The following is a 57,671-nucleotide window of genomic DNA, read 5'->3' as shown; positions in this document are numbered from 1 at the left end:
GACCGGGTCTGGTCCGATCAGGCCCCACCTTGAATCAATGCGCCGCGTCCCACGACATTCCGGTGCCGATATCCACGCCCAGCGGCACACTCAGCGTGACCGCAGGCAGCGCCGCTTCGGCCATGACCTGCCGGATGATCGGGGTTGCGGCCTCAATGCGGGCCTCGGGCATTTCGAACACCAGTTCATCGTGAACCTGCAATAGCATCCGCACATCATTCAAACCCGCATCCGCCAAGGCCGGGAGCATCCGCGCCATCGCGCGCTTGATGATGTCGGCGCTGGTGCCCTGGATCGGCGCGTTGATCGCCGCGCGTTCGCTACCCTGCCGTTCGGCCTGATTCTTCGAATTGATCCGCGGGAACCACGTCTTGCGGCCAAACAATGTCTCGGAATAGCCCTTGGCCCGCACGCTTTCGACCGTCTCGTGGATGTAGCGCTGGATGCCGGGAAAGCGTTGGAAATAGGTGTCGATCATGTCTTGCGCTTCATCCGACGAGACTTCGAGCCGTCCGGCCAGTCCCCAGCGGCTGATGCCATAGAGGATCGCGAAATTGATCGTCTTGGCCTTGCCGCGCGTGTCGCGGTTGGCCTCGCCAAACATTTCGCGCGCGGTGCGGGCGTGGATGTCCTCGCCTTGCGCAAAGGCCTCTTTCAGGCTGTCGACATCGGCCATGTGCGCGGCGAGCCGCAGTTCGATCTGGGAATAGTCCGCCGCCAGCAGCACATTGCCGTCTTCGGGCACAAAAGCCTCGCGGATCTGGCGGCCAATGGCGGTGCGGATCGGGATGTTCTGCAGGTTCGGATCGGTCGAGGAAAGCCGCCCGGTCTGCGCGCCGACCAGGCTGTAGCTGGTGTGGACACGGCCCGTCTGCGGATTGATCGCTTCTTGCAGTGCATCGGTATAGGTCGATTTGAGCTTGGCGAGCTGGCGCCATTCCAGCACCTTGCGCGCAATCGGTGCGCCTTCGCCCGCCAGCTTTTCCAGCACTGAAACATCGGTCGAATATTGGCCGCTCTTGCCCTTCTTGCCGCCCTTGTAACCCAGCTTATCGAACAGAATCTCGCCCAATTGCTTGGGGCTGCCGACGGTGAATTCCTGCCCGGCGACTTCGTGGATTTCACCCTCCAACCGCCCGATTTCGATGGCGAATTCTTCGGACAGCTTCGCTAGCCGCCCCCGGTCGACCCGGATGCCTTCGCGCTCCATCGCGGCGACCACCGGGATCAGCGGGCGATCCACCCGTTCGTAAATGCGGCTGCCGCCTTCCACCGCGAGGCGCGGTTTGAGGTGGCGATACAGCCGCAGCGTGACATCGGCATCCTCGGCGGCGTAGGCGGTGGCGCGATCCAGTGGCACTTCGCCGAAGGTAATTGCTTTCTTGCCGGTGCCGCACACGTCCTTGAACGGGATCGGGGTGTGGCCAAGATGGCGCTGCGACAGTTCGTCCATACCATGACCGCCGCCAATGCCGTCTTCCCCGCGCCCGGCATCCAGATCGAAGCTGATGACCATCGTATCGTCGATCGGCGTAACATTGATGCCGGAACGGGCAAGAATGTTCATGTCGTACTTGCCGTTCTGGAACACCTTGAGGACGCTGTCGTCCTCCAGCAGCGGTTTCAGCACGGCCAGCGCCTCGGCCATCGGCACCTGCTGCGGCTTTTGCGCAAACATGTCGTCGCCGCCGCCATCAATGTTATGATGCGCGAGAGGGATGTAGCAGGCATCATTGGGGCCAAGCGCGAGGCTGACACCGACCAGATCGGCGCGCATCGCATCAAGGCTGCTCGTCTCGGTATCCACCGCAACCAGCCGCGCCGCGGTGGCGCGGGCGACCCAGGCTTCGAGCCGCTCCAGCGTCTGCACGGTTTCGTAAGCGGCATGATCGACTGGCGGCATTTCGGGCAGCGATTGGCGGCTGCCCTCCCCGCTTGCGTTCGCGTTCGCGGCTGATGCCGCCGCCGTGCCCGGTTTGGGCGGGTTCAGATCGGTGGTGCGCGAAGGGCTGCCCGAGCCCGTATCCAGCCGCCGCAGCAATGACGTAAAGCCATGCGTTTCAAGGAACGCCGCCAGCGGTTCTGGCGGCACCGGGCCAAGCGCCATCTCGTCCAGCGGCTGCGGCAGATCGCAATCCTCTTTCAGCGTCACCAGCACCTTGCTGAGTTCCGCATCGGCCCGCCCTTCGATCAGGCGGTCCTTGAGCTTGGACGGCTTCATCCCCGGCGCGGCATCGAGCGCCGCTGTCAGTGAGCCATGTTCGGCAATCAGCTTTGACGCGGTCTTGGGGCCGATCCCGTAGATCCCCGGCACATTGTCGACCGCATCGCCCATCAGCGCGAGCACATCGCCCACCAGATCAGGCGTGACGCCGAACTTGTCCGACACCTCCTCCAACCAGATGCGCTGGTTCTTCATCGTATCGAGCATATCGATGCGGGCCGGTCCGTTGGGGCCGTCGACATCGCCGATCAGCTGCATCAGATCCTTGTCGGAACTGACAATGGTGACATCCCAGCCGCGCTCCTGCGCGCGCCGGGCGTAGGTGGCGATAAGGTCATCCGCCTCTAGCCCCGGCACTTCGATGCAGGGCAGGCTAAAGGCGCGGGTGGCATCGCGAATCAGCGGAAATTGCGGCACAAGGTCTTCGGGGGGTTCGGGGCGGTTGGCCTTGTACTGGTCGTACAGATCATTGCGGAAACTGATCGATCCGGCGTCGAGAATGACCGCAAGGTGCGTCGGTCCGTCGGCTGCGTCGAGATCCGCTGCCAGCTTCCACAGCATCGTGGTGTAACCATAGACTGCGCCCACGGGCGTGCCTTCGGGGTTCGTCAGCGGCGGCAGCCGGTGATAGGCCCGAAAGATGTAGGATGAACCATCGACGAGATAGAGGTGCTGCTTTTCGGCCATGTCGCCTGCTAGCAGGCGCGGCCTTGCGCGGGTAGAGGTTTGGCGCAGCGGCATGGTGGGGTTGCGCATCGCAAATACGGCAAAAATGCGGCAGGATTTGGGCAAGGCGCCTTATTTGGCTTGTCGCTGCCTTGTTTCCTCCCTATCTCACATGACGAGCCGGGCCCATGAGACACCGGTATCGGCGTGCTTCACCACGAAGCGCGTCTCGTTTGCAGGCTCATATTTGTAGACAAGGGAATTACCACCATGCGCAAGATCATCCTCGCCGCCGCGATCGCAACTTCGGCCCTCGGCCTTGCCGCTTGCAGCGAATCGACCGAAACCGAAACCGAAGAAGCCGTTGATGCGATGGCTACAGACGCCGAAGCCGCCGGTGAAACCACCGCAGAAGGCGTAGACAACGCCGCTGACGCGACTGCTGCCGAAGTTGAAGCCGCTGCTAACGAAGCCGCTGACGCTGCCGTGCGCACCACCGACGAAATCGGCAACGAAGCTGCCAACGTGGCTGCCGAAGCCGAAGCTGCAGCCGAGTAATCGGACGCAAGGCCAGCGCCGCTCAGGCGGCCAAGGTCATGAAAAATGGGGCGGTGCCACACGGCGCCGCCCCATTTTGCTGCCTGAAATCCGGCGTCAGCCACCGGTTGCGTAAGGTGCGTTGGCCCAGTTTTGTGTCGGGCTTTGCTGCGCGCGGACATTGAAGCCATCATAAAGTGCACGCGCAATCGCAGCGATCCGCTGTTCGCGGGCGAGCTTGCTGCCCTGTCCGGTCACATAAATCGCCACAGCAATCGTGCGCCCATCAGGACATTCGATCAGGCCAATATCGCTGGAGGTGTTGTTGAGCGAACCGGTCTTGTGGCTGACCCGCGCTTCGAGCGGGATATGCGCCGGAATGCGGCGCTTGCCCGTTACCGTGCGGCTCATTGCACCCAGCAACACCTGACGGCTCTGATCGGACAGGAAATCGCCGCGGTAAAGCCCGGCGAGCAGGTTCGCCATCGCGCGCGGTGTGGCGGCGTCCCGCGAATCGATGTGAACCGCAGGATTATGTTCGCCGTCGTCGCGAACCAACGTGGCGATGTCGCGGTTGAGCGAGAAATTGGCGATCCCCTGCCGCCGCGCCCAATCATTCACCACCGCCGGCCCGCCTACCGCCGCCAGCAGCGCATCTGTAGCCGTGTTGCTGGACCGGGTAATCATGATTTCAAGCAGGTTGATCGCAGGCATGTACTGTCCGGCCCGCACCGGCGCTTTCGCGGAGGAATATTTGGCCGATGCGATCGGCATCATCAGCGGAAATTCCGACGACAGCGAATACCGGCCTTTTTCGACCAGTTCGAGGAAGGTGCCGGCAATCGCGATCTTGCTGGTCGACGCCATCGGGAACAGTTGGTCGCCCAGCACCATAACCTCTTCGCCCGTTGCCAAGTCCACCGCAGCCACGCCAATGCGGCCCTGTGCCGGATTGGCCAGTTCGGCGATGCGCTGCTGGAGGTTGTTGGCGTAAAGCGCCTCAAAGCTCGGCGGCTCGCGCACTTCGGTGCCAAAGGTACTGTCGAAGGTCGCCTGAAGATCATCGGTGTTGGCTGCCGCAGGACTGGCGAGCGCTGCAAAAGAGGCAACAAAACCGGTGAGGGCAGCGAAAAGGCGGGGGCGTGTCATAGGGACAAGCTACTCCATCAGGGTTTCGGCAGGCTTAATGGCGCACTTATCCACGACAGTTTCGTGGCGGCAAGCCATTGTTCCAAGCCATGCGATGAATGGTGCGCAGCGCACGACAGGGCCGGAACCGCGATGGCGCCCGCTCCTCGACCACAGTCCGGCGTTCGTCGAAACCCGGCTTGCCTATCGCCGGATGGGCTTGACTGCGCCGCTTCATGCGGCAGTCTGGCGGTCAAGCACAGACCCAAGGGGACTTTCATGACCGACACCGCCCACCGCCGCGCCGCGCGCGCGGCCTTTGCTGCCTTGCTGCTCTCAACATCAGGCATCGCCACTGCACAGAGCGTGCAAAGCGCGCAGATCGTCCAGCCGGGCGCGCCGGGGCAGGCCAGCAAGACTTTGACCGCCGATCAGGCGACCAAGCTGGCGCAGGCGAGCTACACCACTGCCGATGTCATCTTCATGCAGCACATGATCGTCCACCACCAACAGGCGCTCGACATGGCGGTGCTGGTCAAGGATCGCACCAACACCGAAGACCTGCTGACCATCGCGGGCCGGATCGAATCGAGCCAGGCGGACGAGATCACCTTCATGAAAACCTGGCTGGGCGAACGCGGAGAGCCCGTCGAAGACCCGATGATGAAGGGTCACGGCGAACATATGCACCACATGATGAAGGGCATGGCGAGCCCCGAACAGATGCAGGCCCTGGGCGCTGCCAAGGGCGTTGAATTCGACCGCCAGTTTCTGACTCTGATGATCGCGCATCATGATGGCGCGGTGGATATGGTCGACAAGCTGCTCGACGAAGACGGCACCGCCGCCGATCCGGTGCTTTTCCAGTTCGTCGGCGATATCGACAGCGAGCAGACCGCCGAGATCAAGCGGATGGACAAGCTGCTGGCCGGCCTGTCGGGCGATCCGCGCACGGGCCTTGCCGCCGGATTCGACAATGCGGGCGAAGCGATCATGGGCCTCACCAAGGTTGCCAGCCTGCCCAAGCCCGCCGGCTTCTTCAACCCGGCCAACCCGGCCGGATTGCGCCCAGCGGTGCCGCCCAAGAAGGACGAGGGTGCAAAGGAAGAAGCCTCGCCTGAAGCGGCCCCCGCTGCGGTTGCTGCTGCAACGCCTGAAGGCGAAGCTGCCGCCACGCCGCCGCGTGAGGAAGAAGACCTCACGCAGTTCGCCGAACGCTCCCCGTTGCTCGATTTCGCCAACACCGACATGGCCTTCTTCGATGATGTACTGGTCACCGGTTCGTATCACGGGTTCAATATCTACAAGCTGGGTGCAAACGGCGTGCCCGACCTGATGAGTTCAGTCGTCTGTCCCGGCGGGCAGGGCGATGTCTCGGTGGTCGGCAACATCCTAGTCATGAGCGTGGAACAGACCCGCGGCCGGGTCGATTGCGGGCTGGAAGGCACGGCGGGCAAGGTCAACGAAGACCGGTTCCGCGGGCTTCGCATCTTCGACATCTCCGACCTCGCGCGTCCGGTGCAGGTCGGCGGGGTGCAGACCTGCCGTGGCAGCCACACGCACTCGGTCGTCAGCGCCGATGCCGACCGGATCGTGGTCTACAATTCGGGCACGGCGGGCATCCGTGACAAAGACGAGCTGGCCGGCTGCATCGGCGGCATTGCCGGTGACACCCGCACTGCGCTGTTTTCCATCGACGTGATCGAAATCCCCGTGGCCAACCCCGCGCAGGCGCGCATCCTCAGCAGTCCGCGCGTGTTTGCCGACGAAGCCACCGGCTCGATCGCAGGCCTGTGGACCGGCGGCGATCACGGGGACGGCACGCAGCGCACCGCGCCGACCGATCAGTGCCACGACATTACCGTGTTCCCGTCGCTCAAGCTGGCGGCGGGCGCGTGTTCGGGCAATGGCATCCTGCTCGACATTGCCGATCCGCTGAACCCCAAGCGGATCGACGCCGTCACTGACACCACCTTTGCCTATTGGCATTCGGCCACGTTCAACAATGATGGCACCAAGGTGATCTTCACCGACGAATGGGGCGGCGGCAGCCGTCCGCGCTGCAAGGCGTCCGACCCGATGACCTGGGGCGCCAACGCGGTCTATGATATCGTTGACGGCAAGCTGGTGTTCCGCGCCCACTACAAGATGCCTGCCCCGCAGAGCGACAAGGAAAACTGCGTCGCGCACAACGGCTCAATCATCCCGGTGCCAGGCCGCGATCTGTTTGCGCAGGCGTGGTATCAGGGCGGCCTTAGCGTGATGGATTTCACCGACAGCGCCAACCCGGTCGAGATCGCCTATTTCGATCGCGGGCCGATCGACACCAAGCAGATGGTGCTGGGCGGTTACTGGTCGGTCTATTGGTACAACGGCCATATCTACGGCACCGAAATCAGCCGCGGCATCGACGTGTTCACGCTAGAGCCGAGCGAGCATCTGACTGTGGCCGAGATCGCAGCGGCCAATGCAGCGCAGTACCAGGATGATCGCTTCAACCCGCAGACCCAGACCCGCGTAACCTGGGACGAGGCTGTGATCGCAGCGGCCGAAGCCAGCCGTAACGGCGGATAGGCGAAATCTAGGCCGCAGCCGGCCCCGCCCATTCGGCGGCGCGCTGGCTGCGGCTGACCCGCAAGGTCTGCGGACCGGCGCGGTGCGTAAAGCCATCCGTTGCCGGATTGTCCCACTGGCCGGGCGTCATCGGATTGCCCTGGGGGTTGTGCCATTGCCCGCCATCCGGAAAGGCGGTGAAGGCGGCGAGGTTGTGCGAACGCTGCGCCGATAACGCGGCGACATGATTTTCCAGCGCCCTATCACGCGCAGCCCAGTCGATCGGCAAATCCTGACAATAGGCATTGTTGTTGCCGCCTTGGCTGCGGCCGCATTCGTCGCCTGCGGTCAGCATGATCGTGCCGGTCGAGGCGAACAGCGTGCCCAGCAGCGCGCGCATATCGGCAGCGCGGCGGGCGCGGATTTGCGGATCGTCGGTCGGCCCTTCGGTGCCGCCATTCCACGAATGGTTTTCGCCGTGTCCATCACGATTATCCTCACCATTGGCGTGGTTGTGGCGCTGTTCGTAGGCGACCGTGTCGGCCAGCGTGAACCCGTCATGCGCAGCGAGGAAATTGACGCTGCGGCAATCCTTGCCGAACAGGTCGGATGATCCCGCGATGCGCGTCGCCAGCGCGCCCACTGTGCCATCCCCGCGCCAGAAGCGGCGGACATCGTCGCGGTAACGGTCGTTCCATTCGAGCCAGTTGGGCGGGAAGTTGCCCAGTTGGTAGCCGCCGGGGCCGATATCCCACGGCTCGGCAATCATCACCCGGTCGGCCAAGCGCGGATGCGCGGCGAGTTCGGCGAAAATCGGCGCGTGCGGATCAAAGCCGGGGCCGCGCGCGATCACCGGGGCAAGATCGAAGCGGAAGCCGTCGATGCCGCACGCCTGCACGAAGTGGCCCAGCGTATCGATCATCAGGCGGCGCACGTGGGGGTTGGCGAAATCGAGCGTGTTGCCGCAGCCGCTATCATTGATCAACGTGCCGTCCGGCGCGCAGGCATAGGCGGCAGGGTCCAGCCCGCGCAGGGACAGCGTGCCGCCGTGAATGTCGCTTTCGCCCGTGTGATTGAACACCAGGTCGAGGATCACGCCGATTCCCGCCTCATGCAGCGCCGCCACTGTCTCACGCAGTTCGGCCACCCCGCCGGGGCACAGGCCGGGATCGAGCGCCATCATCGCGACCGGATTATAGCCCCAGTGGTTCGCCAGCCCGAGCGGCGGCAGATGACGTTCGTCGATCCAGGCGATGATCGGCATCAGTTCGATGGCGTTGACGTGGAGCTTTCGGAGGTGCGCGATCACTGCGGGGTGCGCGAGCGCGGCGATGGTGCCGCGTTGCTTGGGCGGGACATCGGGGTGGCGTTTGGTAAAGCCAGCGACGTTCAGCTCATAGATCAGCCCCCCGCGCTGAAATTGCGGCGCATGATGCGGCACGCCGGGCAGCGGCGCTGGCACGATGGCGCGCGGCACGATGTCGGCGGTATCCGCGCCATATTGCGCCAGCCGTGGATGCTGGACGAAGCGGCGGTCGAGTTCCCGCGCATAGGGATCAACCAGCAGCTTGGCCGGGTCGAACCACAGATTGCGCTCGGGTTCGTAGGCGCCGTGAGCGCGATAGCCGTAACACATGCCGGCGCGGTCGCCGGGCAGTTCCGCCACCCATGTGTCGCCCTGCCGCCTCATTGGATGGCGCGTTTCAGCCGCGCCATCGAACAGGCACAATTCCAGCATCTCGGCCAGCGGCGCGCGCACGGCAAAGCGAGTGACACCGCCCGCAATGTGTGCGCCTAGCCGTTCGCTCACGTCACCACATCGGGCGCGGTGCGGCCAGTGTGGCGGGCGATCCCGGCGATGGCTTCGGCGGCGCTGATCAGGTCGGCGAGCATCGCGGGGGTTTCCTCGCCCAGCCGGCCATCGGGGGCTTCATACCGTTCGAGATAGACCCGCAGTGTCGCCCCTTGCGTCCCCGTGCCCGACAAGCGGAACACGATCCGCGACCCGCAGGTGAACATCACCCGTATGCCCTGCTTGTGGCTTTGTGACCCATCGACCGGATCGACATAGGCAAACTGGTCAGCGTCGGCGACAGTCAACGACCCCAACACGCGACCCGGCAGGCCCGCAAGCGCGCCCTCCAGCGCCGCCATCAGCGCCGACGCCGCTTCGGTGTCTATCGCCTCGTAATCGTGGCGCGCGTAGTAATTGCGCCCGAACCGCGCCCAGTGTTCCTGCGCGAGTTGTATGACGGGCTTGCCGGTCACAGCCAGAATGTTGAGCCACAGCAGCACCGCCCACAGCCCGTCTTTCTCGCGCACGTGATCGCTGCCGGTTCCGGCGCTTTCTTCGCCGCAGATCGTGGCTTTTCCGGCATCGAGCAGCGTACCAAAGAACTTCCAGCCCGTCGGTGTCTCCCACGCCGGGATGCCGAGCGCTGCGGCCACCTTGTCCGCCGCCGTGCTGGTCGGCATCGAACGGGCAATGCCTTTGAGGCCGCCTGCATAGGCTGGCGCCAGATGCGCGTTGGCCGCCAGCATGGCGAGCGAATCGGATGGCGTGATGAAAACGTGTCTGCCGATGATGAGATTGCGATCCCCGTCCCCGTCTGACGCCGCGCCGATGGTGGGGGCATCGGCCGACATCATCAGATCATGCAGCACCGCCGCATGAACCAGATTGGGATCGGGGTGGTGGCCGCCGAAGTCCTCCAGCGGCACGCCGTTTCGCACGGTGCCCGCAGGAAAGCCCAGGCGCCGCTCGAGAATCTCCACGCCGTAAGGCCCCGTGACCGCGTGCATCGCATCGAAAGCCATGGTCAGCGCGCCGCTTGCCACCGCGGCACGGATCGCATCGAAATCGAACAGCGCCGCCATCAGATCGGCATAGTCGGCGACCGGATCGATCACTTCGACCACCATGTCGCCCACGTGGCTGGTGCCGATGCGGTCGAGATCCACGTCGCCGTCCACCATCATCCAGCGGTCGATCACATGCGTGCGGGCATAGATCGCCTCGGTCACGGCCTCGGGCGCGGGGCCGCCATTGGCGATGTTGTACTTGATGCCGAAATCCTCGTCCGGCCCGCCGGGATTGTGGCTGGCCGACAGAATCAGGCCGCCGCTTGCCCCATATTTGCGGATCACGTGGCTGGCCGCAGGTGTCGAGAGGATACCGCCCTGCCCCACCAACACGCGGGCATAGCCATTGGCCGCCGCCATCTCAATCGCGCGGGCAATCACGGCGCGATTGTGGAACCGCCCGTCCCCGCCGATCACCAGGGTCGAGCCCTCGGGCCGTTCGGCCACGTCGAACACCGACTGGATGAAGTTTTCGGCATAGTCGGGCTGCTGGAACACCCGCACTTTCTTGCGCAGGCCCGATGTGCCGGGCTTCTGCCCGTCAAACGGCGTGGTGGCGACAGTGGTGATCATGCGCGTTCCCAAATTATTTGGCCTCAAGCAATTGGCGATAAAGCGCGGCGTAGGCAGCGCCGCTCGTGCCCCACGAAAAATCCGCGGCCATCCCGTTTTTCTGGAGCCGCTTCCAGACCGCGCCTTGCGCATACAAATCAACCGTGCGGCTCAGCGCCATGGTCAGCGCGCCGTGGCTCACCGCGTTCATCTGGATACCGGTGGCTACCCTTGCGGCGAGCGCGGCGTGGTTGGCGTCAATCACGGTATCGGCCAGCCCGCCGGTGCGGGAGACCACGGGGACGCAACCATAGGCGAGGCCATAAAGCTGAGTCAGCCCACACGGTTCAAACCGGCTCGGGATCAGAATGGCATCGCCGCCGCCCTGCAGGCCATGCGCGGCAGGCTCGTCATAGCCGATCCGCACGCCGATGCGGCCCGGATGGCGCCCGGCGGCGTCGCAGAACTGCTGTTCGATGGCGGCGTCGCCTGCGCCCAGCAGCGCCAAGCGCCCGCCGATGCCGACCAGATGATCAAGCGTGCCCGCCAGCACATCCATGCCCTTTTGCCACGTCAACCGGCTGATGACGACGAACAGCGGGCCATCGCTGCGGTCCAGCCCGAAGGCCTGCTCCACCGCCCGCTTGTTCTTGGCCCGCACCGCGAGCTTTCCGGCGGTATAGCTGGCGGCGAGATGCAGATCGGTGGCGGGGTTCCATTCGCCCACGTCGATCCCGTTAAGGATGCCGTGCACGCTGGCTGCACGCGCCTGGACCAACCCCTCCAGACCCATCCCGAACGCCGCGTCGCGGATTTCGCCGGCATAGGTCGGGCTGACCGTCGTGATCGCATCGGCCAACTGCATCCCGGCCTTCAGGAAGCCAACGCCGCCATAGGCTTCCACCCCGTCAACCGTCCACGCCGCAGTTGGCAGGCCCAGATGCGGGAAGATGTCGGCGGGGTAGTATCCCTGAAACGCCATGTTGTGGATGGTGATGACACTCGGCACGGGCTGCCCGCCCGCCACCGGCGCGAGCTTCAGATAGGCGGGGACGAGGCCCGCCTGCCAGTCATGCGCGTGGGCCACATCAAAGCGCTGGCCCTTGACCGCCCCGCCCGCAATATCGGCAGCGGCGCGGGCCAAGGCGGCGAAGCGGCGCCAATTGTCGTCCCAGTCGCGGCCTGCGGCATCGGCGTAAGGCCCGCCTTCGCGCGCGAACAGCGCCGGCGCATCCAGCACCAGCAGATTGCGCTCGCCCAGCTTGCCCGCCAGCAGCCGCGCCTTTTCGCCCAGCAGCGCGTCCCATGTGTGGATCGCTCTCGCTTTGCCAAGCGCCTGCATCACCGCCGGGTAGCCGGGTAGGAACGTCGTCACGTCCACCCCCTGCACCGCCAACGCCGCCGGCAAGGCGCCCACCACATCGGCCAGCCCGCCGGTCTTGATCAGCCCCGCTGCCTCCGACGCGACCGACAGAACTTTCATCGTCATGGGGCCAGGCGCGCCATCATGTCGCGGGTGACGAGCACCACGCCCTTGTCCGAAACCCGAAACCGCTGCGCATCCAGTACCGGGTCTTCGCCGATCACCGTGCCTTCGGGGATACGCACGCCCGAATCGATGATCACCCGCCCCAACCGCGCCCCGCGCCCGATGTTGCAATAGGGCAGGATCACCGCCTCGCTGACACTGGAATAGCTGCCGATCTTGACCCCGGTGAATAGGAGGCTGCGGCGCACTTCGCTTCCCGATATGATGCAATCGCCCGATACCAGCGATGACACGGCAGACCCGCGCCGGCCGTCTTCGTCATGCACGAACTTGGCGGGGGCCGCGACGATGGAATCGGTCCAGATCGGCCAGTCGCGATCATACAGGTTGAGTTTGGGCACGGTGTCCGTCAGGTCGAGATTGGCTTCGAAATAGGCATCCAGCGTGCCGACATCGCGCCAATATTCCTCGATTTCCTCGGCTGCGCGAATGCAGCTGTTGGTAAACCGATGGGCAACCGCTTTGCCATGGCTGACGATGTAGGGGATGATATCGCCGCCAAAATCGCGGCCCGACGCCGGATCATCGGCGTCCCTGAGGAGCTGTTCAAACAGGAAATCGGTGTTGAAGACGTAGATCCCCATCGATGCCAGCGCCATGCCTTCATCGCCCGGAATGCCCGGCGGGTCTGCCGGCTTTTCAACGAAGGCGGTGATGGTGTCCGCGCTATCCACAGCCATCACGCCAAAGCCCGTGGCCTCCATGCGCGGCACGACCAGGCACCCCACGGTCACATCCGCGCCGGAATTGACGTGCTGTTGCAGCATCAATTCGTAGTCCATCTTGTAGATGTGATCGCCCGCCAGGATCACCATGTAGCGCGGCGCGTGGGCGGCAATGATGTCGATGTTCTGGAACACCGCGTCGGCGGTGCCTTCGTACCACTGGTTTTCCGATACGCGCTGGCTGGCGGGCAGGATGTCGAAGCTTTCGTTGCGTTCGGGGCGCATGAAGTTCCAGCCGCGCTGCATGTGGCGGATCAGCGAGTGCGCCTTGTACTGCGTCGCCACGCCAATGCGGCGGATGCCCGAATTGATCGCATTCGACAGCGCAAAATCGATGATGCGCGATTTGCCGCCGAAATAGACCGCGGGCTTGGCGCGCCGGTCGGTCAGTTCCATCAAGCGGCTGCCGGGCCCGCCGGCCAGCACATAGGCCATCGCATCGCGCGCCAGTGGCCGGCCTGAAGTTCTCTCGATCATCCCACTCTCTCCCGTGGTTTTTGTTCTCGTGTCTTATCCGTCGTACCGCAGCATGATCGTGGCCAGCGGCGGCAGCACGATCTGCGCCGCGCTACCTTCCGCAATGACACGGCCCAGGTTGCCCTTGCCACTGCCGTCGTAAATCGCCGCATCGCTGTTCAGCACTTCGGCCCAAACCCCGTCATGGGGAAGCGGCACGCGGTAAGCCTCGTGCACCGCAGGGGTCATGTTCGCAATCACCGCCACCGGCGCTTCGCCGGGTGCCTTGCGTGCCCAAGCGAACACCGAATTGTCAGCATCATCGGCGATCAGCCATTGAAACCCCTCGGCCTCGCAATCGCGGGCGTGGAGCGCGGGGGTTTCACGGTAGAGGCGGTTGAGATCGCGGATCAGGTCCGCAACACCCTTGTGCGCGGGCGCATCCAGCAGGTCCCAATCCAGCGCACGCTCCTCGCTCCATTCGCGACGCTGGGCGAATTCCTGCCCCATGAACAACAGCTTCTTGCCGGGATAGCCCCACATCATCGCGTAATAGGCGCGCAGGTTTGCGAATTGCTGCCAGTCATCGCCGCTCATCTTGGCGATCAGGCTGCCCTTGCCATGCACGACCTCGTCATGACTCAGCGGCAGGACGAAATTTTCGCTGAAGGCATAGACGAGGCCAAAGGTGATCTCGTCATGGTGGTGTTTGCGGTGGATCGGATCACGCGCCATATATTGCAGCGTGTCGTGCATGAAGCCCATGTTCCATTTGAAGCCAAAGCCCAGCGCACTGCGTGGCCCTTCGTCAAAAGCGGGCCGGGAGACACCGGGCCATGAGGTCGATTCCTCGGCAATCGTCATCACGCCCGTGTGGCTGCCGTAGAGTGCGCGGTTGGTGGCGCGCAGGAAATCGACCGCCTCCCAGTTCTCCCGCCCGCCATCGGCATTGGGGATCCATTCGCCCGCTTTGCGCGAGTAATCGCGATACAGCATCGAGGCGACCGCATCCACACGCAACCCGTCGACGTGATATTGCTCAGCCCAGAACAGCGCATTGTTGACGAGGAACGAGCGCACTTCTTTGCGCCCGAAATTGTAGATCGCGGTGTTCCAGTCGGGGTGGAAGCCCAGGCGCGGGTCTTCGTGTTCGTAGAGCGCGGTGCCGTCGAAGCGGGCAAGGCCGTGTTCGTCCACGGGAAAATGCGCGGGCACCCAGTCGATCAGCACGCCCACGCCGGCGCGGTGCGCGCCATCGACCAGCCTCGCAAAGCCTTCCACATCACCGAACCGGGCGGACGGCGCATAAAGCCCGGTGGTCTGGTAACCCCAGCTAGGGTCAAAGGGATGCTCGGACACCGGCAGGAATTCGATGTGGGTAAAGCCCAAATCCAGGACATAGGGGATCAGGCGGGCGGCCATGTCATCCCAGGTCAGGAACCAGCCATTGTCGTCCCGCTGCCATGATCCGGGATGGACTTCGTAGATCGATATGGCCTCGCGCCGGGGATCAACGCTGGCCCAGTGGGCGCGGTGGGCGTCATCGCCCCAGTCGCGCTTGCCGGGCTGTGCCACGATGCTGGCGGTCTTGGGCCGCAATTCGCTGGCAAAAGCGAAGGGATCGGCTTTCAGCGGCTGCACCGTGCCGTCCGGGCCGGTGATGCGGTACTTGTAGGCGGTGCCTGCGCCGATGTCGGGAATGAAGATTTCCCACACGCCGATGTCGGTCCGGCGGCGCAGCATGTGCGCGGCATCGTTCCAGCCATTGAAATCGCCCACCACCGTCACGGCGAGCGCATTGGGTGCCCAGACCGCGAAGTGCACACCGTCCGCGCCCTCGTGATGGATCAGATGCGCGCCCAGCTTGTCGAACAGGCGCAGGTGGGTGCCTTCGGCAATCAGGAAATCATCCATGGGCCCGAGCACCGGGCCGAAGGCGTAGGGATCGGTCACCCACCACTCGCTCCCTGCCCCGCGGCAGCGATAGCGGATCGGTTTCGGCTTGCCGCGAAGTGTGCCTTCGAACAGCGGGCCATCGATGCGCGCCATTGCGCCCAGCCGCCCGCCCTTGAGCGAAAATGCCTCGGCTTCCTCGGCCCCGGGCAGGATGGCGCGGGCGAAAGTGCCTTCAGGCCCTTCATGCGGGCCAAGCAGCGAAAACGGATCGGCGTGCGCCCCTTCGAGCAAGGCTGCGATGGCGCTTGCCGAGGGTTTCACATCACGCCCCAGATGTCGCGGGCATATTCGCGGATGGTGCGGTCGGATGAAAACCAGCCGACATTGGCGATGTTCATGATCGCCGATTCGCGCCACGCCGTGCGGTCGCGCCAACGCGCATCCACAGCGCGCTGGGCGGCGGCATAGGCATCGAAATCGGCGGCCACCATGAACCAGTCGGAATCATACAGCGCATCCATCAGCCCGCGATAGCGCGCCGGTTCGTCCGGGCTGAACACCCCGTTGGCGATGGAGTTGACCGCCTGCGCCAGTTCACGGCTGCCTTCGATCACCGCGCGCGGGTTGTAGCCGTCGGCACGCTTGGCCGCGACCTCTTCCGCCGTCATTCCGAAGATCACGATATGCTCGTGGCCCACGTGCTCCATGATCTCGATATTCGCACCGTCGAGCGTGCCGATGGTGAGCGCGCCGTTGAAGGCGAACTTCATGTTGCCGGTGCCCGAGGCTTCCATCCCCGCAGTGGAAATCTGTTCGGACAGATCGGCTGCCGGAATGATCCGCTCGGCCAGGCTGACATTGTAATTGGGGACGAACACCACCTTCAACAGCTCACCCACGGAAGGATCGCCATTGATCCTTTTGGCGATGTCATTGGCGAGTTTGATGATGAGCTTGGCGTTGTGATAGGTCGGCGCGGCTTTGCCGCCGAAAATCTTGACGCGCGGCACCCAGTCACGTTCGGGATGGCTGCGGATCTGGTCATACAGCGCCACCGTCTCGATCAGATTGAGCAGCTGGCGTTTGTATTCGTGGATGCGCTTGATCTGCACATCGAACAGCGCATCGGGATCAAGCCGCAGGCCGGTCAATTCACGCAAGGTGCTGGCAAGATCGACCTTGTTGGCGCGTTTTACCTCGTCCACCCGCTCGGCAAAGGGGGCGTCCTTGGCAAAGGCGGATAGAGCACAAAGCGCCTCGGCATCGGCCATGAACCCGTCACCGATCGCCTCGCGCACCAGCCCGGTCAGGCGCGGGTTCGCCTGGTGCAGCCAACGGCGCGGGGTGACGCCGTTGGTCTTGTTGTTGATGCGGTCAGGATAGAGCTTGTGGAGATTGGCGAACACCGTCTGCTTCATCAGATCGGTATGCAGCGCGGCGACGCCGTTGACGCTATGCGCGCCCACGAAGGCAAGGTTCGCCATCCGAACGCGCCGCTCGCCATGTTCGTCGATCAGCGAGATTGCGGCGATCGCCCCGTCGTCCAGCCCCGCCTTGCGCGCTTCGCGCAGCACCTTGGCGTTGATCGCATAAACGATCTGCATGTGGCGCGGCAGCAGCCGTTCAAACAGCGGCAGCGGCCAGCTTTCCAGCGCTTCGGGCAGCAGAGTGTGGTTGGTGTAGCCGATCGTGGCACGGGTGATGTCCCACGCCTCATCAAACACCAGCCCGTGCTGGTCCATCAGCAACCGCATCAATTCCGCCACCGCGACCGACGGGTGGGTGTCGTTCAGCTGGATCGCCGCCTTGTCCGGCAAGGTCCGAATATCGCCATAATACTGCACATGGCGGCGCACGATGTCCTGAATGCTGGCGCTGGAGAAGAAGAACTCCTGCCGCAGCCGCAATTCCTGCCCCGACGGGGTGGAATCCGCCGGGTACAACACCCGCACCAGACTATCGGCCCGCACCTGACCCGCGAGCGCGCCGGCATGATCGCCGGCGTTGAAGGCATCAAGCTGGATCGGGTCCATCGCATTGGCGGTCCACAGCCGCAAGGTGTTGACCCGTTTGCCCTGCCAGCCGACCACCGGGGTATCGACCGCCGTCGCCTCGATCTTTTCGCCTGGAGACCAACGGATTTTCCCGCCCTCGTTGCTGACCTCGCCGCCGAAGCCGACGAGGTAGGCGCTTTCGCGCCGCTCGAACTCCCAGGGGTTGCCATGCGCGAGCCAGGTTTCGGGCAGCTCGACCTGCCAGCCATCGTCGATGCGCTGGCGGAACATGCCGTTGATGTAACGGATGCCGTAGCCAAAGGCAGGAATGTCGAGACTGGCGAGGCTTTCCATAAAACAGGCCGCCAGCCGCCCGAGCCCGCCATTGCCGAGCGCGGCATCCGGTTCGAGCTCTTCCACGCGCGCCAGATCAAGCCCGTGGGTCCGCAGCGCCGCTTCCATTTCGCGGGTGCAGCCAAGGTTCGACAGCGCATCGCGCAGCAGGCGTCCGATCAGGAATTCGAGGCTGAGGTAGTACACCCGCTTGGCCCCGGCCTCATGCGCGCGGCTCGTAGAGGCGAACCAATTGTCGATGATGTCATCGCGCAGGGCGAGGACCGCGGCGTTGTACCAGTCATGCGGCTTGGCCGCGCGCTCGTTCTTGCCGACGCGGTGGCGCAACGCGCCCACGATGCGGGCGTCAAACTCCCCTGATTTGCCGTTCGGGCCCATTGTCACGCGGCGCACACTCCTTGCTGATGCCCTCAAAAGGCCGAGGTTGCCGGAATAGCCTGCGCGCTATTGCTCCCCCCGATGAGATACCACATTAATCCGGTGCGCAGCCTTGCAGCAATCGCCAAGGTGACGCCACAATCGTATTCATGGCCGTATTCATGACCCGCTGCGCTAAGTGAACGGTCGAGTGCAGAAGGAGGCGGCGATGGAGCAACTGCATGCGCTGGCACAGGCCTGCGGCATGGCCCGTGAATGGACTGATGTTGAAGGCACCCGCCAGATCGTTGCCGATGACGCGCTCGCTGCAGTGCTGTCGGCCTTGGGCCATGCAGCGGGCAGCGAAGCCCAGATTGCGCGAAGTCTAGCCGCCGTTGAAGCGCGCAGCCGCGAAATGCCTCCCATGCTTGTTGCCGATTGCGGGGCGCGCATCACCCTGCCGATCGCTGCACACCGTGCCGAGGCGACCGGTGAAAATGGTGTCACGCGCCCGCTCGCAATCGACGGTTGCTCGCTGACGGCACCCGCTGACCCCGGCTATTATGATCTCGTGCTGGATGGCCACGCCGTGCGATTGGCGGTTGCGCCGCCCACGTGCCCCTTGCCCGATGCGACGGATCGCCGTCCGTGGGGCGTGTCGCTGCAAATCCCCGCGCTGCGAGGTAAGCGGCCTTCGCCCTTCGGCGGTTTCGGGGAACTGGCCGAAGCTGCGCAGGCCTTTGGCGCGGCGGGCGCCGATGCGCTGGCGATCAACCCGGTGCACGCGCTGTTTGCAGGGCATGGCGAGGGATACAGCCCCTATTCGCCCTCCAGCCGCCTGTTTCTCAACGGCGCGCTGGCCGATCCGGCGCTGGCGGGCCTGCCGCCGCTGGCGCCCGACGCGGGCGGGCCGCTGATCGACTGGGCCGGCGCCCTGCCGCGCCGCCAAGCTGAATTGCGGCTTGTGTTCGATGCGCTCAGCCCTGCGAATCGCGCGGCAATGACCACCACCGATGATGCCATGCTGCGCCGTCACGCGCTGTTTGACGCGCTCGATTGTCACTTCCGCCCCACCGGCGCGCATGGCTGGCGTGATTGGCCCGCTGCGTTTCACGACCCGGCAGGCCCAGCCGCCACCCGCTTTGCCGCCGATCACGCCGAGGAAGTCGCCTTCCACCTGTTTGTCCAGTGGCTCGCGCGTGAGGGGCTGGCCGCGTCACAAGCCACCGCGAAGGGCGCAGGGATGGCCATCGGCCTGATCGCGGACCTCGCCGTGGGCGTCGATCCGAGCGGAAGCGATGCCTGGTCGCTGCGCCATGCGATGCTGGATGGCCTGACGATTGGTGCGCCGCCCGACCCTTTGGGCCCACAGGGACAGAACTGGTCGATCACCGGCTTTTCGCCCGAAGGCCTGCGCGCCGCAGCCTACGCACCGTGGATCGCGATGATCCGCGCAGGGCTGGCGGCGGGCGGGGGGCTGCGCATCGACCACGCCTTCGGTCTTGCGCGGCTTTGGGTCATCCCCGCAGGCGGCGCGACGCAGGACGGGGCCTACCTTACCTATCCGTTCGATGATCTCGTCCGCCTCGCCACATTGGAAGCGCACCGTGCAGGCGGGCTGGTGATCGCCGAGGATCTCGGCACCGCGCCGCATGGCTTCACTGAGGCGGTGACGCAGCGCCAGATGCTGGGGATGCGGGTCTTGTGGTTTGAGCGCGCCGCTGATCACGGCTTCATCGGCGCGCGCGATTATGCCCCGCTCAGCGTCGCGATGAGCGGGACGCACGACACCGTGACCATTGCCGGATGGTGGCGAGGGCGCGATCTGGAGTGGGCGGAGCGGCTCGGCCGCCTGCCCGAAGACACCACCCGCGAACAGGCCGAGGCGATCCGCGAATGGGACCGCGGCTTGCTGTGGTCGACGCTGAACCACGAAGCGCCCCGCCCCGCACCAGACGCGGCGGCCCCGGTGGTCGATGCCGCGATGGCTCACATTGCCGCTACACCGTCGGCGCTCGCGCTGGTATCACTGGAGGATATGCTGGCACTGGAAGATCAGCCCAATTTGCCTGGCACCGTGGACGTGCATCCCAACTGGCGCCGCCGCCACAATGCGCCGACAGACACATTGCTGGGGGATGCCGATGTCACGCGGCGCTGCGCGATCCTTGGCGGGACGGGGGCCTGACCAGCCTGATCCTGCTGTTTGTCGAATGCAGGCCACGTATCAGCGCATGGGCCGTAACTTATTGCCCCTTGCGCCGGTTCTTCCGAGCCATTCTTTTACCGGAGACGATTTGATGCGCTACCCTTTGAAGACTGCTGCGGCCGCCACCGGTCTGGCCCTGTTGCTGACCGTCCCGTTCACGGCGCAGGCGCAAGACCAAGCGGCAGAGGTTGAGGCTGCCGCACAGGAAGGCGGCGATTACCTGTCGCTCGGCACCGGGGTCATCACGGTGCCGAGCTACGAAGGCTCGGACGAGAATATCATTATCCCCGAACTGATCGCGCGCGGCAGCGTATCGGGTTTCAACTTCTTTTCGCGCGGGCCGGCGCTGTATGTCGATGTGATCCGCGACAATGTTTCAGGACCCGGCCTCGATGTGGGCTTCGGGCCGGTCGCCGGGATCCGGCTGGACCGCACCGCGCTGATCAAGGACCCGCAGGTCAAGGCGCTCGGCAAGCTTGATACCGCCATCGAGCTGGGCGGCTGGCTGGGTGTGACCCAGACCGGCGTGATCACCAGCGATTACGATATTCTGAGCGCCCGTGTTGACGCCCGCTGGGACGTGAACGGCGCGCATGAAAGCTACATCATCACCCCGACCATCGAATATGGCACGCCGCTTTCGACGCAGACCTTCGTTGGCGCGTCGGTGCTGGCTGAATATGTCGGCGGTGATTTTGGCGACTATTATTTTAACATTGATCCCGCCGCCGCGCTCGCCAGCGGGTTGTCGCCCTATGGCGAGGCCGGCGATGGCTTCAAGCGGGCCGGCGTGAACCTGCTCGCCTCCCATGCGCTGACCGGCGATCTCACGCAGGGGCTGAGCGCGGTTGCGGTAGTCGGCTACTACCGGATGCTGGGTGATTTCAAACGCTCCCCGATCGTAAGCGAGGCGGGCAGCGCCGATCAGTTCATCGCCGGACTGGGGCTGACATACACCTTCTAAGCTGTCCGCTTGGCGCCCCGCTCGACCTTATGCGGTGAATAGCGTATTCTCCCGTCTCGGCCCCCTGCCCTAATGTCAGGGGCCGTACGAAACGGGGGGCCGATCCGTTGAAACAGTCGCTCATCAATCTGCTACCGCCTGCCACGCTCGCAGCGATCCTCGCTTTCTGGGCGTTCGCGCCCGCAGCTTGGGTGGAAGGTCCTTGGGCGTTGATCGCCGTGGGCCTCGGCACGCTCGCCTTTGTCCAACTGCTCGAACTGGTGTTCGAACGGCATGAAGGCTGGCGCATCACGGGGCGCGAGTTGGTAACCGACATCTTCTATGTCGTATTCGGCTACGGCGTGATCGGGTTCCTGAGCGAGACGCTGGTCAATTCGCCATTGCGCGAGGTGAAGCAATCCTGGGGCATTGCAACCCCGTGGCTCGCCGATTGGCCGTTTCTGGTGCAGGTGCTGGTGGTGATGTTCGTGTTTGAATTCGGACAATACTGGATGCACCGCGCGATGCACAATTGGACTCCTCTGTGGCTAACCCACGCGCCGCACCACCATGTGACGCAATTGAACGCGATGAAGGGCTTCATCGGCAATCCAATCGAACTGTTCCTGATCAGTCTCGGCGTGATCGCGCTGCTTGATGTCGATCTCAACGCGCTGTTTGCCAGCTTCACTGTCAGTGGTGCAATCGCGACCTACGCCCACGCCAATGTCCGCGCCGATACGCCGATATGGTACGGGTTTTTCTTCACCACGATCCGCAATCACAGCCTGCACCACACGGCGCTGAGCTATGAAGATACGCGCTGCAATTACGGGAACAGCGTGATTTTCTGGGACCGGGTTTTCGGCACCTTTCGCGACGGCGAATCCGCTGTCGTCGGCCAGGATGATCGCAAGCGGCTGTCGATTGTCGAACAATGGACCTTCCCGCTGCGCCCATGGCTGGAAAAGCGCGCGGATTGAGGCAGGGTGCGGCGCTGATCAACACAACGGCCCGCACCAAACCGCCCGCGTCGAATATAGCCAAGTCAAGATAACAACGATACTGGGCGCACCAAGTTTCAACGGCTTGGACGCATGACAGAATGTTTCGCAATTTCGATTTTCGTCGATGGATGACCTACGTCCTCATGGCGCTGGCCGTGTTCGCGATCGTGGTCAGCGGATTGAGTGCGATCGAATCCAACGAATGGTGGATCAGGATCTGGGATTTCCCGCGGATCCAGATCCTTGTGGCCATGACCGTGCTGGCCATTGCTCTGGCAGCCTTGGACTGGCGCAAACACGTGTGGTTGCTCGCCGGACTTGTCATCGCTGGCGCGTGGCAGTTTTACCGGATCATGCCCTACACGCCGCTGGTATCCCCCGAAGTGGCCATGACCACGGCTGCGCAGGACGACGCCACGTGTTTCTCGTTCCTCTCGCTCAACGTCTTGCAGACCAATCGCGATTACGATCACACGCTGCGATTGTTGCGCGAAATCGACGCCGATGTGCTGCTGCTGCTCGAAACCGATGCCGCATGGCAGGCAGCGCTGGAACCGATGCTGGCCGATTATCCTGAGCGGCTCGATCGGCCGCTTGATAACACCTATGGTCTACTGTTCGCGACCCGGCTGCCGATGGCATCGGGAAAGATCGAAGATATTGCCGAACCCGACACGCCATCGATCACCGCGCAGCTTCGTACAGACCGCCCCTTTACGCTGATGGGCCTGCACCCCCGCCCTCCGCATCCCGGACAAGACACCGAGGAACGCGACGCCGAGATTCTGATCGCCGCCCGCCGCGCGGCCAAGCTGGACATGCCGGTGATGGCCATTGGCGATTTCAACGATGTGGCGTGGTCCAATACCTCGCAGACGTTCAAACGGATCGGCGGTTACCTTGATCCCCGGATCGGACGCGGCACCTACGCGACCTTCCCGGCCAAACTGCCGTGGCTGGCGTGGCCGCTCGACCATGTGTTCATGACCAAGGAGTTCCTGATCCGCGACATCAAGGTGCTGCAAGACGTCGGCTCCGATCATCGCCCTATCTATGCGAGCGTGTGCCTTGCCCCACGCGAAGCCGCACAGCGCAACGACCGGCCTGACGCCGTCTCGCAGGATGACCGGGAAACAGCCCGCACAGTCATGGAAGAGTATCGGGAAGATAAGGTTGAGGAAGCAAATGGCGAGGATTGAGCTCGCCTGCGCAAACGGGGGGGGTCCCGCCGCTGGTGTGCGTATGCTCTTCGGAAGTGGAGGGCTGGCGTCGCGGACGCCCCGCAGGAGGGGCTTGTGATATGCGGCGATATGGTGCGCGACACAGTCTGGAGCGAACTCGTCTCTTGCGGACATTTCCCATAAATATGGGAAAGTAGTGGGAATCGAGCATCTCCAGCCATCGATTCCATCGATTTATGGGTCAGCTGGCACGTAGATCTGGTCAGGAGCGGACGTCTTTCCCAATTTAACGGTTCGTGGGAATGGTCGCGACGCCGGCTGTGAAACTTGCGCGGATTCCTGCGAGATTACGAAATCCAGTTGCTCAAGCCCCTGTGATGTGAGATGACGAGGCCGCTCAAATCATTTGAGCACTTCCCACCACAGTGAACGCAAACGAACCGCGTTTTTACAGGTGGAAAGTCATGACCAAAACACATCCCGATAATCCGAGCCGCGAACTTACGGTCACGTATCGTAAGATCTCCGAGCTCATCCCTTACGCGAACAATGCCCGCGAGCATCCGCGTAGCCAAATCCGCAAACTCCAACGCAGCCTCACGAAGTTCGGTTGGACGAATCCCATCCTGATCGACGATCACGATAACGTGATCTGCGGGCACGGCAGGCTCGAAGCAGCCAAGCTTAATGGCGAGACGATGGTTCCGACCATTAATCTTGGCGATATGAGCGAGGCCGATCGCCGGGCCTACATCGTCGCTGATAATAAGCTGGCAGAAGAGGCCTCATGGTCAAGGAAGCTCCTCCAGAGTGAGCTCTCTGGATTGCTTGAACTTGGCTATGAGGTTGAGCTGACCGGCTTTGATACCTTTGAGATCGACGGCATCCTGAATTTCGATGACGGCGATGAGATGGGCGGTGAGGATCGCGTCGATCTGCCCGAAGAGCGAACTGCTCCGGTGTGCCGGGATGGCGATCTGTGGACCATTGGCGAACACCGGCTCATAATTGGAGACGCACGAAGTCCGTCAATTCTGGCTCGTCTGCTGGCGGGCGAGCAGGTGCAGATGGTGATGATCGATCCGCCTTATGGGTGCAAAATTGCCAATAATGTCTCGGGCAACGGGAAGGTGCGTCATTCCAATTTCGTTATGGGATCAGCCGAGGTTCCGCTCGCCGAGTTCGGCAGGACCCTCCTACGCCCAGCCGTTGAGGCACTGGCGCCGCTGTGCGATCCCGGGGCAATTGCGTTTGTCTTCATGGACTGGCGAGGAGCCCCTCACATGCTGGCCGCCGCCGAGGGCGTATTCCACGAGGTCAAAAACATGTGCGTTTGGGTCAAGAATCCCGGGCTTGGAGGGTTCTACAGGTCAGCCCACGAACTGTGCTACGTTTTCAAAATCAGCGAGGGCAAGCACACCAGCAATATTGCTCTGGGCCAGCGTAACCGCTCCAACGTGTGGCGCTATCCCTCTGCAAACGTATTTCGCGCCGGCCGGATGCAGGATCTGGCCGATCATCCGACAGTCAAAAATCGATCCATGATTCGTGACGCGATCCTCGATGTGTCACGGCCTGGCGATATCGTACTCGACAGTTTTGCAGGCTCAGGCACAACCGGTATCGCCTGTCAGATGGCGGGCCGCCGGGCAAGACTGGTGGAACTTGACCCGGTCTATGGCGACGTCATCCTGCGGCGTCTCAGCGAGGCTACTGGATGTGAGCCGCTGCTCGATGGCGATACCCCTCTCTCCCAGGTGAAAGCTGAGCGCCAGGGAGACGCCTCATGAGCGATGACGATGAGCCGGGCCCCTTCGAGGGACGCCGCCGCAAAGATGGCCTCCCCTATCAGGATGGTAATACAGCAGATGATGGGAGCTACATTGTTGGAAAAAACAGGCCGCCAAAATCTGGGCAGTTCCGCAAGGGTGATGGGCGGGTGCGCGGGCGTCGAAAAAAGGGTGCCGAGAACTACGACACCTTTTTTGAGCGCGAACTGCAACGCAAGATTACTGTCCGCGAAGACGGTCGTGAGCGCACGGTCACCAAGGGCCAAGGGGTGGATCTTCGGCTCATCAGCAACGCAGCCAAAGGCGATATTCGTGCAATTGCCATGGTTGACGACCGCAGGCGTCGGATTGATATCGAGAAGGAAGAAACGGCGCGGCGATATCACAAGTTGAGCGACGCTGAGATTCTCCATCAGTACTTTGCTGAGCTATCAGCTGAAGGCGCAAACGATCCAAACATGTTTGGCGACCCAGCGCCGCGCTCGAATGAGGGGGAGGCCGATGATGCCTCATGTTGACATAGACGACGCGATTTCGGCGATGCTGCGTCAAGACTTCGGGTTCTTTTTGCGTCTGACCTTTAACGAGCTTGGCGGGAACGACGCTTACCAACACAATTGGCACATCGACGCCATCATCCATCAGCTCGATCGCGTCCGATCAGGCGACAATCGCAAGCTCATGGTGACGATCCCACCGCGTCACTTGAAAACGCGGATCATCTCCGTCGCATGGGTGGCATGGATGCTCGGGCAAAATCCGGCGCTGACCTTTATGTGTGTCAGCTATGGCCAGGACCTGTCCGAGGATCACGCGTCGGATTGCCTGAAGATCATGCGCAGTAGCTGGTATGTCCGGGCCTTCCCTAATACCAAGCTTGAGAGCAAGGCTGTCGCGTATTTCCGTACCACGGCAGGCGGCGGCCGGATGTCGACATCGATCGATGGGCCCACCACCGGTTTTGGTGCGGACATCATCATTGTCGATGATCCGCTTAAAGCTCAGGACGCATTATCTGCTAAGGCCCGCGACAGGGTAAATCGCTGGTTTGACGGGACACTGGCGCAGCGCCCCAACAACCAGATGACGGTCGCTATCGTTCTCGTCATGCAGCGTCTTCACGAAGCAGATCTGGTTGGGTTTTTACAGAAGCAGGGAGGCTTTCATGAGCTATGTCTGCCGGCCATAGCGACTGCTGATGAGACCATTCCCCTGACGCGGGGCCGAATGTATAAAAGGAGAGAGGGCTGCGCGCTTCATCCAGCGCGCCAGTCTCTCGAAACTTTGCACGCAAGGCAGGCTGCCAGCCCCTATGTGTTCGCCAGTCAGTTCCAGCAGAACCCTATCCCAGAAATTGGTAACATCATCGAGGCCGCCTGGCTACGCAGCTACGATAGCTCGACCTTCGATCCTAACGACGGGCAGATCGTCATGTCGCTCGATACTGCCAGTAAGGACAATCCCTTCAACGATTTCTCGGCCTTTGTGATCGCGAGGGTTAAAGGCAAGCAGATCCACGTGATCGATGTGTTTCGTGCACGGCTAAAGTTTCCCGCACTGAAGGCACGGACCATTGATCTCGCCCAATCTTACGGCGTCAACGTGTTGCTGATCGAAGATGCAGCTTCAGGCCAGCAACTGATCCAGTCCCTTGAGCCCGAGGATCATCGCGGGGTTCCGCCACCGATACCGCGCCATCCCAAGGGGTCAAAAGAGGAGCGAGTAATAGCGGCAAGCGCACTGATTCAGCAGGGTCGGTTGTTTCTGCCTGACGCCGCGCATTGGCTCGGCGACTACGTTGCTGAACTGCTTGGTTTTCCCGGTTCAGCAAATGATGACCAGGTTGATGCCACCGCCCAGCTGCTCCTCTGGGTGCAGGACAAGGATCGTTTCCGTGCGCCAAGCAATGCGGGTCCGATCGAGATGGATGACGGCGATGAGGCTTCGAGATTTCAGTACAATCCGCCGACTGACTGTAGCGATCCGTGGGGCGCTTATTGACGTTTCCGCTGACCCTCGTCACCCAATTCGTTGGCTATAGGCCGGAAGAAGGTGCTTGGGTCATCTCCGGCAGCAATCTCAAGCTGACAAAGCGCGATAAAAGGCATTTTTCTCTCGGTAGCAATGGCCGGGTTCAACGATTACCGGCCGATCAAGGACCAACTCTTGAGCGCATTATCGCTCTTGCTGTCCTCCCATTTTGTCAGGCTCCAGCATGGCCGCGCGCACCGACACAAGTGCTTGCTCCAAGCTGGCTTCGATCCTGCGAAGCTCGAGCCCCACCTCGATGCTGCCATTGCCTGTGAGGGCCAGGATCAGGTTCATGACCGATGGCGAATTCGCCGCCAGCGTCACCAGATGCGCACCGCTAGGGCTAACTCTTCCGCAAAGCCAGGAACGTGCGGTGGTATCACTCACCCCAGTCCAGCGCATGATCGTTTTCGAGGACTGCCGAGTCGCACCGAGTTCATCACGAAGGACTTCGCCAATTTGCCGTGCGAGCTCTGAGTCCAGCAAGATAAATCGTGAATCCCGAAGTTGAGTTACGGTTTTACGAACCATGCTTCGGCCCCTCCTGTTGTAAGACATAATCTCTGCAAGAGGCGCCCGTGAGGCAGTAATGGTGATAAACTGGCTGGATACACAAGGACCGACGCCGTCGGTCGATCGGCGCACGGTCCGCGCTGCGGAGTATGTCCGCATGTCGACCGAGCACCAGAAGTATTCAACCGACAACCAGGCCTCAGCAATTCGGAAATATGCTGAGCAGCGCGGATACGAAATCGTTCGTACTTATGCCGATGAGGGAAAGAGCGGGCTTAACATCGGGGGCCGTCTCGGCCTGCAGAAATTGCTGGAAGATGTTGAGGCAGGCCGCGCCGATTTTCAGGCGTTGCTTGTTTACGACGTCAGCCGTTGGGGTCGCTTTCAGGATCCCGACGAGGCTGCCTCATACGAATTGCGCTGTCGGCGGGCTGGCGTACAGGTTCACTATTGTGCCGAGCAGTTTGAGAATGATGGCAGCATCGGTTCGTCGATCATCAAAACCGTTAAAAGGGCTATGGCTGGTGAATACAGCCGCGAACTATCGGTCAAGGTGTTCGCAGGACAGGCCAACCTGATCCGGCTCGGTTATCGTCAAGGCGGTCCTGCCGGGTTCGGTCTGCGCCGTATGCTGGTTGATCAGGAAGGACGGGAAAAAGGCCTGCTCGATAATGGCGAGCACAAAAGCATAACCACAGACCGCGTCATCCTCGTGCCCGGGCCTCCAGACGAAGTTAAAATTGTTCGGGAGGTATACCGGCTGTTTGTTGAGACGGGGTGCAGCGAACGCGAAATCGCAAATGATCTGAATGCGAGAGGTGTCGCCACAGACCTCGGTCGGTCTTGGACTCGCGGCGCGGTCCACCAATTGCTGATCAATGAAAAGTACATCGGCAACAACGTCTGGGCGCGCACTTCATGCAAGCTCAAGGGCAACCACGTGCACAATGATCCGGCAGAGTGGGTGAGAGCTGACGGCGCTTTTGCCGGTATCGTTGATCTGAAGCAGTTTGATGCCGCCCAAACTGTCATTAGGCAACGAAGCGCGCGCCTGACTGATGAGGAAATGCTCGGCACGCTGTCACAGATCCTGGAGCGCAATGGCTCCCTTTCCGGTCTGATCATCGACGAAACTGAGGACAGCCCGTCGAGCAGTTCATTCCGCACTCGCTTTGGGAGCCTCCTCCGCGCCTACACGCTCGTCGGCTTCACGCCCGATCATGACTACCGATACCTCGAGACTAATCGAAAACTGCGGTTGATGCATCCCGGCATCATGGACGCGGTGTTAGCTGGCATTGAAAGCGTGGGCGGCTCAGTCGTTCGCGACCCAATCACCGACTTGATGACCATCAACAACGAATTTACCGCCTCACTTGTCATCGTCCGCTGCTTCCAGACCTCTGCCGGCTCGCTGCGCTGGAAAGTGCGGCTCGACACGAAGTTGAAGCCTAACGTTACCGTTGCTGTACGCATGGACAGCAGCAACGAGCACCCTCTGGACTATTATCTTTTGCCTCGGCTCGACATGAGGGATGCGATTTTCCGGCTCGCTGAGTTCAATGGCCTTTCCTTTGACGCCTATCGTTTCGATACGCTTGATGCATTCTACCAGATGGCAGCTCGCTCACAGTTTCGGAGGGCGGCATGATGACAGCTTTGCCAGCCCAGCGCGTTGAATTGATCCCGATCGACCGGATCAATGTCCTTAATCCGCGTGAGCGTAATCAACGCAACTTCAAAGAGATTGTCGACAACATCGCCAAGGTGGGCCTGAAGAAACCAATCACGGTGACACGCCGTGCCGAGGCGGACGGTCCTTTCTACGACCTTGTTTGCGGGCAAGGCCGGCTCGAAGCCTATATGGCGCTGGGACAGCTTGAGGTCCCCGCCCTCGTAGTCAGCGCCGATCGGGAAGATTGTCTCATTGCTAGTCTCGTTGAGAACTGTGCCCGCCGCCAGCACCATTCGCTCGATCTGTTGCAGGATATCCGCGGAATGGAGCAGCGTGGCTATTCTCAGGCGGAAATCGCTAGAAAAACGGGCCTTACCTACGATTATGTTCGTGGCGTTTCGCGCCTCCTTGAAAAGGGTGAAAGACGACTGCTTCGGTCTGTCGAAAGCGGTCACATTCCGCTCAGTGTAGCCGTTGAAATCGCTGAGGCTGAGGATCACGACGTTCAAGCAGCACTATCGAGCGCCTATGAGCGCGGCCTCCTCAAGGGACGTAAATTACTGATCGCGCGAAAGATCGTCGAATTGCGGCGGCGGCGCGGTAAGGGCCTCAAAGCGGGAGACGGTCGTAAACGTACGCCCGTCTCGGCTGAGGCGTTGGTAAAGGCATATCAAGAAGATGCAGCACGCAAGCGGTCGTTGATCCACCGGGCTCAGGCGACAAGGGATCGGTTGCTCTTCATTGTCGAAGCCCTGCGCCGGCTTTCTGCAGATCAGACATTTATCGCACTGCTGGAAGACGAGGATCTGGCAACGTTACCTCAGAATCTTGCTGAGCGATTGTCCCCAGCTTCAGAGCTCACCTCATGATGCGGGAGCAAATACAGAACCTTGGAGCGGCATTCGAAGACACAACTCTCCGCATTACGATTGCTGACATCGTTCCCACGCGCGAGATTCGTCCCGAGATGCGCAAGTCAGTCAAGTATGGGCAGATAGCATCATCGATTGAGGAGGTCGGTATTATCGAACCTCCAGTCGTCGCGCGTGATCCCAAGGACACTGGCCTGTTCAGGTTGCTTGATGGCCACCTGCGGCTCGATATCTTGCTTGCGCGAGGTGAGAAGGAAGTTGTGTGCCTGGTCGCGACGGAGGACGAGGCCTTCACCTACAACAAGCGGGTGAGCCGCCTTGCAATCATCCAGGAACACCGGATGATCCTGAAGGCCGTTAAGCAAGGTGTCTCCGAGGAAAGGCTTGCTCGTACGCTAAACGTCAACATTGCGAGCATCAGGAAAAAACGAAATTTGCTTGCCGGGATTTGCGACGAAGTTGCTGACCTGCTGCACGACAAACATGTGCCGGTGAACACTTTCGTCCAACTCCGAAAGCTCAAGGCCATGCGTCAAATTGCCGCTGCAGAGATGATGGTGGCGATGAACCAATATTCTATCAGCTATGCAAAATCGATTGTGGCTGCGACGCCAGCCGATCAGTTGGTCGACGCAAAGACGGCAGCGCTTTCCGGCCTTACCGCAGAACAAGCGGACCTCATGACCGAAGAGTCGGCTCGGCTCGACCGAGAGTTCACGGCCATTGAGCACAATTACGGGGTGGATCACCTCGATCTCGTTTTGGCCTCCGCTTATCTCGGCAACCTGATCGAAAATGTGAGAGTGGTGCGCCATCTCGCTAAACATCATCCTGAGCTTCTGAATGAATTCCAGAAAATCGCTGATTTACGAAAAGCAGCATGATGGGGACCCGGACCTAATAAGCGCGGGGACCGCAGGAGACGCCGCACTGTGGGGCGGATCGAGCGCGGCGGTGGGAATGGCGGCGAACCCGCATGACGCCCACCCGGGGACTGGAAGGTCCTCGTTAGATGATGCGCGCCAGCCGAGACGGGGCGGCTGGCGCGCGTCGCTTCGACGAAACTGCGTAGCTGTCAGCTCAATCTGTCAATTGGGTGCGCACAGTGGCGGCGCACTGTGCAATTTGGGTCAGCTTCTCGCCTACCCGACCTCAACCAGGATTCGTCTTTCGTCATCGTCTCCGAACTGAGCAGCACGGCCTTTGAACGTCTGGATCAGTCGAGCTGCAGTGCGCGTGTGCTCGCTAATCTTCACGCTGGTTAAGACCCCACCGCCGGCGAGAGCCAGCAGCAGCGGCAACTGGGCTTGCAAGTAAAGTCCAGCAAAAGCCTTTGACGCCTCATAGCCTGCCAGGCGCTTTCCTGCAGTGGCGCCGATCTTCTCAGGTGACGGGCCCTTGCAGAAAACTAAGGCAACTTCGGTGATATGCCCAAATCGAGATTCAGGTAGAAGCGCCTTCACCGGCCCCTGATCGGCTGACGGCTCACACAAGACAATCTCGCCCTAAGTCCGATCGGGCAAGTTCTTCAGCGACGCCTTCGCGAATACGTCGCTCAATATCGGCGTCGAGCGAAACGAACTTAACCTTTCCGGTAAGCGACAAATGATCGCCGCGATCGAAGCATTCGATCCGGCGCAGCGGAAAGCGCGTAAGATTGATCTTGATCCGACCTCCGCCACGAGGAAAAAAGCGGTGGCGCTTTGATGCGGATGACCATGGCTTGGCTCTTATTGGCAGAGCAGATTTACCCCTAACTTTACTGAGGTTTTAAAGGGCGGCGGTCGTCTTTGTCAGGGCGCCTACTGCGTGGAAAAACGACGGGTAGCTGGCTCATCACTACTTCGCCTGATGATCGGTCTATCGACCACAATGTTCGGTCCTGCGATGGATCCCATGCAACAGCCTGTCCCGACGTAGGCATAGCGATTGTAGCGACATGCGATAATTCGGAGGAATTTTGACTGACGGACAGTACATAGACTTCAGGCCGATCATGACCGGTTACGTACAGCATCCCGTCTGACCCCCAAGTTCCGCCTGATGTGCTGTAGGGGGCAAAACGTGAGAGCACTTGCGCTGGAAACAGCGAGCTTTCGCGGCGTTCAAACGCAGCATCATACCGAACAAGAGTGGTTTGACGATGATCGCGGCCGGACTCCCCGCCTTTGCCATCATAGTTGGCAAACGCTGCCCACCACGCCCCTTCGTGGGGGACGATCCAGGTCAAGGAACCGATCTCCGGCTCCAACTGGTGGCTGCGCAAATGGCGCAACGAGACGGCATCGAACCACTCGATTGAGCTTTCCATCGGGACATTGGGGTAGTTAGAGTGCGCACAAACGAGTTCGGACCCGGCCACCGCGCAGGAATTGAGGTGGGTAAACCGCTCGGGGTCTCCGGTCCATTGGACCAGAAGATGCCCGCTTTCACGATCATACGCCGCAATTCGGCGATTATCGATGGCATAAAAGCGGTCTTTTCCGACTGCGACGCCCTGCCGCGCCTCGGGCGCGGCGAAGCGCGCTTGCTCCAATGCTTGTGGAAGATCATCTTCCGAAATGGCCATGGCCGGCCAAGCCAGCATAACCGCTAATGCCGTGAGCGTAGATAGCCTGTTCATCAGCATCGTTGTTTCCGGCAAAAAAATTGACGATCGACAACGTGATAGCGCATGATTGGCGTCTTGCCGGTTACATATTGCTGCACAATTTCTCCAAATTGTCGTGCCCGGTCAATAATGACCGCTGGGCCGCAGGAGAGCCTTCATGATTGTTTCACGCCGCACCGCACTGCGGGCCAGCGCCTTTCTGCCTTTGATCGCCGGGATGCCCGGGCTGCTGCACGCAGCAAATGCGAGGGGTTTTACCCATTCGGTGGCAAGCGGTGATCCGGGAACAGCAAGCATAAGGCTGTGGACACGGTTCGTGGCGGACGCAGCCAGCACGACCTTACGGGTTGAGTTGTCAGAGACAGAGAAATTCCTCACGATCACGTCGACTGGCACCGCCAAGGCCGCGCCCGCGACGGACCATTGCGCGCAAGTGCGGATCGATGGGCTGCTGCCTGAACGATGCTATTTTTACCGTTTCATCGCGCCCGACGGTTCGGTGTCGCCTACGGGACGCACCAGAACTCTGCCCGGAAAATCGGTGGCCTGCTTGCGGATGGCCGTCGTGTCATGCGCCAACGCTACCTCAGGCTGGTTCAATGCCTATGCACACGCCGCTGGGCGCGATGATCTCGATCTGGTGGTGCATCTGGGCGATTACATTTACGAATCGCCGCTTGATCGATCAGACGCTCTGGCTGAACTGGCTGGCGCCCGCGGCCTTGCGCCCCTTGGCGAGACCATCAGTCTGGTGGACTACCGGCTGCGCTACGCGTCCTACCGGGCTGATCCTGCCCTGCAAGAACTGCATCGGCGGCATCCCATGATCGTGATCTGGGATGACCACGAGGTCGCCAATAACAGCTGGCAACATGGCGCCAGCAATCATGGCGCGGGTGATGGTGATTGGGACGCGCGCAAACGCGCTGCCTTGCAGGTGTTTTATGAATGGCTGCCAATGGAACCGCGGCCCTATGCCAGCTACCCGATCGGCGATCTTGCGACGCTGTTTCGGCTCGAAACCCGGCTTCTTGCGCGGTCGCGTCAGCTCGACATCACGGCAGCCTTTGCCGGTTCCAACGATCCGGTTACGGCAATAAAATCGTTTGTCGCAGGGCCGCTGGCAGACCCTTCGCGCACCATGATGGGCGCGGATCAGGAAACCTGGCTTGCTGCAGGCCTGAGCGATTCTGTGACCGCACAAACCCGGTGGCAGGTGCTGTTGCAGCAGGTCATCATGGCACCAACCGTTATGCCTCCCATTGAAGCTTCGTGGTTTGAACAAGGGGTTGCATTGGGACCGGCCGAACAAAGCCGTATCGCTGCAGCCCGTTTGCTGTCCCAGCAAGGCGTGCCTTTAGGACTTGATCGGTGGGATGGGTATCCGGCGGCCCGCGAACGGCTTTTGGCAGCAGCGCGGCGGTCTGATGCCAACCTTATCGTTCTGAGCGGCGATAGCCACAATGCATGGGGGTATGACTTGAACCAGAATGGCGAAGCGGCTGGCGTTGAATTTGCGGTGCAAAGCGTATCGTCGCTTGGCCTTGAAAAGCGCTTCGGCGGCGACGCTGCCAACGTCGCTGCGCAATTCGTTGCCACCAACCCGGGACTTCGTTGGTGCGATACAAGCCAGCGCGGCTACATGGACCTTGAGCTGTCAAAAAGTGCAGCCACCTGCACGTGGCGGTTCTTTCCTTCGAGGTCAGAGATTTCGACCGAGATGCTCGCTACGCACGAACTGTCGGTCGAATATGGCGCAAAGCGACTGAGCGCTGTTTGAATTGCAGCGGCGGCCAACCGCCACACCTGTGCCCCGCGCGCCCAGTATGACTGATCATTGCAGGGAAAAACGCCCTCGTCACTGGGCCGGCGACTTTGTAGGATTTTCTGTGGACTGACAGGGGCGCGTTTAAAACAGCGGGTCGAAGTTGAAATATAACGGGTTGGACAAGGCCACAAGATCGCCTGCGACGAGCGCAGCGTTGGGGACTTGCGGATAAGCTGGTACTGCCCCGCGGACTTCGGCGCGGTAATAGGTTCGGCCATTGGCAGCTGGCGTGTCTGTAAACAATACAGTGCGAACACCATCAAGTGCCAATGTTTGAAACACATCACCATTTTTGATGATGTCGACCTTATAGGAAGCGGCGGCAGACACGCCGCCAACCAACGCCACGCTAAACCGCACCGCCGCGCCCGGTGGCGCAGCCCGATTATCCCCCATCACCATGTCGCCGCTGCCATCGCCATCAAGGTCGGCGGTAAATTCGACCCGTGGTGCCATTGGGTTGGCGCTGATGGAAACCCGTCCGTGGGTGAGCGCGTCGACAACCGCCGCTGCTGTGCGGGACTCGGCCCGCACCCAGGTGGTGGGCGTTCCGATATTGTTGGCGGATGCTTCGCGTGCGCGCTCGTTCGCCATGTTGGAATTGGGCATTTGGCCATGATGGGCATCACTGCCGCCGCGCCCTGTCATCCTGCGCCCCGATTTCAGCAGATCATCCCAAACCAGCAGCGCGCTTTTGTTGCGCGACGACAGGACCGAATTCCACACCTCCAGCGAATCCACCATGTCGTAGGACATGCTGAAGGCATCATCATTGCTTGGATGATTGGCCGATAGGTGGATGCCAAGCTCATCCTTTACCGCGCCGATGCGAATGTCGCGCGCATCGCGCACGTCATACAGCTGTTGATGATCATACGGGTGCGCGCTGATCGGATTGGCATGACCGCGATTGGTGGTCCACTCCGCGCCATAAAGCAGCACGATGGTGTCCGAACGAAACTCCGGGTCTGCCCAGGTGTTTTGTGCGATAGCGCCCGCCACATGGTTGTCGTGATCGGAAATCAGCAGGAAATCCATGCCGACAGTTTGCGCAAAGGTGAGGATCGCACTGACCGCATGGTTGCTGGAATCCACGCTGTGACGCGAATGGACGTGCAGATCGCCTTTCAGCCAGATGCCCTCACTGCCCATCGGCGCGCTCTCCGCGTCCTGTGCCCGGGCCAGTGCGGGGGGTACTGCCAGCGCGAAAGCGATGGTGGCGAGGCTCTTTGCGATCATGTCACCCTCTCCAACCTTGTGTGAGCCTTTCTTGTCTGACCACTTGGAGCAGCGGCGTGTACCATCAAAAATCGGCCTGAAGCCTGATGCCGATCTGCCGTTGTGGCCCCAGACGCACAAGCTGGTCACCCCCGGAAGCCACGTAATCGCGATCAAGCAGATTGCGAGCCACCAGCGCAATCGTGAAATTATCCAGCTTGATGCCGATGGTGCCATTGACCAGCACTCGGGCATCATTGTCGAGGAATGTGGGCGATCCGCTTTGCGCGTTGTTGACATTGGAACTTGCCTCGTAAGTCACACCCAGAACGCCGAACAGGCCGGTGTTTTCGTCATCATAGCCAACGCGCGCGGCCCCTGACCAATCCGGCGCAAAGGCAAACCCGCGCCCTTCGAAAGCTGACAAGGTTTCTTCAAGATCAATCGGCGCCAGCACATCTTGTGCTTCGATCAGGGTCGTAGCGAGCGCGGCGTCAAAATCGTTGAATTGTGTGTCAGCGTAGCCAAGCACGCCTTGCACAAACCAACCGGTCGCTGGGGTCACATAGGCCTCGATTTCGAAGCCTTTGACCGTGGAACTGCCGACGTTGAAGCCGACCTGATCTTGCTGCAGCGTTGAAAGCGAGACCACCACCTGCTGGTCGGTCCAATCGGTGTAAAAGGCATTGGCATTCAGCCGCAGCTTGCGGTCAAAGAAAAATGACCGGAACGCCACTTCGTAATTGGTGGTGTATTCGGGATCGAATTGCGACACGAATTGGCGCACGATATTCAGGTCTGACCCGCCAGACCGGTAGCCACGGCGGACCGAAAAGGCGAGCGATCGGTCAGCGTCGATTTCCCAGCGCAGAAAAGCTGATGGCAACAGCGCGTTGAAATCCTGCGTCGCGCTGGTCGACGCGTCCGACAGCGTTGCATCAAAAAAACCGTTCACGTTCTGGATCGCGCCTTGCACGGCGGGAATTAAGGCTGCCGGGAAACCCGGTGGTAGCAGCGGAGCTGCGGGATTTGGCAACCCCAATGGCTGGCCGATGATCGTCAGCCCTTCAACCTGTTCTTCGTAATCATAACGCAGGCCAAAGCCGAGCGTCAGATTGTCCAGAATGTCATATTCGCCGCTGATGTAGAACGCGTAATTTTCGATATCGAGCGGTTCGCTTGTCGCGGCAATAAATGTACCCAAATCGGCGTAGTTTCCGACAGTCGCGCCAACCGAAAGTGCAGTCGCCTGCGCGATGAAGGCAGCGAACGCTGCGTCTCCGGCCGGGCCTGCAGGGATCGCGGCGACCGGGTTCCCGGGAACGGGAATGCCGCGCAGTGGCCTTAGCTGCGCCGTCAATCCGGATTGCAACCCGGGCCGCACAGCGCCAGCCACTGTTGCCTGGATACCAGGCTGGATCCCTGGCGTGAAGTTGAACTCTTCTTCCTTGGAGTTCACGTAATAGGCGCCAATCAAGCCGCGCAACGGGCCATCATTGTCGAATGAGGCGATGAATTCTTGCGTGAAGATCGTCTGCGTTTCGAACTGCGTGCCGGCGGTGTTGAAGGTGTAGGGTCCGGTTGGCACGCGCGGAATATTGAACGGATTGTCGATGATCACTGGCGCCGACGGGAACAGGGCGGGATTGAGGAACGTGCCATCGGTATCCAAACGCTCCCTAATCTTGCCTTCGCTATACGTTGTGATCGAAGTCAGCCGGAACGCGGAGGAAAGATCCCAGTCGGTTTTCCAGGACACATTGTGCTGAATGTTGCGATTGGAATCGGGGAAGTTGATAAAGGTTTCGCGGTTGAATTCGTTGCCCGGAACCACATCCAGAAAATTCACAAAGCCATCGGCCCCGCGCGACCGGCGGTCAGACACGCGGTTGGCCACATCAACATCGACATAGGCATAGGTCAGCAGACTGCGGATGTCCGGCGATGGTGTGAACAAAAGTTTGACCCGGCCGGTCCATTGATCGTCGAAATCTTTGCCGCCGGTAATCGGATTGCTGACAAAGCCATCGCTTTCGCGGCGTTCGCCCGAAACGCGGAACGCCAGCACATCATCGATGATCGGCCCGCCCAGCGCGCCGGAAACGGCAAATTCATCGCCTCCGTCGGCGGTCAAGCCAATGACGCGGGCCTTGCCTTCCCAGGTAAATGTCGGATCGGCGGTGCGGATGATGATGGCCCCGGCGAGCGCGTTGCGGCCCTGAACGGTCGACTGCGCGCCGCGCAGGACTTCGATTTGCGCCACATCCCAGACGCCCTCGGCACCGAAACGGGTGGTCTGATCGCTCAACGTGACATCATCGACATAGATCTGCGCCAGCGGTGAGGAACCGGCACCCAGAAGATTGTCGAAAGGAATGCCGCGGATTGAAAAACCGCCTTCTGTATTCCCAAGGTTGACGTTGGCGATGTAATCGAACGTCTCGGACAAGGTCGTAATGCCAAGTGCTTCGATCGTCTCTCCCGTTACCACACCGACCGATGTGATCGTGTCCTGCAACGACCTGTCGACCTTTTCCCCGGTAACGATGATGACGCCCGCTTCATCAGACGTTTGCACCGGATCGGCATTATTGCCGTCCTGCGCCTTGAGCGGTGCCGCACAAAGGCCGAAAATTGCAAAGCTCGAAACCCCGAGAGCCAGATTCTTCTTCATGTCGCACCCCTGCATGTCTAATGGCGAGGGATTAGAGTCAGACAGCGACACTTTGATGATCATTTTGCGACAGTTTGAAGGAATACTTCGTCAGCCAACGGAACGCCGCTGGGTCTGTGCACAGCGCAAGCCTTGCAGGCGCCGCGAAAACGTCATTGTATCGGCTTACTTAGCCGGGCTCAGGAACGATTGGGGGGACATCAAAAATGAAGGTTTGGATTGCGTTTGGCGGCATGACGCTGTGGCTAGCCCCGGCATCCGCGCTGCTGGCCGAACCCCTCGACTGTGCCGCAGCCGGGAATGCCGCCGCACAATGTGGGGCGGGGGCAGATAAACTGCGGATCAATGATCTGCAGGCTGTCGGTTCGCACAATAGTTACAAGGCGGCCATCCCTGCGGCTGAACTCGCCATGATCGCTGCGCAATCAGCAGAAGCGGCCCAAAGCCTTGATTACGCGCACATTCCATTGAATCAGCAGCTTGATCTTGGAATGCGCCAGCTCGAAATCGACATCTATTACGATCCGAAGGGCGGACGTTTTGCCAACCCATTGCTTCCCCGGATCAGCGGCGCCCCGTTCGACGCGTCGCAGTTGCAGCCACCTGGCTTCAAGGTGTTTCACACATCCGACATCGATGTCCGGTCCCATTGCCCCACCTTGGCAATATGCCTTCAAGAGATCGAAGCCTGGTCAGATGCACATCCGGGCCATGCGCCGATCCTGATCTTGTTCAACACCAAATCGTCAACCTTGCCGATCCCTGGTGCCACTGAAGTGCTTGCCTTTGACGAAGCGGCGTTCGAAGCATTGGACGCTGAGTTGCGCGCATCGCTGGGGCCAGATGATTTCATCGAACCCGACGATGTCCGCAAAACAGCGCCATCGTTGCGCGAGGCTGTGATGCAATCCGGCTGGCCGACCCTTTCGGAAAGTCGCGGCAAACTGATTTTCGCGCTCGATTCAGATCCTGCCACCGTTACGACCTATATGCGCGGCCAAGCGTCGCTTGAGGGCTTGCCGATCTTCATCAACAGCCTTTCGCTGGAAGCGCCCCACGCGGCATATTTTACAATCAACGAACCGGTCGAAAAGCGGGACCAGATCGAAGCCGCTGTGCGCGCTGGGATGATCGTTCGCACGCGAGCTGATGCCGACACGAAGGAACCTCGGAGCGGCGATACAGCGCGCCGTGAAATCGCATTCGCATCGGGGGCGCAATATGTGTCGACTGACTATTATTTTGCACGAGCTGAATGGTCAGAGTACCGGGTGAGGCTTCCGGGGACCGACGCAGTCTGCTGCAATCCAATTCGAAAGCCGGACGGCTGTGTCCGTCGTCAGAACATTTGGCGCAATGTGCGGCGTAGATTAGCGGAGTGCGGGCCTCGTCTGGGGTTTGGTTTTAGGCGGCGAGCTTGCGGTGTTGCAAGCGCCGATGTTCGATGGTCTGTCGCTTGATCCTTTCGCGCTGTTTGATGATGGCCGGTGCCCTGCCGAAGTAGACGTCGGCGGGCGTCACGTTGCACAGCGCTTCATGGTAGCGCTGGTGGTTGTAGTGCTCGACGAACGTCTCGATCTGGGTCTCAAGGTCGCCGGGCAGGAAGTAGTTTTCCAGCAGGATGCGGTTTTTGAGGGTCTGGTGCCAGCGCTCGATCTTACCCTGGGTCTGCGGATGCATCGGAGCGCCGCGCACATGGCTCATCTTGTTGGCCTCGATGTATTCCGCCAGTTCGCCCGCGATGTAGCTGGGGCCGTTATCGCTGAGCAGTCTGGGCTTGTGCAGCACCGTTGCACTGTCGCATCCTGATGCGGCGAGCGCCATGTCCAGCGTGTCGGTCACATCCTCTGCCCGCATGTTGGTGCACAACTTCCAGGCGATGATGTAGCGCGAGAAGTCGTCGAGGACGGTCGATAGATACATCCAGCCCCACCCGATAATCTTGAAGTAGGTAAAATCGGTTTGCCACATCTCGTTCGGGCGGGTGGTCTTGGTGTGGAACTGATCGGCAGCCTTGATCACGACGTAGGCCGGGCTCGTGATCAGATCATGGGCCTTCAGCAGGCGGTAAACCGTGGCTTCGGACACAAAGTATTGGCGTTCATCGGTAAATCGCACGGCCAGCTCGCGCGGTGACAGCTCGGACTGCTCCAGCGCCATTTCGATGATCTGGTCCTGCACCTCGGGCGCGATGCGGTTCCACACCCGGCTCGGCGCTGACGGTCGATCCGCGAGCGCCTCCAGGCCACCATCGAGGTAGCGGTCATACCAGCGGTAGAACGTCCGACGGGCAATGCCGAGCTTATCCAGCGTCCGCTTGGCGGGCAGGTGCGACTGCTCGACGATCCTGATGATCTCCAGCTTTTCAGAAGCAGGATACCTCATTCGTCGTCGCCCCCATCCGCGATCATGCTTTTTTTAAGCAGGCGGTTCTCGAGCGTCAGGTCAGCTACGCATTCCTTCAAGGCGCGGGCTTCGCGGCGCAGATCCTGCACCTCGCCGGTGGTCGCGGCACGGGCGGTGTCGCCGGCCAACCGGCGCTTGCCGGCTTCCATGAACTCCTTCGACCAAGTGTAATACAGGCTCTGAGCGATGCCTTCCTTGCGGCACAGCTCGGCAATGCTGTCTTCGCCGCGCAGGCCGTCCAGCACGATGCGGATCTTGTCTTCGGCCGAGAAGTGTCGGCGGGTTGCACGCCGGATGTCCTTCACCACTCGCTCAGCAGGGGCCTTCTTGGGAGGGGATTTTTTCAAGGAGGATTGGGTCTTCATCTTCGTTCCTTCGTCACTACGACGAAGCCCCAACCCTCCTTAAATCACAACCTCAAATCTGTGCCATTGGTGCTGACGGGGGACAGTCAACGCAATCCGCAACCAGAACACCGAAGTCGCGGCCGGGGAAGTCGGCGGTCTGCCGCAGCCAGAAAGCAACCGCCTCAATGCGACGGTGACCGCACAATCTCGACTGCGCACAGTGGAGTAATTCGAGGCGATTATCCTGAAAGCGGACCAAAGCGGCGCGTTAGTGCGCCTGTCTGATGTTGCACGAGTGGAACTGGGCGCGGAAAACTATTCTGCATCCAGCAGGATCAATGGTCACCCAGGAGCGGGCCTTGCCGTATCCTCGGCTCCTGGCGCTGATGCTCTGGCTACGTCCGACCTCGTCAAGGAAGCAGTGCGCAACGCGCAAGTGAGTTTTCCTCCCGGCTACAAAGTCGTCTATGCCAATGATACTACCGCCTTCATTCGTCTTTCGATCGATGAAGTCGTCGCGACCCTCTTTGAGGCGGTATTGCTCGTTGTGATTGTGATGTTTGTATTCCTGCACAGCTGGCGGGCCACATTGATCCCGACCATCGCAGTGCCGGTAACACTTCTTGGCACCTTCGTGGTGTTCTACCTATTCGGTTTTTCCATTAACACGCTGACCTTGTTTGGACTGGTGCTGGCGATCGGCATTCTCGTGGATGACGCGATCGTGGTGGTCGAAAATGTTGAACGTCTCATGGAAGAAAATCCTGAGATGACGCCGAAAGAGGCGACCATCCAGTCAATGGACGAAATTCAGGTCGCGCTGGTAGCCATTGCCATTGTGCTGTCTGCCGTATTCCTGCCGATGGCGTTTTTTGGCGGATCTACAGGAGTCATTTACCGGCAATTCTCAGTCACCATGATATCTGCGATGGTGCTCTCAACACTCGTCGCGCTGATTCTGAGTCCGGCGCTCACGACTTCGCTTTTGCGCCAGAAGCACGCGCAAAGCGATGCACAAGTAAACTGGCTCGATCGACGCTTTCCCGCGATCACGAATCGTCTTGACCGCGCCCAGAACTGGTTCAATTCGAGTTTCGCCCGCGGTACGGATCGGTACATCGTTGCCGTGCAGAAAATGGTGGACCAGAAGTGGTTGTTTATCGCCATATACGCCATTGTGCTGGTCTTATTGGCTGCCCTATTCGTGCGACTGCCGACCAGCTTCCTTCCTGTTGAAGATCAAGGCGCGGCACGTGTGCAGTTCCGGCTGCCCGCTGGGGCAACCCAAGGCCGCACACGCGAGGTCCAACTAGCTGTCGAAAAGTATATGCTGGAAGATGAGAGTAAGAACATCTCCGTGATGTTTAGCGTAGCAGGCGGGGGGCAAGGCGCGGCGGGGCAGAATACCGGTCAGGGCTTTGTCAATTTCGTTGATTGGTCTGAGCGCAACGGCGCCGAGAACTCTGCCGATGCAATCGTTGAACGTGCTGGCAAGGCGTTTTCTCAATTCCGCGACGCACAGGTTAATATGCTGGTTCCTGCCGCGATCCGCGGGCTGGGACAAACAAATGGCTTCAGCCTGCAGCTACAAAACACCAGCAGCATGAACCGCGAGGAGTTCATCGCTGCGCGTGACAAGCTACTCCAGCTGGCTGAAGCCGATCCACTGCTGACTGGCGTGCGGCTGGGCGAATTGCCGGATGTTGCCACGCTTCAGGTCGATATCGATCAGGCAAAGCTGGCATCGCTTGGCCTCGACCAAGCAGACGTGAACACGACGCTTTCTGCCGCATGGGGCGGGCAATATGTGAACGACTTCATCGATCGCGGCCGCCTCAAGCGCGTGTTTGTACAGGGCGACTCTCAATATCGGGCTACGCCGGATGATCTAGGCAAATGGTTTGTGCGCGGAACAGACGGCCAGATGGCGCCGTTCTCTGCTTTTTCCCGCACGGGGTGGTCCACCACGCCCACGACCCTCTCACGTTTTCAGGGCTATCCCAGTTTTCAGTTTGAGGGACAGGCTGCCCCAGGTCAAAGTTCCGGCGTCGCCATGGACAGGATCGAGGAGCTCGCACAGCAGATTCCCGGAGTAAGCGTTGCATGGGCTGGCTTATCATTTCAGGAGCGCCTGTCTTCTGGTCAGGCACCGCTGCTATACGGCCTATCTTTGCTGGTCGTGTTTCTCTGTCTTGCCGCTTTGTATGAGAGCTGGAGCATCCCTGTCGCCGTCATGCTGGTAGTCCCATTGGGGCTGGTCGGCGCGATCTTTGCTGTCACGCTGCGAGGGCTTGAAAATGATGTCTACCTCCAGATCGGATTGCTCACGACAATGGGACTGGCGGCCAAGAACGCGATTCTAGTGATCGAATTCGCCGAACGTGCCGAGCGCCGTGGTGCACGCGTGATCGACGCGGCTCTTCAAGCGGCCCGTTTGCGCCTGCGCCCGATCCTGATGACCAGTCTGGCTTTCATCTTCGGCGTTTTGCCGCTTGCGCTTTCAAGTGGGGCAGGCGCGAACAGTCGTATCGCCATCGGCACGTCTGTGATCGGCGGCATGCTGACTGCCACTGTGTTGGCAATATTTTTCATCCCGCTATTTTTTGTCCTCGTCCGCCGCACCACCCGCGACACGCTCAAGAAGCTGCACATCGGCGAGAACGTCGCAGACCGGAGCTCAACATGAAACGCGCAGCTTTCGTCGTTGCGCTGATGCTCCTGCCGGGCTGTTCGATGTCGCCTAAATATGTGCAACCAGAGTTGTCAGTTCCTCCCTCTTGGCCGGTTGGCGACGCCTACTTGGCCCAGAGCGAGGCGGCTCTGCCGGCGATGGGATACCGCGATGTTTTCGCTGATCCCCGGCTAGTGAAGGTGATCGAACAAGCGCTCGCCAATAACCGTGACCTGAAGGCTGCCGCAGCAAATATCGAAGCCGCACGGGCGCAGTTTCGCATCCAGCGGGCGGCTCAATTGCCGCAGATAAATGCTGCAGCTGGGCGCACGCAATTCGACAACGGCACTGCCAACCAGAATCGCAATCAGGACGTCGATATAGGCAACGATCCAGCCGCGAGCCGGTCGACTGCCGGTACTCGATACAGTGCAGATGTAAGCACGACTGCGTTCGAAATCGACCTGTTTGGCAGGCTGGAGTCCCTGTCAGATGCTGCGCTTAACCGCTATTTTAGCACCGAGGCCGGAGCGCGTGCGGCGCGTCTGACGCTGATCGGAGATGTCGCCGACGCTTGGCTGACCTATGCCGCGGACCGATCGCTATTGAGGCTGGCCGAGGATACATCAGCAAACGCCCGCGAGCAGATCAAGCTCACCCGGCTCAGGCTCGACGGCGGCATCGCGCCGCGTACCGATCTGCGTCAAGCCGAACAGATACTTGCAACGGCTGAGGCCGACATCGCGGCACAGACCACAGCGCTGGCGCAGGACATTAACGCTCTTGAATTGCTAGTCGGCGCGCCGGTGGATGAAGCGCTTTTGCCGCAAGCAATTGGCGATGCCGATGAAGCGGTCCGCTCACTGCCCGCCGGTCTCGATTCGACTATTTTGCTGCGCCGCCCCGACGTGATGCAGGCTGAATACGAATTGCGCGCCGCCAATGCCGAAATTGGCGCCGCGCGCGCTGCGTTGTTTCCGCGGATCACGCTGACTGGACTGGCGGGCCTTGCCAGCAATGCACTGTCGACCTTGTTTACTGGGGCGGCATTCAATTTCACCGCAGGTGCGAATGTGCGTTATTCGCTATTCGCAGGTGGAGCTGCACAGGCCAGTGTAGCGCAAACGCAAGCGCAGCGCGATGCTGCGATTGCAGGCTACAAGCGTGCAATCCAGGCGGCGTTCCGTGATGTTGCAGACGCGCTTGCGCGGCGCGGTACGATCACCGGACAATTGAATGCAAATCGCGCTTTCGTCGAAGCGGCAGAGGATACTTATCAACTGACAGATATGCGTTATCGCGGAGGAATCGATTCCTTTCTAGCTAGCCTTGACGCGCAACGCGCATCTTATGCAGCGCAACGTACGCTTCTTGCCACGCAGCTCATAGAGGCCAGCAACCGCGTTTCCCTCTATCGTACTCTGGGAGGCGAGGTTGTGGAGCAGGCACTTCCAGGCACATGACCATGGTGAGAGGCGCTGGGCACCTGATTGCAGTTTGTTGATTTTCAACGGTGACGTCGGATACAAACGCAAAAAGACTTCGTCCTTAGGCTAATAACAGGAATTAGATTGCTATGAACATTAATGATCTTGCTAAGAAACTGTCGGATGAGTGCCGCATTCCAAGTGCAGACGCTCGCAAGGTGTTTGATACGGTATTCACAGCAATTAGCGATGCGGCTGCAAAGGGCGAAGAAGTATCCCTCAACGGTTTTGGCAAGTTCAAAGTCAAGGCGAATTCTGAACGCCAGGGCCGCAATCCTTCGACCGGTGAAGCTTTGACAATCAAGGCATCGAATAAGCTGACATTTGCGCCCGCCAAAGCGGTCAAGGATAAGCTCAACGGGTGACCCGTTAAATTCAGACATTCTTCGTTTCTGTTTTTTCGAAATTGGTCGGATTATTTTAATTCAACCCGTGGACGGTCGAATGGATTAGTTCGTCCATCTGGTTGAGAGGGAACTGGTAGACCGAACAGTTGCCAAGCACTTCCGATAACGGAATTAACCCCTAGCGTGCACCCCCTGCTCGCTGCGGTCTCGATGGCTGGTGCGTCTGCCACCAACTATGAAACTGTCGCGGGCTGCAGCAACGGTTTGGTGACGGTCGATGGATCCTCAAGCCCCACATCGCTGCATAGGGGGTCGATCCCCCGCCCGCCGCGCGGAAACGAGGCGCATATTTCCTGGTATTCGAAAATTGCTTTCAACAGTTCCGCTTCGGAAATGTCGTTGAGATAGCCGCATTCGCCGATAGAGCCCCGCGGAACAGGGGCGACAAGGTTGCCACCGCGCTTCTGTATAATTTTGCGATGGCTTTCGAGCATAATCTTCTCGTTGAGCAAAACCTCGTGCCATAAACTCAAATCATACCCTGCGATGAGATCCAGCACGCGATACAAGGCCGCCTCGTCAATCCAGCCTTCGCGGTGGCTAAGGTAGGCGCCAAACCCCATGCAGATCGCTACGGCGTGTCCATGCAATAAGCCGGCTTCAATCTCGAACCCTGGCGACCACGTATGCCCATAGGCATGCGGGCGGCATTGATGCGTTTCGTAAAGATTGCCGTATTCTGCTTCGATATATGTCTGCATGGCCCCGCCCAGAATGCGGTGCGACAGATCGTGGATCGCGGCATCCGGATTGCAATCAATGGTTCCGAATCGCGTTCTTACCAAATCTTCCTGCGCCGCTTCCAGATGCTCGACCAGCGACATGCTTTTCACAACGGCCATCTTGATGATTTCCGCCACGCCGTGACGCAACCAGCCTTCATGCAAGGTGCCAAAAAAGTACCGATCCGTCAGGCACAAGACCGGCGGGTGATAAGCGCCGAGCAGGTTCTTGTATCCAAACCCGTCGCAGCACGTCCGCGGCGATGGCCCGGCATCAATTCCCGTCACGATCGATGTGCCCAGCATCACGTAGGGTGTGTTGCGACCATACAAGGCGCACGCCAGCCCACCTGTATCAGCCAGCACGCCGCCGCCAACAATCAGCACAGGTTCGTTGCGCGACACCCCCAAACGCTTGAAATCCCCCAGCATGCGCTCGACTGTTGCCAGGCCCTTGTCGACCTCCATCGCACGGTAAATCAGCAATTCGAGCGCGATGTCGTGGTGCTTGAAATACGCAGCCAGACCATCACCATAGTGCTGTTGCACGTTCTGATCGACCAGACACACACAGCGGCCAAGCGGGCGATAGATATCGCGAAGTTCGGTGCATGTTGTATCAAGCACGTGATCGATCATGCGGATCGAAGCAAAGGTGGAGAATTTCATCACCGCTTCAACCGAACGGCTGTCGGAACTGCCCGCCACCCGTCCGCCACTTTCGCGATACGGCGATGTTGGATAAACCGCATGCGGATTGGACACGATCAGGTCTTCAGCCAAATCGCGATAGGTCTGGTTGACAGTTTCGTCCGCCACGTGCGTCACCAGAAAGCTTAGCAGTTTGACCGTTGCAAGTTCAGGGCTGGCATGAACCCGGTCAGCAAAAGCGCTCCATACCAACGCGCGATCAGCGCCCTGTTCCGCCGTTCCAAAAGCCGCTGCAAGCTTGGCAATCGACTGAAAAACCTGACCGAGCGAAAGGTTTAGCGCGCCGCGCAGGATGCGGCACGGTGCAACCGCATCCAGCGCATCGATGAGTGCGAATTCGTCCGCAAATCCATCATCGAACACCGGGGCGTTGATCAACGCGTCCAGCAATTGCCGGAATGGCGAACCTGTCACCACGGCGCACAACGCAGCCGCTGTGTCTTCATGCAAAAGAGCCGCCATATCTTGATTGCCAAGAAACGTCTGAACGGCTGCACCGGTTGTAAACATTACGAAAACTCCAAAAATTCTGTGCGAACGTTGTGATTCAGGAACAGCGGCGCTTGCCTTGCGCAGGATCGGCCGGTGCGCTCCAGATACTGGTGTTATCCGGGCCGTGCGGCGGCGATGGCGCTGCTGATGGATTGTGCGAAGAAGGCTTTGAGCGGCGTGCCTGATGCTGCCATCATGGTGACAACGACGCTGTCTGGCGCGAAGGAGCAATACAGCCCGGCCTCCAGAAACCAGGGCAAGCCCGAAGGATCCACGCGAAAATCAAACAGGCCGTACTGGCGGCAGCCAAGCGCCGTGTAACAAGCCATCGCCGCATCGCTTACCGCCCCAACGATCGGATCGTCATCGGCAACGATCCAGGACTCCGCGGCCGTTTTCGCTGCCAATTGCAATGACCCGGCAGCGCTGCGCTTCAGTTTGCTGGCGCGATCACGGATCGGCCTGTCGACCGGATCAACGAAGTATTCTTCAAGCGGAAGACACCGCAAGCCAGAACCGGTTTCCACTACGGCGCATCTGACTTCGCGCCCTAAGTCGATGTAGCTTTCAACGAGAACATCATCACCATAGGCCGCAGCATCTCGTAGCGCGCCAGCGAGGTCGGCGTCGTGCCTGACCAGCGTTACGCCGTCGGAATTGTCTGCTCGATTGGGTTTGACAACCATGGGAAAGTCGAGCGCGGCACTGCCAGAGGTTTGCAACACGCGTGATGCCGGAACATTCACACCAGCGCTTGCGACAATGGCCTTAGCTTTGCCTTTATCAGCCGTGATTGCCATCTGGATGGGCCGGTTGCCCAGAAAGGGCAGGCCTATCAGTTCGATAAGCGCACGATATTGTGTAACGCCGCGTTCGCAGAACATCTGCGGTAGAGCTATATCTATCACCATTGTTTCAAGCTGGGCCACGGCTTGGGCAAACGACAATGGCGGCGCTGCAGCGATGGCGGTTTCATCCAGCGCTATTGGAAAGCGATGGTTGCCGAGCGGATCGACGTGGAGAAAAACGAACTCGTACAAATCAGGGTCGGCATTTGCACCGACACATGCTTGCGCATAGAGTTCTGACAGTTCCTGATAAAATTCACTCGTCGGCGAACCGACGAGGTGCAGTACGGTCAGGCGCGGCATTGCTCAATCGCCCCCCTGCTGGACAAGTTTTCCGATATTAAAATCAATACGCAGCCATCCGTGCTTTTGACGCAGGGCTCGCAGCAACAAAATCGGGATATGCCAGTGATGCAGCATCATGAACGGCAGCGGATCGCGCCAGTCAAACACCGCATCCCTGCCTGTGGCGATGGCCCGGACATGGCGCAGCGCCTGTTTTGGCCGGTGCAGCGCTGCCATGATCCGCCAGATTTCGTGCGCCAACCAATAGGTCGGCTTGCTTTGCGATGGTGGCTGCACTGGCGCAGAGGTAGACCGGTCTTCAAGGTAAGCATTGGCGAGCTGCTCGTGGTCGGTGAACATTGTAATTGCGGAATGCGTCCGCGGATTGCACTCGATCGCATAAACCTGGCCATCATCGCTCGCTTCGATAAAATCGAATGATGCCTGCCCCGTAATGCCGAGCCCCGCGCCGAATTGCTGAACCCACGCAACGATTTCAGGCATTTCGGTGTGGGCATAATTCACCTGGAACGCCGACGACACGCAGCAGCCATGGACCTGCAACCGCCCGGCGCGAAACGTGCCGTGGGTGCAGTATTCCGTTCCCGGAATAAATTCCTGCATCACCCACGGATTTTCAGGCGAAATGGGCAGCGAATTGACGAACGCCACGGTCGCTTCGGGCGTGGCGAGCGGAAGCTTGGTCAGATCCAGTCGCCGGATCGGATCATAGGCAATGCTTTTCAAAATCAAGGCGCGGCGTTCTTGCGAAAAGTCATGATCCAGCACGTCGCGAGGGTTCGTTATCAGGAATGACCGGGGCACACGCAGACCCATCCGTGCGGCAGCTTCGGCAAACGCGTGCTTATCATCCAGCGCCTTGATATGATCCGGGCTTACGTGAATAGTTTCGCATAAATCGGCCATGCGCTCCCCCGCAATAGCGTCGAAATGGCTGCCGACCGGGCTCGATACAGGAACATAGACATCGACATGTTCCGCCTGCACAATCCCAGTCAGTGCATCGATGTAGCCGGGGTGATCCGGTTCCGGAATTTCGTAAAACCGATCAACCGCACGCGAAAAGCGGTGGGCTGTGAACCGATAATTGCGGGATTCCACCAGCACCACGCGGTGCCCAGCAGCGTGGAATGACCGGGCCAGATGCAGCGCCTTGGTCATCTTGCCCCCGCTGATCATGACGGTTTTACGCTGCGCGCCCCGCTCGCCGCCGGGCCACGGCGTTGAACGCGGCGCCAACGCCCGGACACACAGCGATGCCGTGACCACCGCGACAGTCACAGGAAAGACGAGGCCGAGACCGGCAAGTGTCAGAAGCGTCTTGCCAAAATCAGTCGTTTTCAATGTGGACTACAATTTTATGAGCCGCACCTTGATCAAGCAGTGGCGTGCTCAAAGACATCGGATCAAGGTCACACCATCGCGGATCGGCAACAACACCTGTTCGATGCGCGCATCATGCAAAACCTTTTGATTGAATTCAGCAATCGCCCGGCCATTTTCTGTCGATGGCGATGCCAGATACGGCTGCCCCTGCAGAAGCGTGTTATCAACACAAACGAGCGCATTTTCCGCCAGCAGCCCGCCTGCAAGGACTGTGTCGAGATAATTCCAGTAGTTTGGTTTATCAGCGTCAATAAAAACGAAATCGAATTGCTCGCCAGCCTCGGCCAAACGCGCGAGTGTTTCCATCGCAGGAGCAACCTCAACGGTAATCTTGTGGCCGTGAACTGATTTGGCGAACTGCGTGCGGGCAAAATCGGCGGCATATTGGTCGATTTCGCAGGCAATCAGCTGGCCATCTGCGGGCAATGCCTCGGCCATAGCGAGCGCGGAATACCCGCTGAACAGACCAATTTCCAAAACCCGGCGCGCGCGCGTTGCGCCAACGAGCATTTTTAGAAATTGCCCTTCAAGATGACCGGAGAGCATTTCTTGTTCAAGTGGCAGAGAGGTCGCGCCGTCGCCAAAATGGACGCCCCAGTTTTCCTGCCGGGTCAGCAGCTCTAATGCCGCAAGATCTTGCGAGTGCGCCGTGGTGCATGCTTCAACGTAGGGATCGAGGCCGCAGGCAACTTCGCAGGCGTCGGCAAGAAGGCGATTGAAATCAGCGTCAGCGTATTTCAACTCCGATGCCAATTGCTGCAACTCGCGAAGTTTAGCTGCGGTGATCGTGAGAGGCGTTACCGCGCGGAGCGGGAAAAGTTGTTTAGTTTGGTCGGACACTGCAGTTCCAAGTTGTGGCAAGCTCAACCACTAATGCCGCGTTCGATAGCTGGGTTCCCGGGTACAAAGATTTTCCGTTAGCTAGCGTTGCTGAGAACGCTCCATGTACGGCTTCCGCCCGCGCAGTTTGAGCGCGGGTTCAGCAGGCCCTTGCCCGCTTAAATAAACTCCTTCGACCAAGTGTAATATAGGATCTGGGCAGTGTCTTGCTTGCGTCACAGCTCGACAATGCTGTCGTCGCCGCGCATGCCATCGAGCAAGATGCAGATCTTGTCTTCCGCCGAAAAGTGCGGCCGTGTCTGGCGCCTGATGTCCTTCACCGATAGCTCTTCGGGAGCGCTCACCGGCGATTTTTTTAAAGAGGGTTGGGTCTTCGCCTTCGTTTCTTCGTCACTGCGACGACGACGCCCCAACCGTCCTTAAATTTCAAATTCGTGCTATTCGTACCGACGGCGAATGGGGTTCGGATCGCGCCGCCCCCTCGCTTGGTTGTCTAGTCGTCAGGTCTTGTGACGATTACATGCCCGAACCCGGACCGTAGGTCACTTCGACGCGGCGGTTCTGCGCTTCACGCACGCCATCGGCGGTCGGAACGCGCGGCTGGCTTTCACCAAACGCTTCGCCCGAGATCTGGCCCGAAGGCACGCCGCGGCCGGTCATGTAGCTGCGAACAGCTTCGTTACGACGCAGGGCAAGGCCCATGTTGTACTGCGCGCTGCCCGAGGTATCGGTGTGCCCGGCCAGCATCACGCGGGCCATGCCGCAATTGGCATAGGCGGTAACCGCGCTGTTGAGGATGGTCGAGGCTTCCGCCGAGATGTCCGAACGATCAAAGTCGAAGAACACGATGTACGGACCGGTGTTGCAGGCCGGACGCGGCGGCGGCGGTGCAGCAACCGGCGGCGGGGGCGGCGGGGGAGCAGCAGCCGGCGGCGGCGGCGGCGGGTCCGGCTGTGCGGGGGCACCGAAGTTATAGGTCAGACTCGCGAGGACCGAGTGGGCCGAATAATCGGCCACGATCGGCCGTCCGTTGGCCGCTTCCAAGTCGAAATTGTCCAGCACGAAATAGCGATACTTGACGCCCAGATCGACATTGTTGCTGAGTGCCACGCGCGCGCCGGCAAGCAACTGCCAGGCAAAATCGGTGGCGCTATCGTCGATTACGGTGCCAACGCCCGCAACCTCGACGGGGAGATTGAGCTTGGCAATGCCGACGCCGCCGCCAGCGAAGATCTGGAAGCCGTCATCATTGCCGAATTCGAGCAGGCCGTTGACCATTCCGCTAAAGATTTCGAGGTCTTCCTCGTTCTGGACCACAACGGCCGGTGCAAGGCCACCGGGAACGCCGCCCGGCAGGATGCCACTGTTGACCACGGTCAACGTGTCGTAAGCGTTGCGCTTGTAGCCGCCTTCAACTTCGACCCGGAAGGCGCCGAGATCATAGCCGACCACGACATCAGCATCGATACCCATCTTGGTATCCGCGAATGCAGCGTTATCGAGCAGACCGTCTGGGCGGGCGTTATCGATATTGACCGTCACCTGATCTTCAAAGCTGACGCCGCCGTTGATGCCAATATAGGCCTGGCCTTCGCGGGCCTGCGCGGGCGCGGCGGCTACGGCTGCTGCGCTTGCGAGGAATAATGCTGTCTTTTTCATAGGTATCCTTTGGAGGCGGCACGGCTCGAGAATAGGATCATATTTTGGCAAAGTCGTGACAGGCCGATGAGTGACCCTTGTCTACCAACGCGATTGCCTACTCGGACATCAACAACGCCACATCAGTAGCGCTACTGAAGCAACCGACCAGACACGGTCATTCACGTTCGCCGGATTCAATGTCTGAATTCGCCAAAAGCCGACATGCCGCTTTCGGGAAGGAGCCTCGCCACTGCTCATGACCGGATGTGGGTGGGAACCGGACCTTTTTGAACTCGCACCTCGGGAGTGCCGGGGCGCGGATATACAATCAGCCATTCAGCCGCCTGCATGTTGATCGCGGCGATTACATCTTCAGGCCTACCGTCGGCGAACTAGATTCAGGAACCCGAGCAGAATGATCGAGCCAAGCAGCGATACCCCTATGGAGCTTACGCTGAGATCGCCACTCATGATGTTGCCCCCGCCGATCAGCGGATTGAGAAGAAATCCGGCCAGCAGCGCGCCAACAATCCCTACAACGACATTCATCAGGATACCGCCGCCACCGCCAACCAGCATACTAGCGACCCAGCCGATTAAACCACCGACGATAAGAAGGATTATCAGGTTCATTTCAATTCTCCTCATTCCCACGAGTTCTAAGAAGTGGGGGGGTCAATTATTCCATGACATTGAGCAATCGAGCTTGGGGATATGCGTGACGTAACGTCAGCCGCTATGGGTCTCACTCTTTGAACAACACGCTTTGGGCACCGCCCAATGTGCTTGGCTCAGTTAGCACCCTTATCGACCGCTTCTTCAGCGGCGTTGCCTACCTGCTCGGCTGCGTTGCCTACCCTTTGTGCAGCTTCACCAACAGCAGCGTCTTTAGCTGTTTCGGAATCGCTCATCTGCGCAAAAACAAACAAGGCCGCCGCGGCGATCAGAACCAGAACAAAAAGCCCGATCCACTTGGTGCCGCCCCCAGAGTTCGGCCTATCGGTAACGATTGTCGTGGTGGTGTGGGAGTTGCCTTCAGGCGTGCGTGTTTCCGTTATGCGCTCTTCGGTCATATCATTTCCCTATCTGGTAAAAACGCAATCACCCACACTCATGCGCACCGAACAATGCACCATCGCTGGTGATAATGTCGAACCAAAAAATGCTGAGCCGCCTTTCGGCCGATCGAAATGATGGGCCGACACGAATCAATCGGGGCAAGGCCAAAGGCAGATGTGTCACGACCGACCAGTTTGGGGTCGCTAGCCGAACGGCGGCTTTTATCTGAAACGGCGGCATAGCTGTCCGGCAGGTTGCAGGCCCTGTCGATTGGAGGCCTTATGACCGCAGCTGGGTGGATTTCTGGCGCGTTCTATCGTTTCGCCAGACGAACGAGACCTTCCCATTGAAGTGCGATGTTCAGCAATACGAACGCACTCAGAACCTCGGGCATTTCGCCAATGGAGCCTCCTTCAAACCATTGCGTTCCCAATGCAAAGGCAAGGAAGAGCCACACCGTGACCAGCAGATAGCGGACAGGTTTTGAAGCTTGGCTCATATATACCCCAATTGCGTGCTCACCTGCAGAATAGGCGGAACGTGAATGACCGCAACGGAGTCGCTTGCTGAACGGCAGGAATTTTTCAAGATCAAGGCAAAGCCGCCACGCAGCTCTTAGCTTCAATCCCCGGTTCCTCTTATAATCAATTCTGGGTGGAAGGCGGAATGGCTGCTTGCCTGGCCTTCGGATTAAGCCGTCAGGCCACAATGGCAAAAGAGCGTGTCATCGCAACATAAGCCCGATCTCTATCGTCATCATCGTCGTTCGCGGAATCCGTCTTTGGTAGCGTCCGGTGTGCCCGAGCAGATCCCACCGACCGACGACTAAATACGTAAGTCACTGCTCGGGCAAACATCGAGCGATTTCGCCATCTATCGAAAACGCGACGAGCAGCCGAACGTGAGTTCGCGAGAGCGCCCATCACCACGATATCGAGATAAAGCGCAAGTTCGGCAGCGTAGGCCAGCATAAACTCTGGCCCAAGAATTACGACCATTTCGCCACCGAGCAAAAATATTGCTCCGGCAACTAGCAAGAAAATATAATGATGCCGATCATGGTTCATGAGGTATGATATCGGCTTTTCGGCGAGGTGATAGTTCAGAAGCCGTTTGAATGGAATGTCGGGGCCGAAGCGCATGAATGCAAGCAGTGCTATCGAGCAAGTTAACGCTATCATGTGCTACTCCTATGATCTCTGACGCGGCCAAACTAAACCGTCAATGATCGATCCAGACTAGGCCTATCATCAGCAATATTTCCATAAAATCAATGACTGGAATGGGTCGCTAGCCGAACGGCAGGTTTTCTCGGGGCGCCGCAATTTTCTGACATTCAGCTATCGACCCCAATCCGGACATACCAACCTCTGCAGTTGAGTGCAGACCGGGGCTCACGGCGCATTGCGGCTGCAATTACCTTGTTGCATGCGTGTCGGTTGAGCGCCCGACGGGCCGCCGAACCGACCACAAGCAACGGCGCCGAAGCGCTCGTATGCTTCAACCTTGCCGGTCCCCGGCGACGCTTGCTGGCAACCCTGCTGCGCTGCTCGCTGTGCGCCGAGCCCCCCCCCCCCCCCAAGCAGGTGCAGACCATCCTCAGCATGTTCAAGCGCGCCAGCAAGGCGATCGAAATAATCTGACGAAAGCCGCCGGAAAGGCGATTGCCTTCCCGTGCCGCGCGGCTAACATAACGCTTCAAAACAAGGGGTCGTCATTCATGTCACCGTTCAAGCCCGCACGCCGGGCCGCTTTCGCCGCGTCCATCGGAGCGCTGGTTCTTGCCCTCGCGGGTTGCGGCGGAGGCGGCGGCGGCGGCGGATCGAGTGGCGGCACGAGCAGCAACCGAGCCCCGCAAATCACCTCGTCAACAGCTACGACCCTTGTTGAGAACAGTGCGCTTTCGTTGCCGCTCTCTGCGAGCGATCCCGATGGAGATGCGGTGACCTTCGCGATCGGCGGGCCTGACGTGGCCGCCTTCCAGCTGTCGGGATCGACAGTGCAGTTCCGGCAGGTGCCGGATTTCGAGCGCCCGGCCGACAGCAACCGCGACAACGTCTACAACCTGACTGTTACTGCCCAGGACAGCCGCGCCGCATCAAGCACCGCGGATGTCACGATCACTGTAACCAACAGCAAGGAAGGGATTGCAGTCACCCGCATCGCGACGGGGTTCACCGATCCGGCGGCCGCGTCGTTCCTTGTGACGCGCAACCTCTCCAACGTCGCCACCACAGGGCAGATTGCGATCGCGCGCACCAATGGTGAGATCTTCGAAGTCGACGGGGCAACTGGTGCGCGAACCTTGCTGGTGGACATATTCGCTGGGCGGCCGCGCGGACGGCTGCTCTCAATGACCTTTAAGGGCGGCGCGAGCGGCTTCTATAGCGGGCTTTATGCGATCGGGCAGGAGCCGAGTGGCCGCGTGTTCCTGCAGCGATACACTGTCGCCTCCATAGAGGAGCTGGAGATTCTGCCGAGCGGCTCGGCGCAAGTTGCCGCCTCGCTGTTCACCGGTCCTGCGAATTCCGGGCAAGGGGGCAATCTCTACATGACTGTCTCTGACGAGGCGGGGACTTCGGCGCAGGATCCAGCCTCGCCGCTCGGCAAACTCATTTTTCTCGAGGAGCAGGATCCTTTTGCCGGCGCAAGCGTGCGCTCCGGGTTCTACATCGCGCGCATCATCGGCAGCGGGATCCGGCGATCTGGCGGAGCGGGCGCGTTCAACGGGGAAGTCCTCCTTAGCGACCAAGGCGGTTCGCTCGAGCAGGAGCTGACCTCCTTCCTTCCGAACGCGCGCCCGCTCGACTTTGGCTGGCCTGGACGCGAAGGCACGCGCGGGATCGGCGCAAATCCACCCGCAGCCGTCAACGGCCCGCGCCTGGTCTACGGTTTCGGCAATGGCCCCGATCAAGGCACCGGGATCATTTACGGTGGCCTTTACCGTGGGCCGATCGCCGATCTCGACAACCGGTTCGTGTTCGGCGACCGGAGCGGCACCTTCTGGTCGGTGAAGTTCGCCGATCTCGCCAGCGGGTCCCTGCTCGGCCTGCCACAAATAGATCGCCGAACGCAGGACTTCGTGCCCAATGCGGGACTGATCGAAGCTCCGGTCGCGTTCGCGATCGACGATCAAGGCCGCATGTTCATCCTCGACAGCGACGGCGAATTGTTCCGCGTCGACCCAGCGTGACGCCCGCGCGTCAGTGGATGGAGGTGAAGTATCTACGCGGGTGTGATCGAACTCCTAAGTTGAAGCACCTTCAATGTCCGCTCCCCACCAACCTTGCGTGATTAACGGCGGCTCGGCGCGAGCCTGAAAGCTGTCCGGCAGCTTCGGCAAGGTTCTCGCCAAAAGGCGAAATTCTGAAACCGACCCCGCAGCGGGCATTAGCTCTTTCAAAGGGATAAAGACCCGTTATGGTCCTGCGGCGGTCAGAAACACTTTGTGTGGAGCTGTTGTAAGATATGGTAGAAGCAATCCTTGTTGCGCTCGCCGTCGCTGCTGCTGAACCCCAAAAAGCCGAACCTAAGAATGATCCAGCAAAGTGGGTTCGCGCAAGCGACCTTCGACGGATTAGTGATGATGCGGCCGTAACGACGTTCGAGCTTACAATTGATGAAACAGGCAAGGCAGTCCGTTGTGCAATAATTGTCAGCAGCGGCATCGATGATCTCGATGCTTCGGTTTGTAAAGCTGTTACGAAAAGGGCGCGCTTCGAACCGGCGTTGAATGCTAACGGTTCAAAGGTTCATTCGGCTCGTCGCGACAGGGTGATTTGGAAGCCGCAAGAGGTCGGCTACAACAAGTCATATGATGCTGCAGATCTCATTGTAACATCGCCTGAACTGCAGACGACTAAGGAATCACTGGTCGAAGTGTTATTAGTTGTGACCGATAGCGGTGATACGGCAGAATGCAATGTCGCAAAGAGCAGTGGCG

42 protein-coding genes and 1 pseudogene (1 of these 43 cut by a window edge) are annotated in these 57,671 nt (G+C 60.2%); 19 read left to right on the top strand and 24 right to left on the bottom strand.

From position 1 onward, the window contains the following. Positions 1-34: 34 nt before the first annotated feature. Entirely contained in the window at positions 35-2,911 is a 2,877-nt protein-coding gene (gene polA / locus ACRANW_RS03245; RefSeq protein ID WP_479434000.1) for a DNA polymerase I, read from the bottom strand. A gap of 249 nt (positions 2,912-3,160) precedes the next feature. Between polA and ACRANW_RS03240 the strand changes: the two genes are divergently transcribed. Then, positions 3,161-3,448: a hypothetical protein gene (locus tag ACRANW_RS03240; RefSeq protein ID WP_479433125.1), complete on the top strand. Its 288-nt coding sequence runs from the start codon at positions 3,161-3,163 to the stop codon at positions 3,446-3,448. Positions 3,449-3,544: 96 nt separating this feature from the next. Here the strand turns inward: ACRANW_RS03240 and ACRANW_RS03235 are convergent, their stop codons facing one another. Then, the gene (locus ACRANW_RS03235) at positions 3,545-4,576 is read right to left on the bottom strand and encodes a serine hydrolase (RefSeq protein ID WP_479433124.1); all 1,032 of its coding nucleotides are present in this window, start codon (positions 4,574-4,576) and stop codon (positions 3,545-3,547) included. Positions 4,577-4,834: 258 nt separating this feature from the next. On the opposite strand from ACRANW_RS03235, the gene ACRANW_RS03230 reads away from it, so the two are divergent. Further along, a complete protein-coding gene (locus ACRANW_RS03230) occupies positions 4,835-7,129 on the top strand; it encodes a DUF305 domain-containing protein (RefSeq protein ID WP_479433123.1) in 2,295 nt (764 codons plus the stop codon). A gap of 7 nt (positions 7,130-7,136) precedes the next feature. Here ACRANW_RS03230 and glgX read toward each other — a convergent pair whose 3' ends face one another. The 6 genes from glgX to ACRANW_RS03200 are packed head-to-tail and all read right to left on the bottom strand — an operon-like array spanning position 7,137 to position 17,874. Beyond that, complete coding sequence (gene glgX, locus ACRANW_RS03225; RefSeq protein ID WP_479433122.1) at positions 7,137-8,918, bottom strand: glycogen debranching protein GlgX; 1,782 nt, start codon at positions 8,916-8,918, stop codon at positions 7,137-7,139. Then, complete coding sequence (locus ACRANW_RS03220; RefSeq protein WP_479433121.1) at positions 8,915-10,543, bottom strand: alpha-D-glucose phosphate-specific phosphoglucomutase; 1,629 nt, start codon at positions 10,541-10,543, stop codon at positions 8,915-8,917. The genes glgX and ACRANW_RS03220 overlap by 4 nt, the downstream gene beginning before the upstream one ends. A gap of 13 nt (positions 10,544-10,556) precedes the next feature. Further along, positions 10,557-12,011, bottom strand: a complete 1,455-nt coding sequence (glgA, locus tag ACRANW_RS03215; protein WP_479433120.1) for a glycogen synthase GlgA — start codon at positions 12,009-12,011, stop codon at positions 10,557-10,559. Then, positions 12,008-13,273 carry a glucose-1-phosphate adenylyltransferase gene (glgC, locus tag ACRANW_RS03210; RefSeq protein WP_479433119.1) on the bottom strand — a complete coding sequence of 422 codons (1,266 nt, stop codon included), beginning with the start codon at positions 13,271-13,273 and terminating at the stop codon, positions 12,008-12,010. Before glgC ends, glgA begins: the two co-directional genes overlap by 4 nt. A gap of 33 nt (positions 13,274-13,306) precedes the next feature. After that, positions 13,307-15,469 (bottom strand): 1,4-alpha-glucan branching protein GlgB, encoded by a 2,163-nt coding sequence (gene glgB, locus ACRANW_RS03205; protein WP_479433118.1) that lies wholly within the window; start codon positions 15,467-15,469, stop codon positions 13,307-13,309. Continuing rightward, a complete protein-coding gene (locus ACRANW_RS03200; RefSeq protein ID WP_479433999.1) occupies positions 15,466-17,874 on the bottom strand; it encodes a glycogen/starch/alpha-glucan phosphorylase in 2,409 nt (802 codons plus the stop codon). The genes glgB and ACRANW_RS03200 overlap by 4 nt, the downstream gene beginning before the upstream one ends. A gap of 208 nt (positions 17,875-18,082) precedes the next feature. On the opposite strand from ACRANW_RS03200, the gene malQ reads away from it, so the two are divergent. The 7 genes from malQ (at position 18,083) to terL (ending at position 26,984) form a co-directional block, all read left to right on the top strand. After that, a complete protein-coding gene (malQ, locus tag ACRANW_RS03195) occupies positions 18,083-20,041 on the top strand; it encodes a 4-alpha-glucanotransferase (protein ID WP_479433117.1) in 1,959 nt (652 codons plus the stop codon). Positions 20,042-20,153: 112 nt separating this feature from the next. Further along, a complete protein-coding gene (locus ACRANW_RS03190; protein WP_479433116.1) occupies positions 20,154-21,026 on the top strand; it encodes a MipA/OmpV family protein in 873 nt (290 codons plus the stop codon). Positions 21,027-21,133: 107 nt separating this feature from the next. After that, positions 21,134-21,988 (top strand): sterol desaturase family protein, encoded by an 855-nt coding sequence (locus ACRANW_RS03185; RefSeq protein ID WP_479433115.1) that lies wholly within the window; start codon positions 21,134-21,136, stop codon positions 21,986-21,988. A 152-nt stretch (positions 21,989-22,140) separates the two neighbouring features. Next, positions 22,141-23,211: an endonuclease/exonuclease/phosphatase family protein gene (locus ACRANW_RS03180; protein WP_479433114.1), complete on the top strand. Its 1,071-nt coding sequence runs from the start codon at positions 22,141-22,143 to the stop codon at positions 23,209-23,211. Between the two features lie 446 nt (positions 23,212-23,657). Then, positions 23,658-24,983 carry a site-specific DNA-methyltransferase gene (locus ACRANW_RS03175; protein WP_479433113.1) on the top strand — a complete coding sequence of 442 codons (1,326 nt, stop codon included), beginning with the start codon at positions 23,658-23,660 and terminating at the stop codon, positions 24,981-24,983. Then, a complete protein-coding gene (locus tag ACRANW_RS03170; RefSeq protein WP_479433112.1) occupies positions 24,980-25,501 on the top strand; it encodes a DUF5681 domain-containing protein in 522 nt (173 codons plus the stop codon). The genes ACRANW_RS03175 and ACRANW_RS03170 overlap by 4 nt, the downstream gene beginning before the upstream one ends. Next, positions 25,485-26,984 carry a phage terminase large subunit gene (gene terL, locus ACRANW_RS03165; protein WP_479433111.1) on the top strand — a complete coding sequence of 500 codons (1,500 nt, stop codon included), beginning with the start codon at positions 25,485-25,487 and terminating at the stop codon, positions 26,982-26,984. Before ACRANW_RS03170 ends, terL begins: the two co-directional genes overlap by 17 nt. A 174-nt stretch (positions 26,985-27,158) precedes the next feature. Here terL and ACRANW_RS03160 read toward each other — a convergent pair whose 3' ends face one another. Continuing rightward, a complete protein-coding gene (locus ACRANW_RS03160; protein ID WP_479433110.1) occupies positions 27,159-27,545 on the bottom strand; it encodes a hypothetical protein in 387 nt (128 codons plus the stop codon). A gap of 58 nt (positions 27,546-27,603) precedes the next feature. Between ACRANW_RS03160 and ACRANW_RS03155 the strand changes: the two genes are divergently transcribed. The 3 genes from ACRANW_RS03155 to ACRANW_RS03145 are packed head-to-tail and all read left to right on the top strand — an operon-like array spanning position 27,604 to position 30,958. Then, positions 27,604-29,178: a recombinase family protein gene (locus ACRANW_RS03155; RefSeq protein WP_479433109.1), complete on the top strand. Its 1,575-nt coding sequence runs from the start codon at positions 27,604-27,606 to the stop codon at positions 29,176-29,178. Further along, entirely contained in the window at positions 29,175-30,071 is an 897-nt protein-coding gene (locus ACRANW_RS03150) for a plasmid partitioning protein RepB C-terminal domain-containing protein (protein WP_479433108.1), read from the top strand. The genes ACRANW_RS03155 and ACRANW_RS03150 overlap by 4 nt, the downstream gene beginning before the upstream one ends. Further along, positions 30,068-30,958 carry a plasmid partitioning protein RepB C-terminal domain-containing protein gene (locus ACRANW_RS03145; RefSeq protein ID WP_479433107.1) on the top strand — a complete coding sequence of 297 codons (891 nt, stop codon included), beginning with the start codon at positions 30,068-30,070 and terminating at the stop codon, positions 30,956-30,958. Before ACRANW_RS03150 ends, ACRANW_RS03145 begins: the two co-directional genes overlap by 4 nt. Before the next feature lie 258 nt (positions 30,959-31,216). Here the strand turns inward: ACRANW_RS03145 and ACRANW_RS03140 are convergent, their stop codons facing one another. Together ACRANW_RS03140 and ACRANW_RS03135 are read right to left on the bottom strand one after the other, a co-directional pair. After that, positions 31,217-31,537, bottom strand: coding sequence for a hypothetical protein (locus ACRANW_RS03140; RefSeq protein ID WP_479433106.1), 321 nt, complete (start codon positions 31,535-31,537; stop codon positions 31,217-31,219). A gap of 296 nt (positions 31,538-31,833) precedes the next feature. Continuing rightward, positions 31,834-32,697, bottom strand: coding sequence for a hypothetical protein (locus tag ACRANW_RS03135; protein WP_479433105.1), 864 nt, complete (start codon positions 32,695-32,697; stop codon positions 31,834-31,836). Between the two features lie 145 nt (positions 32,698-32,842). Between ACRANW_RS03135 and ACRANW_RS03130 the strand changes: the two genes are divergently transcribed. Further along, the gene (locus tag ACRANW_RS03130; RefSeq protein ID WP_479433104.1) at positions 32,843-34,465 is read left to right on the top strand and encodes an alkaline phosphatase D family protein; all 1,623 of its coding nucleotides are present in this window, start codon (positions 32,843-32,845) and stop codon (positions 34,463-34,465) included. A gap of 129 nt (positions 34,466-34,594) precedes the next feature. On the opposite strand, the gene ACRANW_RS03125 is transcribed toward ACRANW_RS03130, so the two are convergent. Together ACRANW_RS03125 and ACRANW_RS03120 are read right to left on the bottom strand one after the other, a co-directional pair. Further along, complete coding sequence (locus ACRANW_RS03125; protein ID WP_479433103.1) at positions 34,595-35,752, bottom strand: CehA/McbA family metallohydrolase; 1,158 nt, start codon at positions 35,750-35,752, stop codon at positions 34,595-34,597. A 64-nt stretch (positions 35,753-35,816) separates the two neighbouring features. Then, positions 35,817-38,405, bottom strand: a complete 2,589-nt coding sequence (locus ACRANW_RS03120) for a TonB-dependent receptor (protein WP_479433102.1) — start codon at positions 38,403-38,405, stop codon at positions 35,817-35,819. A gap of 206 nt (positions 38,406-38,611) precedes the next feature. Here ACRANW_RS03120 and ACRANW_RS03115 point away from each other — a divergent pair, with 206 nt between their 5' ends. Continuing rightward, the gene (locus tag ACRANW_RS03115) at positions 38,612-39,865 is read left to right on the top strand and encodes a phosphatidylinositol-specific phospholipase C1-like protein (RefSeq protein WP_479433101.1); all 1,254 of its coding nucleotides are present in this window, start codon (positions 38,612-38,614) and stop codon (positions 39,863-39,865) included. Here ACRANW_RS03115 and ACRANW_RS03110 read toward each other — a convergent pair. Then, a protein-coding gene (locus tag ACRANW_RS03110; RefSeq protein ID WP_479431339.1) for an IS3 family transposase occupies positions 39,810-41,176 on the bottom strand; the annotation gives its coding sequence in 2 pieces (ribosomal slippage) (positions 39,810-40,823 and positions 40,826-41,176; 1,365 coding nt in all). The two genes, ACRANW_RS03115 and ACRANW_RS03110, sit on opposite strands and share 56 nt — an antisense overlap. An 85-nt stretch (positions 41,177-41,261) precedes the next feature. Here ACRANW_RS03110 and ACRANW_RS03105 point away from each other — a divergent pair. The 3 genes and pseudogenes from ACRANW_RS03105 to ACRANW_RS03095 form a co-directional block, all read left to right on the top strand. After that, a pseudogene (locus ACRANW_RS03105) lies at positions 41,262-43,844 on the top strand (efflux RND transporter permease subunit); the annotation flags it as partial. After that, on the top strand, positions 43,841-45,292 hold the full coding sequence (locus ACRANW_RS03100) for an efflux transporter outer membrane subunit (protein ID WP_479433100.1): 1,452 nt from the start codon (positions 43,841-43,843) through the stop codon (positions 45,290-45,292). The pseudogene ACRANW_RS03105 and the gene ACRANW_RS03100, both read left to right, overlap by 4 nt. Before the next feature lie 113 nt (positions 45,293-45,405). Beyond that, positions 45,406-45,681 carry an HU family DNA-binding protein gene (locus tag ACRANW_RS03095; protein ID WP_479433099.1) on the top strand — a complete coding sequence of 92 codons (276 nt, stop codon included), beginning with the start codon at positions 45,406-45,408 and terminating at the stop codon, positions 45,679-45,681. Positions 45,682-45,896: 215 nt separating this feature from the next. On the opposite strand, the gene ACRANW_RS03090 is transcribed toward ACRANW_RS03095, so the two are convergent. From ACRANW_RS03090 to ACRANW_RS03045, 10 genes are all read right to left on the bottom strand, one after another. Then, positions 45,897-47,618, bottom strand: coding sequence for a sedoheptulose 7-phosphate cyclase (locus ACRANW_RS03090; protein ID WP_479433098.1), 1,722 nt, complete (start codon positions 47,616-47,618; stop codon positions 45,897-45,899). A gap of 143 nt (positions 47,619-47,761) precedes the next feature. Next, positions 47,762-48,799, bottom strand: a complete 1,038-nt coding sequence (locus ACRANW_RS03085) for a D-alanine--D-alanine ligase family protein (protein ID WP_479433097.1) — start codon at positions 48,797-48,799, stop codon at positions 47,762-47,764. A 3-nt stretch (positions 48,800-48,802) separates the two neighbouring features. Then, positions 48,803-50,146 (bottom strand): ATP-grasp domain-containing protein, encoded by a 1,344-nt coding sequence (locus tag ACRANW_RS03080; RefSeq protein WP_479433096.1) that lies wholly within the window; start codon positions 50,144-50,146, stop codon positions 48,803-48,805. A gap of 48 nt (positions 50,147-50,194) precedes the next feature. Next, positions 50,195-51,028, bottom strand: a complete 834-nt coding sequence (locus ACRANW_RS03075; protein ID WP_479433095.1) for an O-methyltransferase — start codon at positions 51,026-51,028, stop codon at positions 50,195-50,197. A 215-nt stretch (positions 51,029-51,243) separates the two neighbouring features. Further along, positions 51,244-51,372: a hypothetical protein gene (locus ACRANW_RS03070; RefSeq protein WP_479434001.1), complete on the bottom strand. Its 129-nt coding sequence runs from the start codon at positions 51,370-51,372 to the stop codon at positions 51,244-51,246. 172 nt (positions 51,373-51,544) lie between these two features. Further along, entirely contained in the window at positions 51,545-52,687 is a 1,143-nt protein-coding gene (locus ACRANW_RS03065; protein WP_479433094.1) for an OmpA family protein, read from the bottom strand. Between the two features lie 360 nt (positions 52,688-53,047). Continuing rightward, positions 53,048-53,302: a GlsB/YeaQ/YmgE family stress response membrane protein gene (locus tag ACRANW_RS03060; RefSeq protein WP_479433093.1), complete on the bottom strand. Its 255-nt coding sequence runs from the start codon at positions 53,300-53,302 to the stop codon at positions 53,048-53,050. Between the two features lie 158 nt (positions 53,303-53,460). Continuing rightward, positions 53,461-53,742 carry a hypothetical protein gene (locus tag ACRANW_RS03055; protein ID WP_479433092.1) on the bottom strand — a complete coding sequence of 94 codons (282 nt, stop codon included), beginning with the start codon at positions 53,740-53,742 and terminating at the stop codon, positions 53,461-53,463. Positions 53,743-54,041: 299 nt separating this feature from the next. Beyond that, complete coding sequence (locus tag ACRANW_RS03050) at positions 54,042-54,353, bottom strand: hypothetical protein (protein ID WP_479433091.1); 312 nt, start codon at positions 54,351-54,353, stop codon at positions 54,042-54,044. A gap of 73 nt (positions 54,354-54,426) precedes the next feature. Next, positions 54,427-54,909 carry a hypothetical protein gene (locus ACRANW_RS03045; RefSeq protein WP_479433090.1) on the bottom strand — a complete coding sequence of 161 codons (483 nt, stop codon included), beginning with the start codon at positions 54,907-54,909 and terminating at the stop codon, positions 54,427-54,429. A 539-nt stretch (positions 54,910-55,448) separates the two neighbouring features. Between ACRANW_RS03045 and ACRANW_RS03040 the strand changes: the two genes are divergently transcribed. Continuing rightward, complete coding sequence (locus ACRANW_RS03040) at positions 55,449-56,921, top strand: Ig-like domain-containing protein (protein ID WP_479433089.1); 1,473 nt, start codon at positions 55,449-55,451, stop codon at positions 56,919-56,921. A 275-nt stretch (positions 56,922-57,196) separates the two neighbouring features. Next, positions 57,197-57,671 carry the 5' portion of an energy transducer TonB gene (locus ACRANW_RS03035; protein WP_479433088.1) on the top strand. It continues 152 nt past the right edge of the window, so only the first 475 of its 627 coding nucleotides appear in the window; the start codon lies at positions 57,197-57,199; its stop codon lies beyond the right edge, outside the window.

The sequence above is a fragment of the Erythrobacter sp. 'gip.4 top 5' genome (assembly GCF_056495765.1).
Note: the sequence above shows the minus strand (reverse complement) of the source record. Positions and strands in the feature narration are given on the sequence as shown.

Bases quoted from the DNA above. Each gene is read 5' to 3' on its own strand.
- polA (WP_479434000.1), bottom strand. From the start codon at position 2,911: ATGGCCGAAAAGCAGCACCTCTATCTCGTCGATGGTTCATCCTACATC.
- ACRANW_RS03240 (WP_479433125.1), top strand. From the start codon at position 3,161: ATGCGCAAGATCATCCTCGCCGCCGCGATCGCAACTTCGGCCCTCGGC.
- ACRANW_RS03235 (WP_479433124.1), bottom strand. From the start codon at position 4,576: ATGACACGCCCCCGCCTTTTCGCTGCCCTCACCGGTTTTGTTGCCTCT.
- ACRANW_RS03230 (WP_479433123.1), top strand. From the start codon at position 4,835: ATGACCGACACCGCCCACCGCCGCGCCGCGCGCGCGGCCTTTGCTGCC.
- ACRANW_RS03220 (WP_479433121.1), bottom strand. From the start codon at position 10,543: ATGATCACCACTGTCGCCACCACGCCGTTTGACGGGCAGAAGCCCGGC.
- glgA (WP_479433120.1), bottom strand. From the start codon at position 12,011: ATGACGATGAAAGTTCTGTCGGTCGCGTCGGAGGCAGCGGGGCTGATC.
- glgC (WP_479433119.1), bottom strand. From the start codon at position 13,273: ATGATCGAGAGAACTTCAGGCCGGCCACTGGCGCGCGATGCGATGGCC.
- ACRANW_RS03200 (WP_479433999.1), bottom strand. From the start codon at position 17,874: ATGGGCCCGAACGGCAAATCAGGGGAGTTTGACGCCCGCATCGTGGGC.
- malQ (WP_479433117.1), top strand. From the start codon at position 18,083: ATGGAGCAACTGCATGCGCTGGCACAGGCCTGCGGCATGGCCCGTGAA.
- ACRANW_RS03190 (WP_479433116.1), top strand. From the start codon at position 20,154: ATGCGCTACCCTTTGAAGACTGCTGCGGCCGCCACCGGTCTGGCCCTG.
- ACRANW_RS03180 (WP_479433114.1), top strand. From the start codon at position 22,141: ATGACCTACGTCCTCATGGCGCTGGCCGTGTTCGCGATCGTGGTCAGC.
- ACRANW_RS03175 (WP_479433113.1), top strand. From the start codon at position 23,658: ATGACCAAAACACATCCCGATAATCCGAGCCGCGAACTTACGGTCACG.
- ACRANW_RS03170 (WP_479433112.1), top strand. From the start codon at position 24,980: ATGAGCGATGACGATGAGCCGGGCCCCTTCGAGGGACGCCGCCGCAAA.
- terL (WP_479433111.1), top strand. From the start codon at position 25,485: ATGATGCCTCATGTTGACATAGACGACGCGATTTCGGCGATGCTGCGT.
- ACRANW_RS03160 (WP_479433110.1), bottom strand. From the start codon at position 27,545: ATGGTTCGTAAAACCGTAACTCAACTTCGGGATTCACGATTTATCTTG.
- ACRANW_RS03155 (WP_479433109.1), top strand. From the start codon at position 27,604: ATGGTGATAAACTGGCTGGATACACAAGGACCGACGCCGTCGGTCGAT.
- ACRANW_RS03150 (WP_479433108.1), top strand. From the start codon at position 29,175: ATGATGACAGCTTTGCCAGCCCAGCGCGTTGAATTGATCCCGATCGAC.
- ACRANW_RS03145 (WP_479433107.1), top strand. From the start codon at position 30,068: ATGATGCGGGAGCAAATACAGAACCTTGGAGCGGCATTCGAAGACACA.
- ACRANW_RS03135 (WP_479433105.1), bottom strand. From the start codon at position 32,697: ATGAACAGGCTATCTACGCTCACGGCATTAGCGGTTATGCTGGCTTGG.
- ACRANW_RS03130 (WP_479433104.1), top strand. From the start codon at position 32,843: ATGATTGTTTCACGCCGCACCGCACTGCGGGCCAGCGCCTTTCTGCCT.
- ACRANW_RS03125 (WP_479433103.1), bottom strand. From the start codon at position 35,752: ATGATCGCAAAGAGCCTCGCCACCATCGCTTTCGCGCTGGCAGTACCC.
- ACRANW_RS03120 (WP_479433102.1), bottom strand. From the start codon at position 38,405: ATGAAGAAGAATCTGGCTCTCGGGGTTTCGAGCTTTGCAATTTTCGGC.
- ACRANW_RS03115 (WP_479433101.1), top strand. From the start codon at position 38,612: ATGAAGGTTTGGATTGCGTTTGGCGGCATGACGCTGTGGCTAGCCCCG.
- ACRANW_RS03100 (WP_479433100.1), top strand. From the start codon at position 43,841: ATGAAACGCGCAGCTTTCGTCGTTGCGCTGATGCTCCTGCCGGGCTGT.
- ACRANW_RS03095 (WP_479433099.1), top strand. From the start codon at position 45,406: ATGAACATTAATGATCTTGCTAAGAAACTGTCGGATGAGTGCCGCATT.
- ACRANW_RS03090 (WP_479433098.1), bottom strand. From the start codon at position 47,618: ATGGCGGCTCTTTTGCATGAAGACACAGCGGCTGCGTTGTGCGCCGTG.
- ACRANW_RS03085 (WP_479433097.1), bottom strand. From the start codon at position 48,799: ATGCCGCGCCTGACCGTACTGCACCTCGTCGGTTCGCCGACGAGTGAA.
- ACRANW_RS03065 (WP_479433094.1), bottom strand. From the start codon at position 52,687: ATGAAAAAGACAGCATTATTCCTCGCAAGCGCAGCAGCCGTAGCCGCC.
- ACRANW_RS03060 (WP_479433093.1), bottom strand. From the start codon at position 53,302: ATGAACCTGATAATCCTTCTTATCGTCGGTGGTTTAATCGGCTGGGTC.
- ACRANW_RS03055 (WP_479433092.1), bottom strand. From the start codon at position 53,742: ATGACCGAAGAGCGCATAACGGAAACACGCACGCCTGAAGGCAACTCC.
- ACRANW_RS03045 (WP_479433090.1), bottom strand. From the start codon at position 54,909: ATGATAGCGTTAACTTGCTCGATAGCACTGCTTGCATTCATGCGCTTC.
- ACRANW_RS03040 (WP_479433089.1), top strand. From the start codon at position 55,449: ATGTCACCGTTCAAGCCCGCACGCCGGGCCGCTTTCGCCGCGTCCATC.